Origin of the sequence: Anaerosolibacter carboniphilus (assembly GCF_014205875.1) — a bacterium.
GTDB classification, from domain to species: Bacteria; Bacillota; Clostridia; order Peptostreptococcales; family Thermotaleaceae; genus Anaerosolibacter; species Anaerosolibacter carboniphilus.
In genome coordinates, this window is record NZ_JACHEN010000016.1 from 57672 (window position 1) to 115284 (window position 57613).

62 protein-coding genes (1 of these 62 running past the window's edge) are annotated in these 57613 nt (G+C 35.4%); 56 read left to right on the forward strand and 6 right to left on the reverse strand.

Annotated features, from left to right (window positions below; genetic code table 11):
• Together spoIVB and spo0A are read left to right on the forward strand one after the other, a co-directional pair.
• Window positions 1-780, forward strand: the 3' portion of a protein-coding gene (gene spoIVB, locus HNQ80_RS13375) for a SpoIVB peptidase (protein WP_184311159.1). 534 nt of this gene lie to the left of the window's left edge; the window shows 780 of its 1314 coding nt (coding positions 535-1314); its start codon lies beyond the left edge, outside the window; the stop codon is at window positions 778-780.
• A 163-nt stretch (window positions 781-943) separates the two neighbouring features.
• Complete coding sequence (gene spo0A, locus HNQ80_RS13380) at window positions 944-1756, forward strand: sporulation transcription factor Spo0A (RefSeq protein ID WP_184311160.1); 813 nt, start codon at window positions 944-946, stop codon at window positions 1754-1756.
• A gap of 213 nt (window positions 1757-1969) precedes the next feature.
• Here spo0A and HNQ80_RS13385 read toward each other — a convergent pair whose 3' ends face one another.
• Window positions 1970-2140, reverse strand: a complete 171-nt coding sequence (locus HNQ80_RS13385; RefSeq protein WP_184311161.1) for a hypothetical protein — start codon at window positions 2138-2140, stop codon at window positions 1970-1972.
• A 530-nt stretch (window positions 2141-2670) separates the two neighbouring features.
• Between HNQ80_RS13385 and HNQ80_RS13390 the strand changes: the two genes are divergently transcribed.
• The 16 genes from HNQ80_RS13390 to scpB all read left to right on the forward strand — a co-directional run bounded on the left by HNQ80_RS13390 (window position 2671) and on the right by scpB (window position 17990).
• A complete protein-coding gene (locus HNQ80_RS13390; protein WP_184311162.1) occupies window positions 2671-3216 on the forward strand; it encodes a site-specific integrase in 546 nt (181 codons plus the stop codon).
• A 399-nt stretch (window positions 3217-3615) separates the two neighbouring features.
• The gene (gene steA / locus HNQ80_RS13395) at window positions 3616-4737 is read left to right on the forward strand and encodes a putative cytokinetic ring protein SteA (protein WP_184311163.1); all 1122 of its coding nucleotides are present in this window, start codon (window positions 3616-3618) and stop codon (window positions 4735-4737) included.
• Between the two features lie 15 nt (window positions 4738-4752).
• On the forward strand, window positions 4753-5640 hold the full coding sequence (locus HNQ80_RS13400; RefSeq protein ID WP_184311164.1) for a copper transporter: 888 nt from the start codon (window positions 4753-4755) through the stop codon (window positions 5638-5640).
• Between the two features lie 11 nt (window positions 5641-5651).
• The gene (locus tag HNQ80_RS13405; RefSeq protein WP_184311165.1) at window positions 5652-6332 is read left to right on the forward strand and encodes a glycosyltransferase family 2 protein; all 681 of its coding nucleotides are present in this window, start codon (window positions 5652-5654) and stop codon (window positions 6330-6332) included.
• Between the two features lie 4 nt (window positions 6333-6336).
• Complete coding sequence (locus HNQ80_RS13410; protein ID WP_184311166.1) at window positions 6337-7149, forward strand: MraY family glycosyltransferase; 813 nt, start codon at window positions 6337-6339, stop codon at window positions 7147-7149.
• Window positions 7150-7209: 60 nt separating this feature from the next.
• Window positions 7210-8307, forward strand: a complete 1098-nt coding sequence (locus HNQ80_RS13415; RefSeq protein ID WP_184311167.1) for a DUF3866 family protein — start codon at window positions 7210-7212, stop codon at window positions 8305-8307.
• A gap of 173 nt (window positions 8308-8480) precedes the next feature.
• Entirely contained in the window at window positions 8481-9029 is a 549-nt protein-coding gene (locus HNQ80_RS13420; protein ID WP_184311168.1) for an NUDIX domain-containing protein, read from the forward strand.
• 91 nt (window positions 9030-9120) lie between these two features.
• On the forward strand, window positions 9121-9756 hold the full coding sequence (gene spoIIM / locus HNQ80_RS13425; RefSeq protein ID WP_184311169.1) for a stage II sporulation protein M: 636 nt from the start codon (window positions 9121-9123) through the stop codon (window positions 9754-9756).
• A gap of 334 nt (window positions 9757-10090) precedes the next feature.
• The gene (xerD, locus tag HNQ80_RS13430) at window positions 10091-10978 is read left to right on the forward strand and encodes a site-specific tyrosine recombinase XerD (RefSeq protein ID WP_184311170.1); all 888 of its coding nucleotides are present in this window, start codon (window positions 10091-10093) and stop codon (window positions 10976-10978) included.
• Window positions 10979-11067: 89 nt separating this feature from the next.
• Complete coding sequence (locus HNQ80_RS13435) at window positions 11068-12237, forward strand: phosphopentomutase (protein WP_184311171.1); 1170 nt, start codon at window positions 11068-11070, stop codon at window positions 12235-12237.
• A gap of 13 nt (window positions 12238-12250) precedes the next feature.
• Window positions 12251-13084 (forward strand): purine-nucleoside phosphorylase, encoded by an 834-nt coding sequence (locus HNQ80_RS13440; RefSeq protein WP_184311172.1) that lies wholly within the window; start codon window positions 12251-12253, stop codon window positions 13082-13084.
• Window positions 13085-13903 carry a purine-nucleoside phosphorylase gene (locus HNQ80_RS13445; protein ID WP_184311173.1) on the forward strand — a complete coding sequence of 273 codons (819 nt, stop codon included), beginning with the start codon at window positions 13085-13087 and terminating at the stop codon, window positions 13901-13903. It begins immediately after the preceding gene.
• Window positions 13903-15228 (forward strand): pyrimidine-nucleoside phosphorylase, encoded by a 1326-nt coding sequence (locus tag HNQ80_RS13450; RefSeq protein WP_184311174.1) that lies wholly within the window; start codon window positions 13903-13905, stop codon window positions 15226-15228. Before HNQ80_RS13445 ends, HNQ80_RS13450 begins: the two co-directional genes overlap by 1 nt.
• Window positions 15229-15322: 94 nt before the next feature.
• Window positions 15323-16498, forward strand: a complete 1176-nt coding sequence (locus HNQ80_RS13455; protein ID WP_184311175.1) for a D-alanyl-D-alanine carboxypeptidase family protein — start codon at window positions 15323-15325, stop codon at window positions 16496-16498.
• Between the two features lie 177 nt (window positions 16499-16675).
• The gene (locus HNQ80_RS13460) at window positions 16676-17428 is read left to right on the forward strand and encodes a segregation and condensation protein A (protein ID WP_184311176.1); all 753 of its coding nucleotides are present in this window, start codon (window positions 16676-16678) and stop codon (window positions 17426-17428) included.
• 4 nt (window positions 17429-17432) lie between these two features.
• Window positions 17433-17990, forward strand: a complete 558-nt coding sequence (scpB, locus tag HNQ80_RS13465) for an SMC-Scp complex subunit ScpB (RefSeq protein WP_184311177.1) — start codon at window positions 17433-17435, stop codon at window positions 17988-17990.
• Between the two features lie 21 nt (window positions 17991-18011).
• On the opposite strand, the gene speB is transcribed toward scpB, so the two are convergent.
• Both speB and speE read right to left on the reverse strand, forming a co-directional pair.
• Window positions 18012-18863, reverse strand: coding sequence for an agmatinase (speB, locus tag HNQ80_RS13470; protein ID WP_184311178.1), 852 nt, complete (start codon window positions 18861-18863; stop codon window positions 18012-18014).
• A complete protein-coding gene (gene speE / locus HNQ80_RS13475; RefSeq protein WP_184311179.1) occupies window positions 18850-19704 on the reverse strand; it encodes a polyamine aminopropyltransferase in 855 nt (284 codons plus the stop codon). The genes speB and speE overlap by 14 nt, the downstream gene beginning before the upstream one ends.
• 430 nt (window positions 19705-20134) lie before the next feature.
• On the opposite strand from speE, the gene HNQ80_RS13480 reads away from it, so the two are divergent.
• From HNQ80_RS13480 to HNQ80_RS13520, 9 genes are all read left to right on the forward strand, one after another.
• A complete protein-coding gene (locus tag HNQ80_RS13480; RefSeq protein WP_207727014.1) occupies window positions 20135-20725 on the forward strand; it encodes a DUF2953 domain-containing protein in 591 nt (196 codons plus the stop codon).
• A complete protein-coding gene (ytfJ, locus tag HNQ80_RS13485) occupies window positions 20706-21155 on the forward strand; it encodes a GerW family sporulation protein (protein WP_184311181.1) in 450 nt (149 codons plus the stop codon). Before HNQ80_RS13480 ends, ytfJ begins: the two co-directional genes overlap by 20 nt.
• Window positions 21156-21297: 142 nt before the next feature.
• On the forward strand, window positions 21298-21696 hold the full coding sequence (locus HNQ80_RS13490) for a MazG nucleotide pyrophosphohydrolase domain-containing protein (protein ID WP_184311182.1): 399 nt from the start codon (window positions 21298-21300) through the stop codon (window positions 21694-21696).
• Between the two features lie 94 nt (window positions 21697-21790).
• Window positions 21791-22900, forward strand: coding sequence for a D-alanyl-D-alanine carboxypeptidase family protein (locus tag HNQ80_RS13495; protein WP_184311183.1), 1110 nt, complete (start codon window positions 21791-21793; stop codon window positions 22898-22900).
• 146 nt (window positions 22901-23046) lie between these two features.
• Window positions 23047-24021 carry a sulfide/dihydroorotate dehydrogenase-like FAD/NAD-binding protein gene (locus tag HNQ80_RS13500; RefSeq protein ID WP_207727015.1) on the forward strand — a complete coding sequence of 325 codons (975 nt, stop codon included), beginning with the start codon at window positions 23047-23049 and terminating at the stop codon, window positions 24019-24021.
• A complete protein-coding gene (locus HNQ80_RS13505) occupies window positions 24014-25294 on the forward strand; it encodes an FAD-dependent oxidoreductase (RefSeq protein ID WP_184311185.1) in 1281 nt (426 codons plus the stop codon). The genes HNQ80_RS13500 and HNQ80_RS13505 overlap by 8 nt, the downstream gene beginning before the upstream one ends.
• A gap of 42 nt (window positions 25295-25336) precedes the next feature.
• On the forward strand, window positions 25337-26044 hold the full coding sequence (locus HNQ80_RS13510; RefSeq protein ID WP_207727019.1) for a pseudouridine synthase: 708 nt from the start codon (window positions 25337-25339) through the stop codon (window positions 26042-26044).
• Between the two features lie 161 nt (window positions 26045-26205).
• Entirely contained in the window at window positions 26206-26676 is a 471-nt protein-coding gene (locus HNQ80_RS13515) for a GNAT family N-acetyltransferase (protein ID WP_184311187.1), read from the forward strand.
• A gap of 12 nt (window positions 26677-26688) precedes the next feature.
• Complete coding sequence (locus HNQ80_RS13520) at window positions 26689-27258, forward strand: class I SAM-dependent methyltransferase (RefSeq protein ID WP_184311188.1); 570 nt, start codon at window positions 26689-26691, stop codon at window positions 27256-27258.
• Window positions 27259-27293: 35 nt separating this feature from the next.
• Here HNQ80_RS13520 and HNQ80_RS13525 read toward each other — a convergent pair whose 3' ends face one another.
• The gene (locus tag HNQ80_RS13525; RefSeq protein WP_408626318.1) at window positions 27294-27935 is read right to left on the reverse strand and encodes a hypothetical protein; all 642 of its coding nucleotides are present in this window, start codon (window positions 27933-27935) and stop codon (window positions 27294-27296) included.
• 107 nt (window positions 27936-28042) lie between these two features.
• On the opposite strand from HNQ80_RS13525, the gene surE reads away from it, so the two are divergent.
• The 16 genes from surE to HNQ80_RS13605 all read left to right on the forward strand — a co-directional run bounded on the left by surE (window position 28043) and on the right by HNQ80_RS13605 (window position 41512).
• A complete protein-coding gene (surE, locus tag HNQ80_RS13530; protein WP_184311190.1) occupies window positions 28043-28807 on the forward strand; it encodes a 5'/3'-nucleotidase SurE in 765 nt (254 codons plus the stop codon).
• A gap of 232 nt (window positions 28808-29039) precedes the next feature.
• Complete coding sequence (locus HNQ80_RS13535; protein WP_184311191.1) at window positions 29040-29258, forward strand: 4Fe-4S binding protein; 219 nt, start codon at window positions 29040-29042, stop codon at window positions 29256-29258.
• Window positions 29245-30384 carry a 2-oxoacid:acceptor oxidoreductase subunit alpha gene (locus tag HNQ80_RS13540; RefSeq protein WP_184311192.1) on the forward strand — a complete coding sequence of 380 codons (1140 nt, stop codon included), beginning with the start codon at window positions 29245-29247 and terminating at the stop codon, window positions 30382-30384. The genes HNQ80_RS13535 and HNQ80_RS13540 overlap by 14 nt, the downstream gene beginning before the upstream one ends.
• Before the next feature lies 1 nt (window position 30385).
• Window positions 30386-31207, forward strand: coding sequence for a 2-oxoacid:ferredoxin oxidoreductase subunit beta (locus HNQ80_RS13545; RefSeq protein WP_184311193.1), 822 nt, complete (start codon window positions 30386-30388; stop codon window positions 31205-31207).
• A gap of 1 nt (window position 31208) precedes the next feature.
• On the forward strand, window positions 31209-31748 hold the full coding sequence (locus HNQ80_RS13550) for a 2-oxoacid:acceptor oxidoreductase family protein (RefSeq protein WP_184311194.1): 540 nt from the start codon (window positions 31209-31211) through the stop codon (window positions 31746-31748).
• Between the two features lie 23 nt (window positions 31749-31771).
• The gene (locus HNQ80_RS13555) at window positions 31772-32644 is read left to right on the forward strand and encodes a MurR/RpiR family transcriptional regulator (RefSeq protein ID WP_184311195.1); all 873 of its coding nucleotides are present in this window, start codon (window positions 31772-31774) and stop codon (window positions 32642-32644) included.
• Between the two features lie 222 nt (window positions 32645-32866).
• Window positions 32867-33484, forward strand: a complete 618-nt coding sequence (locus HNQ80_RS13560) for a histidine phosphatase family protein (protein ID WP_184311196.1) — start codon at window positions 32867-32869, stop codon at window positions 33482-33484.
• An 11-nt stretch (window positions 33485-33495) separates the two neighbouring features.
• Window positions 33496-34722, forward strand: coding sequence for a BaiN/RdsA family NAD(P)/FAD-dependent oxidoreductase (locus tag HNQ80_RS13565; RefSeq protein ID WP_184311197.1), 1227 nt, complete (start codon window positions 33496-33498; stop codon window positions 34720-34722).
• Window positions 34723-34734: 12 nt separating this feature from the next.
• Window positions 34735-35208 (forward strand): hypothetical protein, encoded by a 474-nt coding sequence (locus HNQ80_RS25625; protein WP_207727016.1) that lies wholly within the window; start codon window positions 34735-34737, stop codon window positions 35206-35208.
• Window positions 35209-35241: 33 nt separating this feature from the next.
• Complete coding sequence (gene cmk / locus HNQ80_RS13575) at window positions 35242-35895, forward strand: (d)CMP kinase (RefSeq protein WP_184311199.1); 654 nt, start codon at window positions 35242-35244, stop codon at window positions 35893-35895.
• A 17-nt stretch (window positions 35896-35912) separates the two neighbouring features.
• The gene (locus HNQ80_RS13580) at window positions 35913-36512 is read left to right on the forward strand and encodes a lysophospholipid acyltransferase family protein (protein ID WP_184311200.1); all 600 of its coding nucleotides are present in this window, start codon (window positions 35913-35915) and stop codon (window positions 36510-36512) included.
• A 75-nt stretch (window positions 36513-36587) separates the two neighbouring features.
• Window positions 36588-38579, forward strand: a complete 1992-nt coding sequence (locus HNQ80_RS13585; protein WP_184311201.1) for a bifunctional 4-hydroxy-3-methylbut-2-enyl diphosphate reductase/30S ribosomal protein S1 — start codon at window positions 36588-36590, stop codon at window positions 38577-38579.
• A 213-nt stretch (window positions 38580-38792) separates the two neighbouring features.
• A complete protein-coding gene (locus HNQ80_RS13590) occupies window positions 38793-39569 on the forward strand; it encodes a CheR family methyltransferase (protein ID WP_184311202.1) in 777 nt (258 codons plus the stop codon).
• A 194-nt stretch (window positions 39570-39763) separates the two neighbouring features.
• Window positions 39764-40393 carry a MerR family transcriptional regulator gene (locus tag HNQ80_RS13595; RefSeq protein ID WP_184311203.1) on the forward strand — a complete coding sequence of 210 codons (630 nt, stop codon included), beginning with the start codon at window positions 39764-39766 and terminating at the stop codon, window positions 40391-40393.
• 129 nt (window positions 40394-40522) lie between these two features.
• The gene (locus HNQ80_RS13600; RefSeq protein ID WP_184311204.1) at window positions 40523-41281 is read left to right on the forward strand and encodes a hypothetical protein; all 759 of its coding nucleotides are present in this window, start codon (window positions 40523-40525) and stop codon (window positions 41279-41281) included.
• 87 nt (window positions 41282-41368) lie between these two features.
• Window positions 41369-41512, forward strand: a complete 144-nt coding sequence (locus tag HNQ80_RS13605; protein ID WP_184311205.1) for a hypothetical protein — start codon at window positions 41369-41371, stop codon at window positions 41510-41512.
• Window positions 41513-41575: 63 nt separating this feature from the next.
• On the opposite strand, the gene HNQ80_RS13610 is transcribed toward HNQ80_RS13605, so the two are convergent.
• Entirely contained in the window at window positions 41576-42769 is a 1194-nt protein-coding gene (locus HNQ80_RS13610; protein WP_184311206.1) for a pyridoxal phosphate-dependent aminotransferase, read from the reverse strand.
• A gap of 206 nt (window positions 42770-42975) precedes the next feature.
• On the opposite strand from HNQ80_RS13610, the gene HNQ80_RS13615 reads away from it, so the two are divergent.
• The 13 genes from HNQ80_RS13615 (at window position 42976) to HNQ80_RS13675 (ending at window position 56645) form a co-directional block, all read left to right on the forward strand.
• Entirely contained in the window at window positions 42976-43152 is a 177-nt protein-coding gene (locus HNQ80_RS13615; RefSeq protein ID WP_184311207.1) for a hypothetical protein, read from the forward strand.
• Window positions 43153-43246: 94 nt separating this feature from the next.
• Complete coding sequence (locus HNQ80_RS13620; protein WP_184311208.1) at window positions 43247-44353, forward strand: HD-GYP domain-containing protein; 1107 nt, start codon at window positions 43247-43249, stop codon at window positions 44351-44353.
• A gap of 145 nt (window positions 44354-44498) precedes the next feature.
• Window positions 44499-44678, forward strand: coding sequence for an alpha/beta-type small acid-soluble spore protein (locus HNQ80_RS13625; RefSeq protein ID WP_330602872.1), 180 nt, complete (start codon window positions 44499-44501; stop codon window positions 44676-44678).
• Between the two features lie 384 nt (window positions 44679-45062).
• A complete protein-coding gene (locus tag HNQ80_RS26495; RefSeq protein WP_184311210.1) occupies window positions 45063-45251 on the forward strand; it encodes a hypothetical protein in 189 nt (62 codons plus the stop codon).
• 350 nt (window positions 45252-45601) lie between these two features.
• Window positions 45602-46045, forward strand: a complete 444-nt coding sequence (locus tag HNQ80_RS13635) for a GNAT family N-acetyltransferase (RefSeq protein ID WP_184311211.1) — start codon at window positions 45602-45604, stop codon at window positions 46043-46045.
• 282 nt (window positions 46046-46327) lie between these two features.
• Window positions 46328-47764, forward strand: a complete 1437-nt coding sequence (miaB, locus tag HNQ80_RS13640) for a tRNA (N6-isopentenyl adenosine(37)-C2)-methylthiotransferase MiaB (RefSeq protein ID WP_184311212.1) — start codon at window positions 46328-46330, stop codon at window positions 47762-47764.
• Between the two features lie 84 nt (window positions 47765-47848).
• The gene (gene mutS, locus HNQ80_RS13645) at window positions 47849-50476 is read left to right on the forward strand and encodes a DNA mismatch repair protein MutS (RefSeq protein WP_184311213.1); all 2628 of its coding nucleotides are present in this window, start codon (window positions 47849-47851) and stop codon (window positions 50474-50476) included.
• Between the two features lie 10 nt (window positions 50477-50486).
• Window positions 50487-52349 (forward strand): DNA mismatch repair endonuclease MutL, encoded by a 1863-nt coding sequence (gene mutL / locus HNQ80_RS13650; protein WP_184311214.1) that lies wholly within the window; start codon window positions 50487-50489, stop codon window positions 52347-52349.
• 12 nt (window positions 52350-52361) lie between these two features.
• On the forward strand, window positions 52362-53303 hold the full coding sequence (gene miaA / locus HNQ80_RS13655; RefSeq protein ID WP_184311215.1) for a tRNA (adenosine(37)-N6)-dimethylallyltransferase MiaA: 942 nt from the start codon (window positions 52362-52364) through the stop codon (window positions 53301-53303).
• A gap of 44 nt (window positions 53304-53347) precedes the next feature.
• A complete protein-coding gene (hfq, locus tag HNQ80_RS13660; RefSeq protein ID WP_184311216.1) occupies window positions 53348-53593 on the forward strand; it encodes an RNA chaperone Hfq in 246 nt (81 codons plus the stop codon).
• 97 nt (window positions 53594-53690) lie between these two features.
• Window positions 53691-54641: an AAA family ATPase gene (locus HNQ80_RS13665; protein WP_184311217.1), complete on the forward strand. Its 951-nt coding sequence runs from the start codon at window positions 53691-53693 to the stop codon at window positions 54639-54641.
• Entirely contained in the window at window positions 54641-55264 is a 624-nt protein-coding gene (locus HNQ80_RS13670) for a GTPase (protein WP_184311218.1), read from the forward strand. The genes HNQ80_RS13665 and HNQ80_RS13670 overlap by 1 nt, the downstream gene beginning before the upstream one ends.
• A gap of 82 nt (window positions 55265-55346) precedes the next feature.
• Window positions 55347-56645, forward strand: a complete 1299-nt coding sequence (locus HNQ80_RS13675; protein WP_184311219.1) for a methionine gamma-lyase family protein — start codon at window positions 55347-55349, stop codon at window positions 56643-56645.
• A gap of 170 nt (window positions 56646-56815) precedes the next feature.
• Here the strand turns inward: HNQ80_RS13675 and lexA are convergent, their stop codons facing one another.
• On the reverse strand, window positions 56816-57433 hold the full coding sequence (lexA, locus tag HNQ80_RS13680; protein WP_184311220.1) for a transcriptional repressor LexA: 618 nt from the start codon (window positions 57431-57433) through the stop codon (window positions 56816-56818).
• Window positions 57434-57613: the final 180 nt, after the last annotated feature.

Consider the following 57613-nt stretch of genomic DNA (forward strand, 5'->3'; position numbering starts at 1 on the left):
AATGGCAATGGAAATAAAATGCTTCAGCTGCGAGTAAAAAGAGGAGAAAAACTGTTGGATATTAATATTCACCCCGTTAAATCTGCCGATGATGGAGAATATCGATTGGGTCTATGGGTAAGAGATAAGACTGCTGGTGTAGGAACTCTGACTTTTTATCATCCTGATTCCATGAAGTTTGGTGCATTAGGTCATGCTATCACTGATATCGACACAGGACTGTTACTTGCTGTAAATAGTGGAGAAGTCGTTAAATCGAAGGTAGCTTCTGTACAGCAAGGTAAGAAGGGGAAACCTGGAGAAATAAAAGGCATCTTCTATGAGACAACAAAACCCATTGGAAATCTTGAAAAAAATACCCATTATGGTATTTATGGTAAGGCTTATGAAGACATCAAAAACCCGTTATATAGTCAACCAATAGAGATTGGGTTTCAGAATCAGGTAAAGGAAGGCAAAGCGACTATCCTTACCACCATTGATAGTAATGAGGTACAAGCCTATGAAATATCTATTGAAAAGATAAATCATCAAAAAAATCCAAATGTTAAAAGCATGATCATTCGAGTAACAGATAAAAGATTACTTGAAAAGAGTGGGGGAATTGTTCAAGGGATGAGCGGTAGTCCAATCATTCAAGATGGAAAGCTCATCGGTGCAGTAACCCATGTATTCGTCCATGACCCTACAAAAGGATATGGACTTTTTATCGAATGGATGTTAAACGAATGTGGTGTTGATCTAAATAGCTACCGACAACTTGCAAATAGTGATGAATAGGAGGAGTGCCCTCGTGGCACTCTTTATTGTTAATACTTTTAAAGAATTTACATTAAAATCTATGTTATTCTTTTCCAATACAGAAGGAAATCTTATATCTTTGTCGAATAATTTATTTAAAAGAAATTATAATATATAGAAAGATTTTCAGGGGGGTAATTTAGTGAAAAACATTAATGTATTAATCGCAGATGACAACAAGGATTTCTGTGACATTTTAAGTGAGTATCTTGGAAAACAAGAAGATCTGGAGATTGTGGGAGTAGCAAAAGATGGTTTAGAAGCTATTGATTTGGTAACAAAAAAATCACCAGATGTTTTGGTTTTAGATATTATTATGCCTCATTTAGATGGGCTAGGTGTTCTTGAAAAATTGAATTTAATGAACTTAGAAAAATTTCCGAAAGTAATTGTACTTTCTGCTGTAGGTCAGGATAAAATCACACAAAGAGCAATTAGCCTTGGTGCGGATTATTATGTAGTGAAGCCATTTGATTTTGAAATTTTTATCACTCGAATTAGACAACTAATGGGGAATAACGCTTCTGCTTCTGTATCTGAAAGAAAGAAAAATTATAGTGATTTATTAGTAAATACTTCTATGCCTGGTTCTCATAAAAACAGAAGTCTTGAAGCAGAGATTACAAATATTATTCATGAGATTGGTGTGCCAGCCCATATCAAAGGTTATTTATATTTAAGAGAAGCCATTACCATGGTTGTTGAAAACATTGAAATGTTAAGTGCTGTAACAAAAGAATTGTATCCTTCTATTGCAAAAAAATTCAATACCACTCCTAGTAGAGTGGAAAGGGCCATTCGTCATGCCATTGAAGTAGCCTGGAGCAGAGGAAAAGTTGATACGATCAATAATCTATTTGGCTATACGGTACATAATGATAAAGGTAAGCCAACTAACAGTGAATTTATTGCCATGGTTGCAGACAAGCTAAGAATAGAGCAAAAAGCCGTTTAATCGTTAGGTATATTTAAAATTCTAAATCAGCTGAAGCGTATTACAAATCCAGTAAACGTCCTGGAGATGTTCGTTTGAAAACGAATATCTCCAGGACGTTTTTATATTTTGTTGTCTTTTATAAATATTTTTGAGGTGATAGTAAGAATTTGAGACAAAGTTTGTTTATGATTACACTTTTGAAAATCTTTCTATAAATTTGGCAGTTGATTATTAATAGATCACCAACTCATGAGTCATGCTGTCGGTAAGGGTCAGTTTCAAGTCTATAGCATAGTGCTTAATCATTGCTTTTTGAATAGGTATAGGAACATCTTCTTTCTTTAGCCTTTTAGAAAAATCTTTCAATAGTTCAAACTTTATACGAAACATAATAATACTCATACATAACCTCCTAGTTTATTCTAATAAAGAAATTCGTCATAGACTGCACTTTTAGGACATCTTAATAATTCCAATTTATGTATTATTATCCATATTATAGTATTAATCATAAATCTCTTTCCCTCTAGGATTGGCTGTGCTTGATCTTTTATTGCAATTTGATGGTCTGGCAATACTATGCAATATTTGAAAGATTTAAGACGAATATGAGGCGATATTCAATAGAGAAAATACAATGTAACATAATAGTTATTGTGTTACATTCTTGCAAACAAAGAACCTGTTGAATTTTCAACGTTATTTGCTATGTCCTATTTACTTAAGTAACATAATGTATTTGACATTAACATTCAATGTAATATATTATTGAATAGAGATCTAGGTAGTCCCATAAATGTTTATATAGCAGTATTGCTTCCAAATTGGGTAAAAGGAGTCGTCCCACTTTCTCTAGCAATTGAACGCAGTATGATAAGAACGAGGTAATCTATTTAATAATCAGCACTACATTTTAAAAAAGGGGACAATAAATGAAAACAGTACAGCCTATAAGAGACAAAGATAAAATTGAGACAATGAAAAATGAATTACTAAAGTTAGGATATAAGAATTATTTGCTATTTGTAGTAGGAATTAATACTGGTTTAAGAATCAGCGACATACTAAATTTGAGGGTGTATCACGTAAGAAATAGAACGCATATAACAATCAAAGAAAAAAAGACAGGAAAAGAGAAAAGATTTTTAATAAACCACCAGTTGAGAAAGGATTTTGAGAAATACATATTTAATATGCAAGATATAGAGTATATCTTTCAAAGTAGAAAAGGTCAAAATAGGCCTATATCGAGGGTGCAAGCGTATAGGATTCTCAATAAGGCATCAGATATCGTTGGACTTGATGAAGTAGGAACCCATACGCTTAGAAAAACTTTTGGATATTGGCACTATCAAATATATAAGGATGTTGCTATTCTTCAGGAGATTTTTAATCACTCCTCGCCAAGTGTTACCCTAAGATACATAGGTATTAACCAAGATATTAAAGACAAAACGATCGAAGATTTTTATTTATAGTAGTTCATAATTTTTTTATGTAAACTTTTTTATCTTTTGGTCTCCACTTGTTTTATCGATGATATTACAGAATTATGAATAAACCAAAAACACCTCTAAGAATATTGATTTTCACACTTGATATTCCTAGAGGTGTTTTTATAAAAGTCTTCATTGATGATTCCAAAAGAGAACCTTTATAAGCACATGACGGAAATTATGATTTTATCCATACCTTTCGAAATTTATAATTTTTTATGTGTTATAAAAAAGTCTAAAAATTGTTTATAATAGTTCATAATACTTATCTATTTGTCAAGGCGGTTGTAATATGCTGTATAATAGTGTAAAATGTTATAGGTTTATATGGTTTTTTATTTCTATTGAACAAGTATGAATGCCGAAACCCTGGAGGTTATTATGATTATAAAATCTATCGCAAAAAAGGATAGGAAAACAAAAGAGCTGGTCAATCGATTACATGTGGGGGAAATAGCTGTCATCAACCACAGGGACATTGACGAAGTGGCAGCCAATTGCTTGGTTGATTGTAAGCCTAAGCTCATTATTAATGCAGACCAATCGATTAGTGGTCGTTATCCCAATCTTGGTCCAAACGTATTGCAAAACGCTGGAATTCCAATATTAGATCATGTAGGTTTAGAAGCCTTTGATATGATCCAAGAAGATGATATTTTAGAAATTATAGATGAAGAAATCTATCGCAATGGGGAATTTATTGGAAAAGGTCAACTCTTGACAGAAGAACTTATTCAGATGAAATTGGCAGAGACAGAAAAGAACTTTGAATATGAGCTTGATAAATTTATTGAAAACACCTTAGATTATGCCAAGAAAGAAAAAGAGTTCATCTTGGGCAGCTTAAAACTGCCTGAAATCAAAACAGTCTTTCAAAATAGACATGTTTTGGTAGTTGTTAGAGGGCAAAACTATAAGGAAGATTTACATGCTATAAAATCCTATATTGACGAGTTTAACCCTATATTGATTGGTGTTGATGGGGGTGGTGATGCCCTGTTGGAATTTGGGTATACTCCTGATATGATCGTTGGTGATATGGACAGCGTCTCTGACAAATGTCTTCTTATATGTAAGGAGATTGTTGTTCATGCTTATCCAGATGGACGAGCTCCCGGATTAACGCGGGTAGAATCGCTAAACAAAAAGGCCGTTATTTTCCCTGCTCCTGGTACCAGTGAAGATATTGCAATGCTCCTTGCCTTTGATAAAGGCGCTGATTTAATTGTTGCCGTAGGAACCCATTCCAATATGGTAGACTTTTTAGAAAAAGGTCGAAAAGGGATGGCTAGTACTTTTCTCGTGCGTTTGAAGGTTGGCTCGAAACTAATTGATGCAAAAGGAGTAAACAAGCTTTATAAAGAAAGTGTCAAAATAAAGCATCTAGTTGGACTTCTTATGGGTGCAATGATTCCAATTTTCATTGTAGGTATTATGTCTCCGCCAGTTCAACAGCTACTAAAGCTTCTTCAAATCAAGCTGAAATTTATTTTCGGAATGTAGATTAGGGGGTACAAAATGATTATTAATTTAAAATATTACGTCATCACAATTGTGGCTATTTTCCTAGCCATTGGCATAGGTATATTTATAGGCATCATGCTAGATGGCCAAGAGCTTATCGTTGAGCAGCAGCAACAGCTTGTCAGTCAATTAGAAAGTAAGTTTGGAGATTTTAAAGCGAAACAGGATGAACAGCAACAGCGCATTGACTTTTTGAATGCTGAGAGAGAAAAAAATTTAAGGTTTATGGATATCGCTTATCCTGAGATGATTAAAAATAAGTTAAAAGATTTGGATGTAGTAATCGTTGAAACCAGTGAGGACTATTCTTATTCTGGTATAGCAGAACCTTTTGGGGCAGCTGGTGTCCGTAGTGTGACCAATATTTTGATAAAGGATTCCTTTCTGTTTACAGATGATGCTACAGCTCAGGAGGTCGCAAAGGATTTAGCATTAAAGGGAACTTCAAAGGATGAAATCCAAAAGCAGCTGCTTAGAAGCTTTACCGATGCCTTGATAAGCGGCAACAATTTACAGCTTCTTCAATATCTGAAAGAACGAAAAATGATTGATTATTCGGGAGGGCTTACCTTCCCTATAGACCGTATTGTGGTCGCTGGAGGAAGCTTTACTGAAGCAAAAGAGATCTTAAATAAAATAGAAGTACCTATGATTAATATAATCAAAAACAGCAATATTCCTATCATGGCAGTAGAAAAGATTAATGTTGCCCATTCTAATATACCAGATTATAAAAAGTTAAGAATCTCCACGGTAGATAATGTAGATACCATTATTGGTAAAGCTTCTATGCTGATGGTAGTTAGTGGTCAAGAAGGTCATTTCGGAGAAAAAGAAACAGCAGAACAACTAATGCCAGAAGAATTTATTACCGTTGAATAGGAGATGAGTTTGTGTCAAAGAATATTACTGTTATTTTACCTGCGAAGGATGAAGCTGATAGAATAAGTTCGACCATTGAAGCCATAAGATTATCTAAATATGTAAATAGAATCATCGTCATTGACGATGGTTCTACAGATCAAACTTCTCAAATTGCAGAGGCACTGGGCGTTGAAACCTACCGTTTGCCAAAAAACTTCGGAAAAGGCTATGCTGTAAATTATGGTGTGAGTAAATCTATACAAAGTAGTGATATTATTGTACTCCTAGACTCTGATTTAGGGTCTTCTGCCAGTGAGGTTGATAAGCTCATTTTCCCTGTGCTTCAAAATGAAGCTGATGTGACCATTGCTAAATTTCCTCAGGCCCAGCGTAAAGGTGGTTTTGGACTAGTAAAAAATTTGGCTAGATATGGTGTTCATTTTTACACTGGTCAAATGATTTATACATCCCTTTCTGGTCAACGGGCTTTTAAAGCCGATGTCTTGCAGAATTTAGGCAGTTTTCCTTTGGATTATGGTATTGAAATAAGCATGACCATAGATATCCTAAGAAAAGGTTATACGATTAAGGAAATAGAAGTGAATATGACTCATCGAGAAACTGGCAGAGATATGGCAGGATTTCTCCACCGTGGAAGACAGTTTTATCAAATTTTCAAGGTTTTATTAAAGAAAGCACGAAAGGAATAAAATCATGGTTAGAGTACTTCTTTTTTTGATTGGATCATATGTCTTTACAAGGACGATTATACCATTCTTTTTAAGCCTCCTTATAGATGCTCAGTGCTTAAGAAAGAATTACAAAGGGGAACTTATTCCTGTATGCATGGGGTTAGTTTTTGTACCTGCTATTACCTTCAATATCTTTATGTATGTTGTTTTCATTGGCACAGGAAATATCAGCGAACTGCTTATTTTATTAGTAGGTGCTTTAGCCATGGGTTTAGCGGGATTGCTTGATGACTTGCTCGGCAATCGATCTGTTACAGGGTTGAAGGGTCATTTAAAAGCTATGCTCCAAGGAAGACTAACCACAGGAGGTTTTAAGGCTGCTTTTGGAGGCGTTATAGCTTTATTTATTAGCGTTCTTCAAGGTTATAATCCCTTAAATATTTTCATAAACACCCTGTTGGTTGCATTGTTTACGAATTTTATCAACCTTTTAGATTTAAGACCAGGAAGAGCAGCTAAAGGTTTTTCTCTAGGCGCACTGTTCATATTATTCTTCACCTTTTCACCTGTTCATCATTTGTTTTTAATTGGACTATTGGGGGCAGTTCTAGCATATTTCCCCTATGATTTGAAAGCAACAGCAATGATGGGGGATGCTGGCTCTAATATTTTAGGTATTTCTTTGGGTATTGCCAGCATTTACTCAGGTTTTACCATAAGAGTTGTTTTCTTATGTTTTCTAATTGGAATTCATTTATATGCTGAAAAATATTCTTTGACGGCAACAATAGAAAAAAATAGACTACTTCGTTATATAGACGCCTTAGGAAGATGATAAGAATATATATACCGAAAAGAAGACGTCATCATTTGAATAAAAGGAAGAGGTTCTAGTATGATGAATATAAAGTACGGAAAAGTAACAGAAGTGATTATAGAAAAGAAAAAGGTCACAGAGGTTTATGTTGATGTTGAGGGTAAAAAACAAAAAGCTATTAATTATAATCATTTGACAGGTGATATCAAGATTGATGATTCGGTACTTCTGAATACCACTGCTATTGATCTAGGACTTGGAACTGGTGGATATCATTTTGTAATTTGTAACCTTGATCGACCAGAACGATCTATTTCCAGTAAGGGACATATCATGAAACTACGGTATACGCCGTATCAGTTGAAGGTTTTTGCTGCTGAAGAACAAGAGAGTGAATATCATCACGTCTTTCATGATTTTCAATCTTTATTAGGTATGCCTGTCATCGTTGGAACCTTACATAGCATGCTGCCAGCCATCATTGAAACACTGATATCTCTTGATCCAAACATACGTATCGCTTATATTATGACTGACGGCGCAGCATTGCCCCTAGATTTGAGTAACCTGGTTTTTGATTTAAAAGAAAATAAGAAACTATGTGGAACTGTAACCATTGGTCATGCCTTTGGTGGAGATCTTGAATGTGTCAATATTTATAATGGTTTGATTGCAACAAAAGAGATTCTGAAGGCTGACATTACTGTGATTACAATGGGTCCTGGAATCGTTGGAACTGGTACAAAATATGGTTTCACAGGGATTGAACAAGGTAATATCGTCGATGCAGTGACCGATTTGGGAGGTACTCCCATTGCAATCCCTCGGATTAGTTTTACAGATCAACGGCCTCGGCATCAAGGAATCAGCCATCATTCCATTACTGTTCTTGATACGATATGTAAAACCTCTGCCATTGTTGGCATTCCGATCTTTGAAGGTATGAAGCATCGATTCATTGAAGATCAATTGATGCAGACCACGATCGCTCAAAAACATCAAATCACATTTAGGGAATGTGAAGATATACATGGTTTTCTTCTCAACTCATCTATAAAAATGAAAACCATGGGGAGGAATCTGCATCAGGAAATTGAATTTTTTACAACTGCTGGTCTTGCAGGCAAGCTCGCTATTGAACTTCTAACTGGGCGTTTATGTAAGCTTGTACGGTAGGATATGTGTTTGCTAAGTTTTCTAAAACTTCCAGCAAATCTGATATTCTACCAATGAAATATACCTGCTTTTTTGATATAATTGTATACATCTATTCACAACACCTTTCATAGATTATTTTATAATATTCTATGACTTGTCCTAACAAAATATGATTATTTGGAGGCGAAATGATGACTCTTCGAGAAAATACAATTAATTCCAAGAGAATTTACGAAGGTAGGATCATCTCTTTACGGGTAGACACAGTAGAACTCCCTGACAAAAAATATTCAACTAGGGAGATTATTGAACACCCAGGAGCAGCTGTCGTTGTGCCAATCACCGATGAAGGTAAAATCATCATGGTAAAACAATTTCGAAAGCCAGTAGAGGATTTTCTGATCGAAGTTCCAGCAGGAAAATTGGATAAGGGAGAAGAGCCCCTTCTGTGTGCCCATCGAGAATTAAAGGAAGAGACCGGTTACTCTAGTGGCAATATGCAGCATTTATTTACCTTCTTTTCTTCTCCCGGATTTGCAAATGAGACAATGCATCTTTTTATAGCCAGAGATTTGACTGTAGGAGAAGCAATCCCCGATGAGGATGAATATATCGAAATAGAGTCTTATGAGCTAAACCAACTCATCCATATGATTTTCAACGGTCAGATTAAGGATGCTAAAAGTATTATTGCAATCTTCGCTGTAAAACAGTTTTTGCAATCAACATCGGATCGTTAGGTTTGGTGGACAAAATCTTGCACAGAGTCATAATATCCCCTCGTCCAGCATAATATTTTATAAGAAGTGGACAGGAAAAGGGGGTATTTTTTTGTTTAGAAAAATTCGTGAGATTGCAAGCAGGCATATTCAAGGCAATCTTGTTATATATTTTATTGTTATCATGTTTTTACTCATCGGAATTTCAGCTGGTGCTTTTACTGTCAAGGCTTTGTCAGATGCACAAAGACAGGAACTAATAGGATATCTTAGAAGCTTCTTTCAGTTCATAAGTGAGAATACCTATGACACGTTTTCTATTTTGAAGCAGTCCTTATTAAACAATATTCAGACTGGTGTATTAATTTGGCTCCTTGGTATTACTATTGTAGGGATTCCTTTTATACTACTGCTGATCGCTTTAAGGGGTTTTATCATTGGTTTCACTGTTGGTTTCCTTGTGGAACAGATGGGTATTCGGGGATTGTTCTTTGCATTATGCGCTATTCTCCCACAAAATCTACTTATCATCCCATGCCTTGTTTCCATAGCAGTGATAGGTATAAGTTTCTCTCTAATGATAATAAAAAACAAACTTATGAAGAGTTATAAATCCGATATAATGCGGCAATTTGTCATTTATAGTACAATCGTTGCCACCTTATTCAGCATTATCCTCTTGGGTGCACTGGTTGAAGCCTATATCACACCTATTTTTATGAAGTTCGTATCTAGCTATATGCAATGATGGAGGTAATAATATTCATGGGATCCCCATACAAATCAAAAAATTTATTTCAGCTATTCATTGTGTTCTTAATGATTGTAGCCGTATTATTCATTTTCATGCCTTCCTTTATAGATCCTTTTCTTAAACTCATACTTCATAGGAATCTTCAGGAGGCTCCGAAAGAAAATAGTGTTTTAGTAATTCAACAATATCCTTCAAAACAGGAGGTATTTAAAAATAATTTGCTTATAATCATAAAATCAGCTTTGAAATGATAGAATTTAGAAGGAATTTTAATAAAGATGTTGAATAGTAGTTACATATGGATATAGAAACGAAGGGGACAAGTTATATGAATATCTTGCTTGATGCTTTTATTGATTATTTAGCAAATGTAAAAGAGTTGTCACAAAATACTCTTGATTCATATAAAAGAGATATCACACAATATATTTCTTTTTTGGATGAAAGAAAGATTGAGGACATACAATATACCAATAAGACAACAATCATTACTTATCTACTTTATTTACAGAAGAATGGTAAGGCAACTTCTACAATTTCAAGAAATCTTGCTTCTATAAGGTCTTTTTATCAATTTCTCCTTAATGAAAAATATATTGATAGAGATCCTACAATTAATTTAGAATCACCGAAATCTGAGAAGAAGCTGCCAAGCGTATTAAGTTTGAAGGAAGTAGAAGTACTCTTAACTCAACCTGATGAGGGGAATGAGAAGGGAATTAGAGATAAAGCAATGCTTGAGCTCCTTTATGCCACTGGAATTCGTGTATCTGAGTTAGTATCTCTAAACTATAGCGATCTCAACTTAGATATGGGTTACATAAAATGCAAAACAAGTAATACGAAGGAACGGATTATTCCTATAGGTAGTATGGCAAAAAAAGCCATTGAAAGATTTATAAAAGAATGTAGATTCAGCCTTGTGCGCGATGAGTCTGAGCAAGCTTTGTTCGTAAATTATCACGGTACCAGGCTAACTAGACAGGGTTTTTGGAAAATAATTAAAATGTATACACAAAAAGCAAAGATCGGCAAAAAAATCACCCCCCATACCTTGAGACATTCTTTTGCGACCCATTTGCTACAAAATGGTGCTGATCTGAGATCCGTTCAGGAGATGCTGGGACATTCAGATATCTCAACAACTCAGATTTATACTCAAATTACCAAAAATAAGATCAAAGAAGTATACAACAAAACCCACCCAAGAGCCTAAGCGGCTCTTTATATTTTTCTTTTAGAATGCCAAAACAATTCTTATAAAAGATTAAAAGGCACATCATTTCAATATACAGGAGGATCCACATGATTAATAGAGTCACTATTGTAGTACTTGATAGTCTGGGAATCGGAGCATTACCGGATTCATCGGAGTACGGAGATCACAACGTAGATACTTTAGGTAATATTTCAAAAGTATGTCAAGGGATTCATCTACCAAATTTAGTACGCCTTGGTCTAGGTAACATTGAAGGTATCAAAGGTATTGAAGGTATCCATGAACCCTTAGGCTGCTTTGGTAAAGCGAAGGAAATCTCTAAAGGTAAGGATACCATTACAGGTCATTGGGAAATGACAGGCCTCTATATTACAGAACCCTTTCAGACCTACCCAGATGGTTTTCCGCCAGAAATTATCCATGTTTTTGAAGAAAAGATTGGAAGAAAAATCTTAGGTAATAAGGCTGCATCAGGTACTGAAATTATCGAAGAACTAGGAAAAGAGCATCTTGAAACAGGGTGTCCCATTGTCTATACATCTGCAGACAGTGTTTTTCAAATTGCAGCCCATGAGGAGCTTATTCCACTGAATGAATTGTATAAGATGTGCGAGATCGCTCGCAGTATTTTGGTTGGAAAACACCAGGTTGCCAGAGTAATCGCAAGACCATTTATTGGTACTCCTGGCAGCTTTGAAAGAACACCCAATCGTAGAGATTATTCCATTTCACCAAAGGGTACAACAATCCTCGACCTTTTAACCAAGCACCATATGCATGTTCTTGCCATTGGCAAAATTGAAGATATTTTCAATGGCCAAGGTATTACTGAGGCCATTCATACAAAGGATAATATGGATGGAGTCAATGAAACCATTAATGCGCTTAAGGAGAGAAGAAAAGGGATAATTTTTACAAATCTTGTAGATTTCGATGCAAAATTCGGTCATAGGAGGAATCCTGAGGGATATAAAACTGCCCTTGAGGATTTTGATAAAAGAGTGCCTGAGCTACTAGCGACGCTGCATGATGATGATATCATCATTTTCACCGCTGACCATGGGAACGATCCAACCTATATAGGTACGGATCATACACGGGAGTATATTCCAATCCTCATATATGGTCATCAAATTAAAAAATCTATTAACATCGGCATTAGAGATTCCTTTGCAGATATCGCTGCGACCATTGCTGATATATTTCAGTTGGAAGGATTACAATATGGTGTTAGCTTCAAAAAATTAATATTATAGGAGAGGATAGATCATGAAAAATTTGCTTACAAAAATTGAGGAAGCCACTAATTATATTCAGCAGCAAACAGATATATCTCCCAAAATTGGCTTAATATTAGGCTCAGGTTTAGGAATGTTGGCCGATGAGATTCAAGATCCAATACATATTCACTATAAGGATATCCCTAACTTTCCAGTTTCGACGGTTAAGGGGCATGCTGGTAAGCTTGTACTCGGTAAACTTGAGGATCATAATGTAATTGCTATGCAAGGACGATTCCATTATTATGAAGGGTATTCCATGGAAGAAGTTACCTTCCCAGTCCGTGTAATGAAAGCCCTGGGGGTGGAAATCCTTATTGTTACCAATGCTGCCGGTGGAGTGAATACATCATTTCATCCTGGTGATCTAATGGTAATCAGCGATCATATAAACTGGGGATTTGATAATCCCCTTATTGGTAAAAATTTTGATGCGCTTGGGGTACGTTTTCCTGATATTTCTCAAGTTTATGATAAAGAATTGATTCGTCTTGTTCAGCAAGCAGGAGTTGAAACGGATTTGGTGTTGAAGGAAGGTGTATATGCCATGTTTACAGGTCCTACCTATGAGACACCAGCAGAGGTGAAAATGGCTAGATTTCTAGGTGCAGATGCTGTAGGTATGTCCACAGTTCCTGAGGTTATTGTAGCAGCCCATAGTAAAATGAAGGTTTTAGGAATTTCCTGTATTACAAATATGGCTGCTGGTATTTTAGATCAACCATTAGATCATCATGAGGTTATAGAAACCGCTGATAAGGTGAGAAATGCCTTTATCCTATTGCTTAAGAATACTTTAACAAAGATTGGGAGGAATAGTTAAATGAAACAAAAAATATTTGATGCAAGCAACTTTATAAAGAATAAGATCAGTACTGCCCCTGAAATCGGACTTATTTTAGGTTCTGGACTTGGAAGCCTGGCAAATGAAATAGAAAATCCGACGGTTATTCCTTACGATCAAATTCCTAATTTCCCTATTTCGACCGTTGAAGGTCATGAGGGACAGTTGGTCCTTGGTACACTAGAAGGGAAAAATGTAATTGCTATGCAAGGACGATTTCATTTCTACGAGGGATATTCATTACAAGATGTTACTTTTCCTGTACGGGTTATGAAAGAGCTAGGTGTAAAAATACTGGTTGTGACAAATGCTTGCGGAGGAATGAACCCTGAACTATATCCTGGTGCTCTTATGCTTATTGAGGATCATATCAACTTTACAGGCAGTAATCCACTTATAGGTCCAAATGATGAAGAACTCGGGCCAAGATTCCCTGATATGTCAACAGCTTATGATAAAGCATTGATTCATCTAGGAGAGCAGGTGGGTAAGCGACTAGATATCGAAACAAAGAAAGGTGTTTATGTTGCCATCAGTGGTCCAAATTATATGTCTGCTGCGGAATTAAAAATGTTAAGAAAGTTTGGAGCAGATACCCTAGGTATGTCTACAGTCCCTGAAGTCATTGTGGCACGTCATACAGGATTGCGTGTATTAGGAATTTCTTGTGTAACGGATATGGCAATTGCTGATACTTTAGAGCCTCTTGAACATGAACGTGTCGTTGAGATCGCGAATCAGACACGACCTAAATTTATTCGTCTTGTAAAAGGAATTCTTCGAGAGGTGAGCATGTAATGAGAATCTACGATATCATCTTAAAGAAAAGAAATGGGTTTGCCCTTACAAAAGATGAAATCAATTACTTTGTCCATGAATATACAAAAGGGAACATTCCCGATTATCAGGCTGCTTCTTTGTTAATGGCAATCTATTTTCAAACAATGAACAAGGAAGAAACAGCAAATTTAACGGAAGCCATGATGAACTCTGGAGATGTTTTGGACTTATCTAGGATTCATGGCATAAAAGTTGACAAACATAGTACTGGGGGTGTTGGAGATACGACAACACTGATCGTTGCACCTTTGGTTGCATCATGTAATGTCCCAGTGGCAAAGATGTCTGGAAGAGGGCTAGGGCATACAGGAGGAACCATCGATAAATTAGAATCTATAAAAGGATTCCATGTAGAATTAACAAATGAACAATTTATCGAAAATGTGAACCAGCATAAAATCGCAGTTATTGGTCAGTCTGCAAACCTGGCACCAGCTGATAAAAAACTATATGCATTAAGGGATGTTACTGCCACAGTAGATAATCTTTCTCTTATCGCGAGTAGCATCATGAGTAAAAAGCTCGCTGCTGGATCAAACGCAATTATTTTAGATGTAAAGGTTGGCAGTGGGGCCTTCATGAAAGATTTAGATAGTGGTATCGCATTAGCTCAGGAAATGGTGGATATTGGTCATCATATGGGCAGAGAAACCGTAGCTATTCTAACAAGTATGGAACAGCCTTTGGGTTATGCTATAGGAAACAGTCTTGAAATTGAAGAAGCCATTCAGACACTACATGGAAATGGACCTGAGGACCTTACAGAGTTAAGTACCACTATAGCAAGTTATATGGTATTATTGGCAAAGGAAGCTGTTGATATTGATGCTGCCCGTGAACGGGTTATGAAGCAACTACAATCAGGAGAAGCTCTCAATAAGTTTAGAGAGTTTATTGAAGCCCAAGGTGGAGATCCTAGCGTTACGATAGATGCTAGTCTTCTGCCTAAGGCTGCTTACACCATGGAGGTGTTGGCACCAGAGGATGGCTTTATTCAATCTATAAAAACGGATGATATTGGTGTTGCAGCCCTTGTATTGGGAGCTGGCCGTGAAAATAAAGATTCTCAGATCGACTTAGCTGCTGGAATTATTATGAAAAGAAAAGTTGGAGATCATATCTTAAAAGGCGAGCCCTATGCCACATTATATACAAATAAAAAAGATATGATGAAAAAAGCGCAAGATATTATTTTAAATGCTATCAGTTTGACAAATGTGCCTGTTGAAAAACCAAAACTAATCAAAGCAATCGTTATGAAAGATCATGTAACAATTATGTAAATTTTTACAGCACTTTATGAATGTTTCTCCTGTGCATAAGGAAAGTAATTGCTGGAAAAGCTAAAATTAACTTACAATGCAAGGAGGGCATGAGATGAAAGGAATATTCAACAAATTTATCGTATCCATCATCTGTTTTACCTTGATTTTCAGTTCATTTTATATAATAGCAAGTGCCGAGGAATTCAATATTGATGCTAGGGCAGCAATTTTAATGGATGCTTCCACAGGCACGATATTATATGAGAAGAACATCCATGATAAGCTCCCACCAGCCAGTGTTACAAAGGTTATGACAATGCTTTTGGCAATGGAGGCTTTAGATCAAAAGCAAATCTCTTTAGAAGATAAAGTTTTGATTAGTGAAAGGGCCTCGAAAATGGGTGGAAGCCAGCTTTACTTAGAGCCAGGTGAGGAAAAGACCGTTGAAGAGTTATTAAAAGGCATTTCAGTGGCATCAGCCAATGATGCATGTGTTGCGCTGGCAGAGCATCTGAGTGGAACAGAAGAAATGTTTATTAAGCGGATGAATGAACGGGCGAAAGAACTAGGTATGAACGATACCCAATTTATGAATACCAATGGGTTACCTCAAGAGGGTCATTATACTAGCGCCTATGACATTGCAGTAATGTCCAAGGAACTTCTTAAATATCCAAAAATCCATGAATGGCTTACTATCTGGATGTCTACCATGAAAGTAGGTCTTCCAAATAAAAAAATAACCACCTTAGAACTGACCAATACGAATAAACTAATCAGAAGCTATCCTGGCGCCACTGGCATTAAAACAGGATTTACTTCAGATGCCAAGTATTGTTTGTCTGCTTCTGCTAGTCGCAATGGTTTAAATCTGATTGCTATAATACTAGGTAGTCCTACTTCTCAAGTTCGATTTGAAGAAGCCAAAAAATTATTGAATTTTGGTTTTGCCACCTATAGTTCCGTGCCCATCGTGAAAAAGAACCAAGTGGTTCAAGAAGTAGTTGTTGAAAAGGGTAGGGAAGAGAAAGTAAATATTGTTGCAAAGGATCAATTGAGTGCCCTTGTTAAAAAAGGTGATGAGAACAAAGTTGAGAAAGAAATCATCTTACCTAAGAATATTAAGGCCCCATTGACGGCTGGTCAAAAACTTGGTGAAATTGTGTTAATGATGGAAGGAAAGGAAATCAATCGGATTGATCTCGTTTCAGAGAAAACGATTGAATCGGCTTCAGCCATAGATATATTTGGCAAGATGATCCGTAAGACATTAAAATCAAAACAATAAACATTAAATCTTAGGAGGTATTTGTAGACAAATGCCTCCTTTTATATTGTAAAGAGTCTATATACAATAATCTAGCCACACGACGATATGAATTATGTTATAATAGAATGTAATGTCAAGCATTCATAGATTCTTTTGATTTTTCTCACTAGAGATATTGTTAGGAGTAGATTTTTCATGACATACAATGTTAAGCTTGAGACCTTTGAAGGTCCTTTTGATTTATTGTTTCACCTCATTGAAAAGGCAGAAGTAGATATCTATAACATACCCATTGCTCAAATCACTGATCAATACATCCAGTACATTGAAGACATGCAAAAATTTGATTTAGAGGTTACCAGCGAATTTCTTGTTATGGCTGCTACCCTTATAGAGATTAAATCAAAAATGTTGCTGCCGAATAAGCATGAGGAACAGTTGGCCATTGCCATTGATGAAATTGACCCACGCCAAGATTTGATCGCCCGGCTCATTGAATATAAAAAGTATAAGACCGCAGCAGAGGAGTTTAAGAAGCGTGAGGATGTATTTAAAAAGATTTTCTATAAATCTCAGGAGCAATTGGATCAATATATCAAAAATGACGATATTGAGCTCGTTGAAATGGATTTAAGCACTTTAATAAGTGCATTTAATAATCTGCTCTCAAAAAGAAAGAACCATTCTAAGCTTAAAGCATACGTTGACGAAATTCAAAGAGATGAAGTTACTATTGAAGATAAAATTGCACAGATTCAACAGCATCTTGAAATTCATCACTCTGTAGATTTTCATCATTTATTCTCGGATTCTTGTACAAAAAGTGAGATCGTTGTAACTTTCTTAGCGCTATTAGAGTTGATCAAACTAAACTATTTGATGGTGCAGCAGAGTAGAATTTTCGATCAAATTATTATAAAGAAAATTGATTCATTAAATGAGGTGTAATCTGATGGAAGAAAAAGAGATTCAATCGATTATAGAATCCTTACTGTTTATTTGGGGGGACCCCTTAAACGTAAAAAATATTGCTGAAGTTCTGGAATATCCTCCTGAATTTATTCGCAAAACGATTTTGGATCTAAAGAAACAATACGAGGAGCAAAATAGGGGCTTACAAATTATTGAGGTGAATAATAGCTTTCAACTATGTACCAATACAAATCACTATGATTATATACAGAAGCTATGTACACCAGTGCAAAATAAAGGACTTACTCAAGCAGCCCTTGAAGTACTAGCCATTGTTGCGTACAAACAACCAATTACAAGGCATGAAGTGGAAGGGATCCGAGGCGTGAAGAGCGATAAGGCTATTAGCACACTACTAGAAAAAGAACTTATTCTTGAGAAGGGGAGACTGGAGAAAACAGGACGACCTATTTTATATGGTACTACAGAGACCTTTTTAAAGGCCTTCGGCCTTAGTTCTTTAGAAGACTTGCCTGCCATTGAAGATTTTGAAAAGCTAGATTTTGATGAGGATGAGATAAATAAAACCGATGAATAGCTTATTCATCGGTTTTATTTATTATAATACTAACATTAATTCTCTCATAATTTTTGAAGCCACCGCTGTAGAAACCCCTGTAGGATCATAATCTGGTGCAAGTTCAACCACATCAGCACCTACAATATTCAGTCCATCTAACATCTTTATAATATTCAACATATCCTGAAATGAAATACCACCTGGTTCAGGGGTCCCCGTTCCAGGAAATATAGAAGGATCTAGTATATCTAAATCAATAGTGACATAAACAGGTTTGTCTTTTATTTTTTGTACAACTTCGCCGAGCTTATCATATCCAAACTTATTGATAAAGGTATGTCCCTCTTTTTCAGCCCAATAAAACTCGTCCTTTAGACCAGAGCGAATCCCAAACTGAAAGATTCTGTTATCTCCAAGGAAATTCCATATCTGCTTGATTACAGTAGCGTGAGATAATTCCTCGCCCATGTAATCTCCACGGAGATCTGTATGAGCATCAAAATGAAGTATCACTAAATCCTTATGTTTTTCTACCATGGCTTCAACGACAGGCAGCGTTACAAGATGCTCACCACCGATCATTAGTGGCTTTTTATTATTGCTTACCAGATGACTAGCATATTCTTTAATCGAATCTAATACTGCATATTTATTTCCGAAAATGAGATCAATATCACCTGCATCATGGATCTTATGGTCTTCAAGATCTCGATCTAAATAAGGACTGTAGGTTTCTAATCCATAAGAGTCAATTCGAATTTTATTCGGTGCAAATCTCGAACCTGGTCTATAGGAGCATGTACCGTCGAAAGGTGCACCGAAGATGACTACGTTACTTTCTTGGAAGGTTTTATCACACCCTATAAAGCAATATTTATTAAAGAGCTCCATTCTCAATCTTCTCCTTTACATAGTTCGGTAAAGCAAAGCAACCTTTATGAAGTTCTGTATTATAATACTTTGTTTTAATTCCTAATTGGTTCCATTCTGCTTCTTTCATATCCTGAATTGGATGGAATTTCTTTGATGCAAAATTGAATAGCCAGTATCCACCTGGATAGGTTGGGATGTTGGCTTGATATACATGAACAATAGGGAACATCTTCTTAAGTTTTTTATTAGAGCTGATGCCCACTTCGAAAAACTTTTCATATACTGGGGTTTCATTTTGATTAATTAGAATACCATCTTCAGTGAGCGCTTTATAGCAATTGTTGTAAAAGTCAGTAGTGAATAAACCTTCACCAGGTCCTATAGGATCTGTTGAATCAATAAGTATTAGATCATAAACCTTTTCTTTCCCTTGAATGAATTTAATACCATCCTCATAAAGAACCGTAACCTTTGGATTATCCACCTCACAAGAAACCGCAGGGAAGTATTTTCTAGATGCATCTACAACCAATTTGTCAATTTCAACCATATCTACATGATTAATATTTGGGTATTTCATTAACTCGCGAACTGTACCTCCATCGCCGCCACCAATCACTAAAACATTCTTTATATTAGGATTTACAGCCATGGAAATATGTACAATCATATCATGGTAAACAAATTCATCTTTTTCTGTAACCATTACAAGTCCATCCAATGTCATTAGCTTTCCATATTCATAAGTATCAAGAATATCAAGCTTTTGAAACTCACTTTCACCAGAAAACAAATGCTCCTTTACACGCAAAGAAAATCTAACATCATCTGTATGTTCTTCAGTATACCAAAACTCCATATTATATTCCTCCTTAGAAATTTATTTATTTTACATAAATAAAGATGGGAATCATTCTCCCACCTTTATATTTAGTTGTTAGTCATGTAAAATCAAAGAAATCATACCCCTATTCTTATTATATAGGTGTATAAGTTTGATCATTTATCTCTTTTGTATTAAATATAACCACTTTTTGATCTTTTAATCTTTCACATTACACATATTAAATATAAACTAAATAATCAAAATGTCAATGATTTTTTAAAACTTTAAAGAGATTTCAATAGAAATCTATATTATATAGATACTACAAGGTTTATTTTCTATAATTATTGGAAAAAATATACTCTGTTAGCGAATGAGTGAGGTGAACTTTTTGTATATCTTTTTATGGATATCCGCAATTCTCGTTGCTTCTTTTATCATTATTATGTTTACATCTATCATTATGGAAGTTCAGATTCTAAAAAATAAAACGAATGATGAAATTATCCTTCACATAAAGGCGCTCTTTGGGCTTGTACAGTATAAGTTCGAAATTCCATTATTAGATTTAATTCAAAAACAGGATGGTAAGCTCTCTTTAGAAGTTGATGAAGAGATAGAGTCAGAAAAATCTCAAGATTTAATACAAGAAAAAAAACAATTGTTTAGCTTATCACAAATCCAAGAAATACAAGATAGGGCATCACAGCTATTTAATCAATACTTTAATGTAGTCAACTATATTCGAAAAAAATTACTCCTTAGTAAATTAGAATGGGAAACAGAATTTGGAACTGGAGATGCAGCAGTTACAGGCATGCTTTGCGGCGTTCTATGGGGAATTAAAGGAAATCTTTTTGCAATTTTAAAGAGACATGTACATTCCAATAATATTTCTTTTAATATTATTCCTTACTTTGACAAGGAGCTTTTTAAGACCTACGTGCATTGTATAATTCGGCTAAAAATAGGCCATGCTATAATTGCATCAATAAAAACTGCATACTTATATCTTAAACGAGGTGATAAACAAAATGTCAAATCATCCAATTGAAGCCTTAATGCGAACTACTATGGAAAGTTTAAAAGATATGGTGGATGTTAATACGATTGTGGGAGATCCAGTTGAAACACCTGACGGCACAGTGATTATTCCTATATCCCGTGTTTCTTTTGGATTTGCCTCTGGTGGTGGAGAGTATACTGCGATGAGAGATGGGAAAACAGATGAGTCTGGTGATAAATTTGATCAACTTCCCTTCGCTGGAGGTACAGGTGCTGGTGTATCCGTTCAACCAGTGGCGTTTATGGTGGTAGGAAATGGACACATGAAGCTTTTGCCAGTTGATCAAAATGCAACAATGGTAGATAGTATTATCAATTTTACGCCAAAGCTATTGGATAAGCTACAAGCTATGAGTGAAAAAAGAAATGAGAACAAATCAAAAAAAACAGATAATGAAAAAGAAATTATTATTGAATAAAGGGCGATTCTCATCGCTCTTTATTTTATATATCCCAATTTAATTCTTTGGTTGGTAGATTGAAAGAATGAAAGAGGAAGTATACAATATAGATATAAGTAATATTATTCTTATAAGAAACATCCTAAAGGGGGTACACAACTTGGATATCAAAGAAGCTGTAGAGCTTATTTGGAATAATAGAAAATATATTACCGATGATCCTAAAAAAACCATAAGTCATTTAAATGAAGAAGTAGCTGAATCTATGAAAGCATTAATGAAAGGTGATACTGACAAAGCTCGACGAGAACTTGAAGATGCCCTCTCATGTCTTTTTATTGCACTAAAGGTAATGAATGTGGATATCGAAAAAGCTGTACAAAATCAAATACAGCAAATGAAGAAGAGAAATGAAAAATATATGATCATAAAGAAGGACAAGGTAGAAATTTTTGTAAACGATGTTCTTAAGGGCGGTTGGTCCATATGGAGTGAAGAGGATCTGAAAGAAGCAGAAAAGTTAGCCAAAGAGTTTGGTTGTGAGATTATTACTGAATAAATAGTGCACTTCGTTATTAAATCATTCTTCTGTATGATTTTCTTTTATTAAGAAAATACTAATTAAGAATGATCTTAATAAATGGAGTGATAAAATGAAGAAATCTTTTCTATCGGTTTTTTTAACTTCAATAATGCTATTTCAAGCGTCTATTTTTATCGTTCATGGAGAAGGACCAAATATTTCGGCATCAAGTGCCATTGTAATGGATGTTCAGACAGGTAGAATTTTATATTCAAAAGACATCCATGCTAAAAAGCCCATGGCTAGCACAACTAAGATTATGACTGCTTTATTAGCCCTTGAAAATTCTTCACCAGACGCAATTGTAAAAATCCCAAGACAGGCAGTTGGTGTAGAAGGTTCATCTATATATCTTCAAAATGATGAAAAGGTAAAAATGGAGGATTTGGTATATGGTCTCATGCTTCGTTCAGGCAACGATTCAGCAGTAGCAATCGCTAGCCATATTTCTGGATCTGTGGAAGAATTTTGTGCATTAATGAATCGTCGTTCGAAGGAATTGGGGGCCAATAATACTAATTTTATGAATCCCCATGGGCTGCATGATGATCAGCATTATACAACCGCCTATGACCTAGCATTAATCAGTAGACAAGCGCTGCTTAATAAAGAGTTTAAAAAGATCGTTTCCACCAAATTGTGGACAGCAGATCGAGAAGGTTTTAAATACTTCTACAATAAGAATAAAACCCTAACACAATATGAAGGTGGCGATGGTGTCAAAACAGGCTTTACCAAAAAATCTGGACGATGCTTGGTGACCTCAGCTACAAGAAACGGCATGCAGCTTGTCACAGTAGTACTCAATGCACCAGACTGGTTTCAAGATAGCTATAATCTGTTAGATTATGCATTTGATCGATATAAACCCTATAGTATTGCCCAACAAGATTCTTACTTGAAATCCATTTCCGTCAAAAATGGAAAGAAGCCACAAACGGCCATTGTTTCAAGGGAAAATGTGATTATTCCTGTAACTGAAGAAGAAAAGAACAAGGTAATGTCTATCATTGAGGTTGATGAGATCATGAATGCACCAGTTTCTAGAAATACGAAGATTGGAAAATTGAAGGTCTATCTAGATAGTAAATTAATATATACTACGGATTTATTTACAAGGGAAGACATCGCCAAAAAGGACTTTAAAGATAAATTCGTTGATTTTATTCAGCGAAAATAATATTTCAAAGAATAACTATATCCAAATATAGTTATTCTTTTTTTCTTTCATGTATTTATGATTCCCTGCTAGATATGTAACACTTTTTCCCGTTAAAAAATACCTTATTATTATAGGGTTTTATGCTTAATAAGGAGGGGTGCAGTTTGTCAACAAATAAAATCGTAACTTGTATAGATGCTGGCAGCGAATACTGCCCATGTTATTTGGCAGAAAGTGATGAATGTATTACCTGCTCTCAATTGCAAGGCAATAGTTTTTGTGACTGCAATTGGTCAGGTGTATGCATCTATCAAGAATACGCTTGGTGCGGAATGAAAAAAAAGACGCCCCGGGAAGCTGTTGAATCAGAAATTATTGAAAAAACACAGTTTGGCGAACAAGTGCTAATATTGAAGATTAGAGTATTGAAAACCTTGGCAAGACAATTAAAGCAGCCAGGTTCCTATGTTTTTATAAGGAATCCTGAGAAAACAAGTATTTTCGACGTCCCCATGTCGATTATGTCTGCCGACGAGGAAAAAGGTGAAATCATCGTAGCCATTCATGTTTTAGGTGTGAAAACAAAATCACTTTTGTCATGTACGAATAAAATTCTAGTAAAAGGTCCCTATTGGAATGGGCTTATAGGATTTAAAGAGCTAAAGAACTTGGTAGATCAAGATGTTTTAGTTGTCGGCAGGGGGATAGCCTTGGCACCGGCAGTGCTTACAATCAAATATTTGTTGCATCACAAAAATAGGGTTACTTTCATTATTGATCAAGGAAGAACAGGAGCTGCGTTTATAGATGATCATATCTCAGGGCTAGACATCAAGCAACATTATTTAAACCTTCGCTCAATAGAGGGCTTGGAAAAAATGAATCAAATCGTATCAAAAGGAAAGTATAGTCTCGTTTATAGTGGTGGTTCTGATTTACTGCATCAAGTTATCAAAGATCAATTAAGCCATATGGATCGCCCCATTCGGCTGGTTGCAATTAATAACCATGAATTATGCTGTGGTGAAGGCGTATGCGGTTCTTGTGCGGTCCGCACCCTAACTGGGAAAAAAGTGAAAATGTGTAAATCGCAAATAGATATTGAAGAAATAATCGAAGGGGGAAATCGCAATGGCTAAAGTTGTAGTAATAGGTGGCGGATGGGCAGGGGTTGCAGCTGCTATTACTGCCAAAAAAGCTGGAGCACACGTCACTATTGTGGAAAGAATGGATATTTTGCTCGGTCTCGGTAATGTGGGTGGGATCATGCGTAATAATGGACGTTATACCGCAGCAGAGGAATGCTCTCTATTAGGTGCTGGAGAATTATTTAAAGTTACCGATAGCGTGTCCAGGCATATTGGGATTGATTTCCCAGGTCATACCCATGCTAGTTTATATGATGTGTGTAAAGTGGAGCCAATGGTTCGAAATTTATTAGAAAACATGGGAATTGAAATCCGATTCAGATCAAGAGCCATAGATGTGAAAAAAAATAACCAAAAGATAGAAGCAATTACATTATATAATGGTGAAGTGATCGAAGGAGATGTGTTTATTGAAACTACTGGTTCCACAGGTCCTATGGGGAACTGTTTGAAATATGGTAATGGTTGCGCCATGTGTATATTGAGATGTCCTTCTTTTGGTCCGAGAGTAAGTCTATGTCAGAAAGCTGGCGTTGAGGACATCCTGGGAAAAAGGAACGATGGATCCTATGGAGCCTTTAGCGGTTCATGCAAGCTAAACAAAGATTCACTAAGTAAAGACCTCGTAGATGAACTCAACGAAAAAGGTGTTGTTGTATTGCCCGTCCCAAAGGAAGATGTAAATATGAAAAAGTTGGAGATGAAGGTATGTCAGCAATATGCCTTGAAGGAATATGCTGAGAACATTATACTTCTTGATACAGGTCATGCAAAGCTTATGGCACCATTCTATCCATTAGATAAACTTCGACGTATTCCAGGATTGGAAAATGCAAGATACGAAGATCCTTATGCAGGGGGTGTAGGCAATTCTGTAAGGTATCTTTCCATTGCTCCTCGGAACAATGGTATGAAGGTTCTCGGTATCGATAATATGCTATGTGCAGGTGAAAAATCAGGGCTTTTTGTAGGCCATACAGAAGCAATTGTCACTGGCAGCCTTGCCGGGCATAATAGTGTTCGATTAGTGAAAGGCATGGAGCTTTTAGAACTCCCTGTTAATTTAGCTTGCGGAGATCTTATATCCTTCGCAAATGAAAGAATTCAGACAGAGGAAGGATTAAAAACTCGATACACCTTTGCAGGTGCCGATTATTTTCAACGGATGAAAGACCTGAATTTGTATACCACGGATCAAACATTGTTGAAATCAAAAATAGGAAGAATGAATTTACTGAATATATTTGATGAAAAGTTAGTGTAGAATATATAATATAGCTAGCAAATGAAAAAGGAGTTGTTTTTGTTGAGACTGCAAAAGTATATTGCACTGTCTGGAGTTGCGTCAAGACGGAGTGCAGAAGATCTTATTCGAGCTGGTCGTGTAAAAGTTAATGGTGTTATTGTCTCAGAAATGGGTTTCATCGTAAGCCCTGATACAGATACTATAGCTGTCGATAATAAACTTATTCAAGTTGAAAATAAAAAAGTCTACATTATGCTGCACAAACCAGAAGGATACGTAACAACAGTATCCGATGAGTTTAACCGTCCAACCGTTATCGATCTGGTTCAAGATATCCAAGAAAGGATTTACCCAGTTGGTCGTTTGGACTATGATACTTCTGGATTGTTACTCATGACCAATGATGGAGATTTAACATATCAACTGACCCATCCCAAGCATGAAATTCCGAAGACATATATTGCAACGGTAAAAGGTCATCTAAATGAACAAGAACGAGCTCGCTTCAAATCTGGAATCGACATTGGAGGCTATATTACAGCACCAGCAGATCTTGAAGTATTAAAAGAAGACCGTACTTCTTCGACTGCGAGAGTAATTATACACGAAGGAAAGAATAGACAAATCCGAAAAATGTTCGATGCTTTAAATCATCCAGTATTGACCCTTAAAAGAATATCCATTGGCAGTTTAGATATAGAACATCTTCCTAAAGGAAAATGGAGGTCTCTGTCTTCTGATGAAATTTCTTATTTAAAATCCCTGTAATTTATTTGAAAAAGTCTATCAAATTTGATAGACTTTTTCATGTCATGAAAAACTTCTTGCTAAGAAGATACCCTGATCGTTTTACTTTGATCAATAAACAATTGCTTTCTCTGTGGAAAAAATGGGTATACTAATTATAAAATGTAGAGGAGAGAAAATACTTGTTAACGATAAAAAACGCAGATAAACAAGATATATTTCATATTCAAAGCCTAAGCAATAGTTCTTTTTTTGAAAATATTGATATACAAAATATGATTGAGAATTCCATGGTTGCCTATGAAGGTAGCAGTCCGCTGGCAGCTGCAGGCTATGAAGCATTTGGTTCCGTTGCAATTCTACGTTTCCTCATTGTACACAGAGATCATCAAAGAGAGTATCTTGGGGATGGAATTGTAAAGGCCTTATTAAATTTAGCTGATAGAAGAGGCATTCAACTAATGCTGACTGATGCCCTTGACTGTGCAGGTTTTTTAAAAAAAGTAGGCTTTGAAGAGTTGAGTGAAGATCAGAAAGGTGATATAGGTGTGCAACAAGTTATTAAAAACAATCTGAATCCTCAACATACCCTTTTGGCTGCTAAACTACCCGATTTCTTTTTAAAAGCTTGTAGATTTAATAAACAACTTTAGTGAGGTATCCTAATGGGATCAAAATTTTTAACCAATGCTACAAATTTATCAAAGCATATTATTTCTCAAGTTGTAAGAGTTGGTAATAGTGTCGTTGACGCCACCATGGGAAACGGATATGATACATTATTTCTAAGACAATTGGTTGGCTCAAATGGAAAAGTATTTGCCTTTGATGTCCAATCATCTGCTATCGAAAATACAAAAGAACTACTTGATACCCATGGACTGCTCGATTCCGTTCACCTTATTCATGCAGGTCATGAATTCATAGATCTTTATATTCATGAGCATATCACTGCTGTCATGTTTAATTTGGGCTTTTTACCCAAAGGGGATCATCGTATTGTTACAAAACCTCATACAACCATTCAAGCAATTGAAAAATCATTACAGCTTCTCGTGCCAAATGGTATTATTACGATTGCTGTATATTATGGTCATGAAGGGGGACAAGCTGAAAGAGACGCAATTTTTCGTTTTGTTGAAAATCTTGATCAGCATAAATTCAGCGTCCTAAAGCTTGATTTTATGAACCAAAAAAATTGTCCTCCAGTTTTGATAGCCATAGAAAAGAGATAAAAATCTATCTCTTCTATCTCTTATATATTTATATCCTAACATTGATCATGAAGATATATGATATTAGGTCTATTACTAATGTATTTTAGAACCTTTACTGTACTTTTGTCTTCGATAGGTAATCCACACTTTAGACATCTATATCTAGATTTAGGAATCTGCTTATAGCTAGTAGATATGGATAGACATCCATATTTTTTCCAGCTCTTCCATCCTGTTTTACATAGTGAAAATCTGTTTTCATAATCTGCATAAACCCATCTTAGCAATCTGTGAAAATGAAAGGGGTATTTCGTATAGTTTAGGAATTGTCTTGGAAGTCCAAGCTCGATGGTGTAGGATTCAAAGGTTGCTTCTACAACGGTCTGTAATGGATCCTCAATGGAAGTACTCACATGATTATAGCCATGATCTTTTAGCCATATTCTTGCACGATCAAACATATAGCCCCTACAGACTTCAATCTTTTCCTCTTTTGATACGGATAATTTATCTAATAGACTTTTTGTGATCTCAATCGCATAATCGAGATATACTTTATTATCAAAAATATCTGGTCTATATAACTCGATAGGAATGATTTCATAATAATATTCTTTTGTCTCTTTTCTCATCGCTCCTATACAAGTTCCTCCGATTAAACTGCCGCTTCCTGAGTCGTCAATTTGTATCAACATTATCACTCCTAAGGTCATTCTAAAAATAAGTAATAATAGTATTTGTTTTATGATACATTACTATTAGTGAAATATTTATTGCTTTTATTTTAAAGGAGGTAAATCTATTGAGAATTTTAGTCACAAACGATGATGGTATTTATGCTGAGGGAATTTACAAATTGGCATCCGCTCTAGAAAAATTAGGAGAGATATGGGTAGTAGCACCAGATCGTCAGCGGAGCGCCACAGGGCACGCAATCACAATGCATGACCCTTTACGAGCAGAGAAAGTTAATTTTTTTGACAAGTCGTTTTCCGCATGGTCTATCAATGGCACGCCCACCGATTGTGTCAAACTTGCGATAGAAGCTCTGATGGATAAAAAACCCGATATCGTATTCTCTGGAATTAATAAAGGGCCTAATCTTGGTACTGATGTTTTATATTCAGGTACTGTATCTGCAGCCATTGAAGCTGCTATTCTAGGCGTTCCTGCCGTTGCTGTTTCTTTGGCAGATCATGAAAATGTGAGCTATGATTATGCTGCTGATTTTTGCGCATCTATTGTGGATAAAGTCCTAAACAATTGGCTTCCACCAGATACACTACTAAACATAAACATTCCAAATTGCCCAAGGGAAAAGTTAAATGGAGTTAAGGCTACAACCTTGGGCGTTCGTAAGTATAAAAACGCATTTGTTGAGCGAATTGATCCAAGGGGGCAAGTGTATTATTGGTTAGGAGGAGAGATTATCGATCATAACAATGAAGAGGGTACGGACATCCATAGTGTGCAAAATAACTATATTTCTATTACGCCCATCCATTTTGATCTGACAAAATTCGATTTAATTGAAAAGCTTAATGATTGGAACATAGAATTGGCATGATACTCATATGCCAATTTTTTATTGATTAGTAATCATAGGATTTTCTCTCGTTTGTATATGTGTATACCGTTATAATCTTGGACACGAATGCTATCCTTCAAGTATGGAATTTGAAAGAATAATTGCATCATTTTTTGTTTTTATAAAAATATGAAATTTTAATTGCATATTTTGCACATCTCTGATAAGATGAGATTGAAAAGAAGATCTATGGTGAAGGGAGCTAACAAGTATGGGAAACCAGAAAGAAAATCTTACTCTAAAAATAAAAAAGGATTGGTGTAAGGGCTGTGGCATCTGTGTCGCATTCTGCCCTAAGCAAGTTCTTGATCTAAAAGACGATAAAATAGAGATTGTAGATATGGAAAAATGTATAAAATGTGGTTTATGTGAATTACGTTGTCCTGACTTTGCAATCTTTTTAGGAGGTAACGAGGATGAAGAAAAATAACATTAAATTAATGCAAGGTAATGAAGCATGTGTTGAGGGTGCACTCGCTGCAGGTATGAAATTCTATGCTGGCTATCCTATCACGCCTTCTACTGAAATTGCAGAAGTTTCTGCTCAGAAGTTACCAAGAGTAGGCGGGAAGTTTATTCAAATGGAAGATGAAATTGCAGGTATGGCTGCTGCGATCGGTGGTTCCTTAGCTGGCTTAAAATCGATGACAGCCACAAGTGGCCCTGGCTTTTCCTTAAAGCAAGAGAATATTGGCTATGCTGCATTGGCTGAAATTCCTGTGGTGATTGTAAATGTACAAAGAAGCGGTCCTAGTACTGGATTGCCTACAGCACCTTCCCAAGGTGACATTATGCAAGCTAAATGGGGTACCCATGGTGACCATCCAGTAATCGCATTATGCCCATCCTCTGTTAAGGAAACTTTTGATTTGACTGTCCGTTCCTTTAATTTAGCAGAAAAGTATAGAATGCCTGTTTTCCTAATGCTTGATGAAGTCGTTGGCCATATGAGAGAGAAAATTGAAATTCCTGATGCTAGTGAAATAGAAATTTATGATAGATTAAAGCCTACTCCTGGCGATGAAAATTATGCACCATATAGGGTAGAAGAAGGACAAATTGTTCCTGCTATGGCTGCCTATGGTGATGGCTATAGATTCCACGTAACTGGACTGATTCACGACGAGAGCGGTTTCCCAAGCAATAGTACAGAAGTTGCTCAAACACTTATGACGAGAATCATGAAAAAGATTGAAGACAATGTGGATGATATTATTACTTACGAAGAAAATAATGTTGATGATGCAGAAATCATTGTGCTATCTTATGGTGGAACTGCTCGTTCAGCAAAAAGTGCAATGAAGAAAGCAAGAGAAATGGGATTAAAGGTGGGCTTATTCAGACCAATAACAATTTGGCCATTCCCTGAAGATAGAGTAAAAGAACTAGCTAAAAATGCAAAGGCTATCATTGTAGCAGAAATGAACTATGGTCAACTTGTGTTAGAAGTTGAAAGAGTTGTAAAAGGTGCAGCTGATATTTACCATGTTGGTAAAATTAATGGTGAAGTTATTTCTCCTGATGAAATATTGTCTAAAATTAAGGAGGTAATCTAAAATGTCGAGCCAATTAGTTCAACAATATTATAGAGCAGATAAACTACCTCATATTTGGTGTCCTGGATGCGGTCATGGAATATTAATGCGATCAGTATCCCAAGCCATTCATAATTTAGGTTTAGATAAAGATAAAGTTTGTATTGTTTCAGGTATCGGATGTTCTTCTAGAGCACCTGGATATATGGATTTTAATACCCTTCACACTACCCATGGTAGAGCATTAGCTTTTGCTACTGGGGTAAAGATGGCAAGACCAGAGCTTGAAGTTATCGTTGTAACTGGGGACGGTGATGCTTCTGCAATCGGTGGTAACCATTTAATCCATGCAGCCAGAAGAAATATTAATATTACAACCATCGTATTTAACAATAACGTATACGGTATGACCGGAGGCCAATACTCTCCAACAACACCTAATGGAGATTTGGGAACGACCGCTCCTTACGGTAACATTGATAAAAGCTTTGACATTGCAGCATTGGCAGGAGCAGCAGGAGCTACTTATACGGCAAGAGGTACAGCATACCATGCACAGCAGTTGATCAAGCTTGTTGAAAATGCCATTCAAAACAAAGGATTTTCATTAATTGATACAATTAGTATTTGTCCTACCTATTACGGAAGAAAAAACAAAAAGGGTAGTGCTGTAGACATGATGAATTGGTTAAAAGATCATGCCATTGATGTAAAAGCAGCGCAAAAACTTCCTCCTGAAAAACTAGAAGGTAAATTCTTAATCGGTGAATTTAAAAATGTAGCCGAGCCTGAGTACACAGAAGAGTATCAGAAAATCATTGAAAGATTTCAAAAGGAGAGATAGTATGTCAAATCAAATTGAAATAAGATTAACTGGTTCAGGTGGACAGGGACTCATTCTTGGTGGTATAATACTAGCAGAGGCTGCACTTTTAGATGGAAAAACAGCAATTCAGTCCCAATCTTATGGTCCTGAAGCACGTGGTGGTGCTAGTAAGGCTGAAGTCATTATTAGCCATGAAGAAATTGATTATCCAAAGGTAGGTAGTGCAGATCTACTTTTAGCTTTAACACAAATTGCATGTGATAAGTACGCAGACTCTGTAAAAGAGGATGGTATTTTATTAGTCGATAGCACAGTTACGCTACCAGCAGATATTAAAGCCGGTAAAATTGTTCAAGTACCTATACTACAAACTGCTTCCGATGTGGTCGGAAAATCTATGGTGGCAAACATTGTAGCTATTGGTGCAATTCAGCAGCTGCTTCAAAGCGTTACAAAAGAATCTCTTGAGGCTGCAGTATTAAATAGAGTGCCTAAAGGGACAGAAGATCTAAATCGTAAGGCATTAGCTGAAGGCTACAAGATGGTTGAAAAATTTTAACTGAAGATTAAGGGGCAATGGGTATGAGCGATGATGTTAAGGATCTTATTAAAACGATACAAAAAAGCTATCCTAGACTAAGCAAAGGACAAAAGCTGATCGCTGAATTTATTACTAAAAATTATGATAAAGCTGCTTTTATGACAGCAAGTAAATTAGGTAATAAGGTAGGTGTCAGTGAATCGACCGTTGTTCGATTTGCTAATGCTCTTGGATATGATGGATACCCGAAACTACAGAAAGAATTACAAGAATTAATCAAAACAAAGCTTACCACAGTGCAACGGCTAGAAATGTCTAGGGACTATACCAACGAAGGAGCTGCACTCAAAAAAGTACTTAAAGCTGATATGGATAACATTCGCGCTACTATTGAGGAAATGGATTACGAAGTTTTTCAAAAAGTCATTAACTGCATTTTTAATGCGAAGCGGATTTATATCATTGGATTGAGAAGTTCTACGGCTTTGGCTGAGTATTTGGGCTTTTATTTAAATCTTATTCTTGACAATGTAAGAATAGTAACATCAGGTGTAAGTGATGTGTTTGAACAAATGTTAAGAGTAGGAAAAGAAGATCTTGTAATTGGTATTGGTTTTCCCAGGTATTCCTCAACAACTCTCGACGCATTGCTGTATACAAAGGAGCAGGGAGCCCTTGTTGTTGGCATTACGGATAGTCAAGTATCGCCCATTGCATCCATCGCCGATTACACATTAACTGCAAGAAGCAATATGGCTTCCTTCGTGGATTCATTGGTTGCACCCTTAAGTCTTATCAATGCACTGGTTGTTGCTGTAGGGATGCGAGAAAAAGAAGAAATCAGTAGTACCTTTGATAAGCTTGAACGCATATGGGAAAAACATAATGTATATAATAACAAAAATAAAATTTAGCACAATAAGCTACGGATTAATCCGTAGCTTATTTTATGCGAAAAATAATAACAAAGACAGACTGACTTACTTGTTTCATTAAAATCAAAGATTAATATTCTTATGAATTTCATATTCCCAAGGTTTTATATAGAAAGAATATGGGAAAAATGTATATAAAGATTCGTATTCAATGGATTTAGTGGTATAATAGACATGTTATGCAAGGGGGGGAATGTATTCATGACAAAGATCTATTTGGTGCGACATGGGGAGACAACTTGGAATGCCGACGCACGGGCACAAGGGTCTAAGGATGTAGCATTGAGTGAAAGAGGTAGATTACAAGCACAATTACTTGCGAAACGTATGAAGAATTATCATATAGATCATATTTTCAGTAGTGATTTAATACGGGCTTATGAAACAGCGTCGATCATCGCAGGAGGCTTTCAATCTGAAGTAAATCAAATTCATGGTTTTAGAGAAATGTCTTTCGGTGAATGGGAAGGTTTAACAAACGATGAGATTAAGCAAAACTATGATACACACTTTAAAATCTGGCGAAGTCAACCACATAAAGCTCAAATTCCAGGGGGAGAAATGCTATTAGACGTTCAAAAAAGGGGATTACAAGCACTTCATCAGTTGGTAAATCAATATGAAGGTCAAAGCATACTTATTGTATCCCATGGTACGGCTTTGAAAGCAATTCTGCTAGGGTTGCTGGATATTGATTTATCCTACTTTTATAAAATTCGACAGGATAACACATGCATCAATCTTGTAGAGTTTAGAGATTATGGTCCAGTTGTTGTTACTTTAAATGATACTGCCCATACTGAAAATATACTATATTGAAGGTGATATTCATGGAAAAGGTTGTTGTAATCGGCGGTGGTGCTGCGGGAATGATTGCTGCTGGAACTGCTGCTTCAAGGGGCAAAGAGGTCATCCTCTTAGAAAAGAATGAGAAATTAGGCAAGAAAATATATATCACTGGAAAAGGTCGCTGTAATATAACGAATACTGGTGATATCGAAGAACTGTTAACTAATGTCACGGATAATAAGAACTTTTTATATAGTGCTTTTTACAGTTTTTCAAATGAAGATATCATCCAATTATTACATAAATACGGTACACCTACCAAGGTAGAACGAGGAAATAGGGTTTTTCCTGTCTCTGACAAGTCTAGTGATGTCATTAAAGCATTAACAAGATTTATGGAATCTTATCATGTAGACATTAGACTAAACTGCGAAGTAATTGATATCTTAATCGATCAAGAATCCGTTATAGGCGTAAAGCTAAAGGATCAATCCATTATTCATTGCAGCAGCGTTATCATTGCGACAGGTGGGCTTTCTTATCCTACCACAGGCTCTACAGGTGATGGTTACCGATTTGCTAAAGCTGTTGGTCATCAGATAATACCTCTAAAACCTGCCTTGGTACCGTTAGAAACAGAAGAAGCATGGACCCATGAATTACAGGGATTATCCCTCAAAAATGTTCGCTTGACAGCTTACTATACTAATAAAGAAGTTTATTCTGACTTAGGAGAAATGCTTTTTACTCATTTTGGGATTTCAGGTCCTATTGTCTTATCCATGAGTAACTATATCAATAAATATCTTGATAATGGCAAAATTTTGGTAACGCTGGACCTAAAACCTGGGTTGGACGATGAAAAGTTAGATAGAAGGATTCAAAAGGACTTCGAGAAATATTCTAGAAAACAGTTTAAGAATGCATTAGATGATTTACTCCCTAGTAAAATCATTCCACAAATTATCGGTCTTTCTGGCATATCGCCAGAAAAAAATGTACATCAGATTACCAAGGATGAAAGAAAAAAATTAATATCTTTACTAAAACATTTAGAAATCCATATCCTACGAACACGTCCAATTAAAGAAGCAGTTGTGACCTCAGGAGGTATTCAGATAAAAGAAATCAGCCCCTCTTCTATGGAATCAAAGCTAGTGAAGGGATTATTTTTTGCGGGAGAAGTCATTGATGTTTCTGCGCTTACTGGAGGATATAATCTACAGATTGCGTTTTCCACTGGATATTTAGCCGGTATGAATGCATAGTATATTTGGGAGGTGATTTATACGTTAACGAAGATACATAATAAGGCATACACCATTGAAAAAGTTTTTCTTATATTGGCAGTGCTAAGCCTCAGCTTATTATTATTCTTTCAAATTCTACATATCTGGGATGGCAGCAATATTTCGTCTTATATTTATAAATCACTCCTACATCGTGAAGAGTATGCAATGAAACCAATTTTTTCAGCAGGAAAAATTACACTTTCCGTGATAGGAGAGGAAAATAAGAATTCTTCATTATCTGTTCTTATCAATGGAGAAGTGCATGGTAAGTTTGTACATAAACAAATGGAATTAATTGTAAGAGATCATGATATTATTTCAATAGAAGGCGCTACAGCTAACCATGATGGATTACAATTTAAAGTTGTAAGTACAACAAATAATGTTTTATTTCCACAGGTCAATAACATATTCAAGCTAGATCATATTGAAAATCAATTATTTACGGTGGAGTTCCATTAAAATTCTATAAGTATTGGAGTGAAATGCTATATCATGAGTTTAAATAAAATAAGTATTGCCATAGACGGTCCTGCTGGTGCTGGCAAGAGTACTATTGCCAAGTTAATTGCAAGAACAATGAATTTAACTTATATTGACACTGGCGCCATGTATCGCGCAATAACATTTAAGATTTTGAGAGACAGAATTGATTTATCTAATGAGATCAAACTACTAGATTTCTTAAATCAGACGAAAATAGATATTGTCAACGGTGAAATTCTACTTGACGATTTATTGATAACAGAAAAACTACGTACTCCTGAAATAAATCACTATGTTTCCAACATTGCACAAATTCCTATCGTTCGAAAAAAAATGGTAGAGCTTCAGAGACGAATCGCTGCGAATCATAATGTAATTATGGATGGTCGAGATATCGGAACGACAGTTTTACCCAATGCAACTCATAAATTTTTCATTACAGCTTCTATTGAAGAAAGAGCTCAGAGAAGATATAATGAGCTATGTATAAAGGGCTTTCATCAAGATCTTCAAGAGGTACAAGCTGAAATTGAACAACGGGATAAAATAGATACTGAACGAACGATATCTCCATTAAAGAAACATGAGAATGCCATTTTGATAGATACTACCGGTATGACCATTGAAGAAGTAACCGACAAAATATTGTCTTATATCAAATAATATGGGGGCAGATCTTTATGAGTTTTTATTGGTTTGCAAGAAACCTAATGAGGTTATTTATACATTTTTTTTATAGGGTGAGGGTAGAAGGATTAGAACATTTACCCAAAGATGGTGGGTATATTATTTGCTCTAATCATATCAATTATCTTGACCCCCTTGTGATAGGCACCTCTATCCCTAGAAAGATGGGTTATATGGCCAAGGAAGAGCTCTTTAGAAACAAGCTTTTAGGTTTCATTTTGATCAAACTAGGTATGTTTCCAGTAAACCGGAATGGTGCTGATATTTCTGCCATAAAAAGTTCTCTCCGAATATTAAATAAAGGAGATGTTTTAGGTATTTTCCCAGAAGGAACTCGAAACATTCAAAGAAATGAAATGAAATCCAAACCAGGCCTTGCGATGATTGCCATCAAAGCTAAAGTTCCAATTGTACCAGTCGCAATTATTTCCGACTATAAACTATTTGGTAAGATTAAAATTAAAATTAATGAACCTATCACTTATGATGAATATTACAATCTTAAGATAGATGTAGATACCTATCAGCTTCTAAGTCAGAAAGTAATGGACTCTATAGAAAATCAAACAAAACTATCTGCGCCAATAAATTAAATCAACAACTACAGCAGGAATTTCTTAACTAAATGTAGAAGTTAAATAAAACCTTGGATAGGAGGTATACTAATATTGGAAATCATTGTAGCAGATCATTCAGGTTTTTGTTTTGGCGTAAAAGAAGCGATTAATAAAACTTTCCATGCTGCCAGTGAAATAAAGGATAAAAAGATTTATACTTTTGGACCCTTAATTCATAATTCACAGGTGATTGAACAATTAAAAACACTTGGCATAGAGTCTATCGATTCTGTAGAACAAAAACCGCATAGTACAATTATTGTTCGCTCTCATGGTGTCCCTTTTTCTTTTTACGAAACTGCAGAAAATCATCATATTCAATTAATTGATGCTACCTGTCCCTTTGTTAGGAAGGTTCAGAATATCGCTAGAGAGTATTATTTAAAAGGGTATTCTGTTGTGATCGTTGGTGATCCTAAACATCCTGAGGTCATAGGGATCAACGGTTGGTGTGACAATCGTGCATATATCGTTCAGAATGAGCAAGCTTTAGATACTGTTCCCGATTGTGAGAAAATCTGCGTAGTGGCGCAAACCACAATTACTGAAGAATTATGGGATTATATAACCAAAGAGCTAGAGCATAAGGCGCAAATTTTGGAAAAGTTTAATACAATTTGCATTGCTACAAAAGATAGGCAAACGTCTTGTGCTAAAGTAGCGAGTCAAGTTGATGCTATGATCGTTATTGGTGGTCGTCACAGTTCTAATACGCAAAAACTAGTTCAAATAAGTAAAAAGTATTGTGAAAATACTTATCACATAGAAACTGTTGAAGAATTGCCAATTAATCAATTAATAAATATGAAAAAAATTGGAATAACAGCCGGAGCTTCGACCCCGGACTGGATCATTAAGGAGGTTATTAATAAAATGAGCAATGCTGATCAACACAACAATGAAATGATGAATATGATGGAGGAAATTGAGAATTCTCTAAGAGTGCCTCGACGCGGTCAAACCGTAAAAGGTAAGGTGATCCATGTAACTGATAATGAAATCATCGTAAATATAGGATATAAATCTGATGGTATTATTCCTAAGGGTGAAATCTCAAATGATCCTACTGTTAATCCTAGAGATATTGTCCAAGAAGGCGATGATATTGAAGTTTATGTAATCAAAACAGATGATGGTGAAGGAAATCTTCTTCTTTCTAAGAAAAGAATTGATTCTGAGAAGGGTTGGGACATCCTTGAGGAGACCAACAACGAAGGTAAAATCATATCTGTAAAGGTAGTTGAGGTTGTAAAAGGTGGCGTGATTGCAGTGTTTACTGAAATTAGAGGTTTTATTCCTGCATCTCAGTTATCTGATAGCTATGTGGATGATATGCAAGTTTTTGTAGGTAAATCTTTAGATGTAAAAATTATCGATTTAAACAAGGCTAAAAAGAAGGTTGTTTTCTCTCGCAAAGCCGTCATCCAACAGGAAAACGAGAAAAAGAGAAAGCTTTTATGGCAGAATATTGATAAAGGAAATATCATTGAAGGAGAAGTAAAGCGAATTACAAACTTTGGCGCTTTCATAGATATTGGTGGTATTGATGGACTTGTTCATATTTCTGATTTAACATGGGGAAGGGTAGGTCATCCTTCTGAGGTTGTTCAGATTGGAGATAAGATAAAAGTCAAAGTGGTTGATTTTGATCAAGACAAGAACAAGGTTTCTTTAAGCTTGAAATTGACAACGCCAGAACCTTGGGCCGCAGTGGATCAAAAGTATCATGTAGGTGATATTGTACAAGGAAAAATTGTTCGAATTGCGGATTTTGGAGCATTTGTTGAGCTGGAACCTGGTTTAGACGGCTTGGTTCATATATCTCAGATTTCTGATAAGCATATCTCTAAACCATCTCAAGAAGTTCATGTTGGTCAAACCGTAAATGTAAAACTACTTGAAATCAATAAAGAAGCAAAGAGAATTAGCCTAAGTATTAAAGAAGCTGCTGCAGATCAATTAAATGCTGAAGTAGTATTGCCTCAAAATGACGAGGTAACAACAATCGGTGATATTATCGAATCTCAAGAGAAAGAAAGCTAAGCTTTCTTTCTCTTTTTGTATAATTATTGATTTTTTACAGAAAATAATAGTAACCTCACAAAATACATTGAGACCCCCTTTACATTTTAGACTGTGTAATTCCACAGTCTTTTTTTTATCTTCTATTTATGTTAAAATAAGAATTATTATCGATTTTTTATCTCTGACTCGTTATTGTAATAAATGGAATATTTTTAACAAAGGGGATTACATATGCAAAACTATGAAAAGTTTAAGGAACAGATTTTTAAAAAAACAGGGATTAATCTTTCTTGTTATAAGGAACGACAAATGAAAAGAAGAATAGATTCTCTTATTAAAAGAAATAATTTTGATACCTATGATGATTATTTTCTTGCAATCAGTAAGGATAAAGTGTTATTTGATGAATTTATTAACTATCTCACGATCAATGTATCAGAATTTTACCGAAATGCAAATCAGTGGGAAATAATTAAAAATGATATTCTTCCAGAGCTTCTAAAACATTCAAAAACATTAAAGATCTGGAGTGCCGCCTGTTCCACTGGGGAAGAGCCCTATTCCCTGGTTCTTGTTCTAAGTCAGCTGCTTCCATTAAATCAGATAAAAATTCTTGCTACTGATATTGATCGGGAAGCCATCAACAAAGCTCAAATCGGTATTTATTCTGCAAAAAGTATTGAAAATATACCAAAGGACTTAATTAACAAGTACTTCACAAAGATTGGAGACTCCTTTAGAATATCTGATGAAATTAAAAAATGTGTTGAATTCAAACAGCATAATCTACTTAATGATAAGTATCCAGAAAAGTGTGATCTAATTGTCTGTAGAAATGTTATGATTTACTTTACCGAAGAATCAAAAGAAGAAATGTACCGTAAATTTCATGATTCATTAAATGATCATGGTATTCTGTTTGTCGGTAGTACAGAACAAATTATTTTACCTAATCGCTATAACTTATCAGCTCTAAAAACCTTCTTTTATAAAAAAAATATAAAGTGATCACATTAAATAAAACAATTATCGTTCTTCGACATAATAGCGATAATTGTTTTATTGTGTTTTATTATGATATATTTTCAAAATATTAATGATATTTCGTAGAATAATGACCAAATTTGCTATGGAAAGTTCATTTATAAGAGAGGATTTCTTAAAGTAAATACAGAATTAATAATGAGCGAGGAGGGGTGTAAGTGGTTGATATTGATAGAAGTAAGCGTTACTCAATTGCTGATGTAAGCAAAATTACTGGCTATGATAAACATGTACTTAGGTTTTATGAAACTGAATTTGGCTTTGAGATACCGCGAACAGATTCAAATCGTAGGTATTATACCTACAAGGAAATTGAAAGATTTTTTTATCTAAAAGATTTACAGAGCAAAGGATTGACAAATAAGCAAATTAAGTTGGTGTTCAATTCACCTGAAATACTAATCTCTGCAAATAAAGAAGTTGCTCTAACAACCGCTGAAACAGCTGTTTCTTCCTTGGAGGCTAGTATGTATCAACCAAATGTAGTAGATGAACTCTGTCAAAAAATTAATGAATCCATTCAATATAATCTGCACACACAACTTGCTAACGTGAAATCAGAGATCATCAATCGTTTCGATGAAATGCTGAATACCGATGGTGAAGAGACGAATCAAATCTACAGAAAAGAAAAAGACATTTTAATCTGTGAAAATGCAAGACTAAGAATGAAGCTAAAAGAAAAATCCTATGAAGTTGCCGAATTAAAGGAGAAGATCAAACGTCAGCATCATCATACCTCATTTTGGAAAAAAATATTTAATTTGAAAAAAGATATGGTTTTATAAAAGCCATATCTTTTTCTATTCATTTGAGTCTATTCATGTAGCTTTTACAAGTACAGTCAAATATATTGCACTATATTTAGCAAGTTAAAACAAATAATAAAACTATAAACCATAAAAGGAGAATCTGCGATGAAGGTAAATCATATTTCCTATACAAATATTGACGAAATAGATTATTATTCAACAATTCTTAAAAATACAGACGATCCTATTAAGAAAAAAGTTTTTAACTTTCATCAGTTATCTCAGCTCTTTTCAAAGATAAGTAGTTTTCCTGTTTCTAAAACAACTTATTTTAGCCTAAAGGACGATTTTCCATTAGAAAATATACTGATAAAATACCTTGCACTAAGTTATTCTATTTACCGTCAGATATCAAAAAAGGAGCATACCTATATTAAGTTAAATGCTCAGGTCTTATCCCTTACTGAAGATTTTATTTATCAGTTTTATGCATTTGATTTACCGATTAAGGATCATAACCATCAAGAGTTGTTATGGATTTATCCCAAATTGCAGTATAAGCACTTTTTAGCAGATTGTATACTACTGGGAAACTATAATGACTATTGTATCGATATCTCTACCATTGAAGAAATCGTACAAATTATGGCAGGCTTTACTAGATATGAACTAGATCAAACATTGGCAGAAACCAATTCTCGTGTTAATTTTCCATCCTTAATCTATGCCAATATCAAACTATATGAAAAGGGATATTTAGAGGTCACAGAAGGAAGTACTGGAATAGAAATTCGACTGAATCTCAAACCTGAGTCTTCAGCTTCACCGATATTTTCTAGATATAGCTATCCACTGAAAAAAACAATTATTGACATCTGTAAAAAAAGCTACAATGAGCATTACTCCTATAAGGATTTTCAATAATATTATTTTTGTATACAATTGACAACATTGCATGCAAGTATTATAATATAAATATATACTAACTCGAAAACAATAGGGGGTTTTATAATGAAAACTCAAAATTACAATGTAGAAGTAATGGATCATATGAAAGAGTGCGGTTTTGTCAGCTGTATCCACTGCGCCAGCGGATATTGCACCAATGGAAATAGTTGTGATTTATATGAACGCCATCTTAAGCAAGAAGACTAAAAACTTAAATTCCCTACGATTGTTATAAAAAAATGAAAGCTTCCAATGGAAGCTTTCATTTTTTTATTTCTTGTTTGGATATTTTTCTAAAGCAACTTTTAAAATCTCCATAGATTTTCTTAAATCATCTTCATTGAGAATGTATGCAATTCTAGCCTCATCTTTACCTAAGCCTGGAGTTCCATAGAAGCCTTCAGCTGGAGCTAACATCACAGTCTCACCATTTAAATCGAAGTCCTTTAGTAGCCAAATAACGAACTCCTCTGCGTCTACAACAGGAAGCTTGGCAATAACATAAAAAGCACCAGTTGGTTTTTCGCAGATAACACCAGGAATAGCTGTTAATCCTGCGTGAACAATATTTCTTCTTTTCTCATATTCTTCAAGTACTGCATTAAAATAGTCTTCAGTCACATTGTATAATTCTACTGCACCCACTTGGTCCAGTGTTGGACAACATAATCTTCCTTGACAAAGCTTTAATATCTGCTTCATAAGCTCTTTATTCTTGCTAATGACAGCACCTATTCTTGCACCACAAGCACTAAATCGCTTAGAAACGCTATCTACGATAACAACACGATCTTCAACACCAGGAATGTTACCAAAGCTCGTATACTCTAGGCCATCATAAACAAACTCTCTATATACTTCATCGGAAATAATAAACAAGTTATTTGCCTTCGAAATTTCCGCAATAAGATTGACTTCTTCCTTTGTGTATACAACGCCTGTTGGGTTGCCAGGATTGGAAAGAAGAATCGCTCTTGTTCTTGGTGTAATTGCCTTTTCGATAACATCTCTAGAAGGCAAATGGAAACCTTCAGAAGCATTGGTGGTAATAGGTATTACATTAACCCCTACAGCTGCTGAAAAGCCATTATAGTTTGTGTAGAATGGTTCTGGGACAACGATTTCATCTCCATCATCACAAAGAGCGATCAAAACAAACAATAACGCTTCACTACCGCCATTTGTGATTAATATTTCATCTTTGTCAAAGTCCATATCGTATTTTTTATAATATGTAGAAATCGCATCAATTAGTTCGGGAATTCCTTGCGATAATGAGTATTTTAAAACTTTCTCATCAAACTTTCTTACAGCATCCATAAAGTTTTCTGGTGTTTCGATGTCAGGTTGTCCGATATTTAGGTGATATACTTTTTTACCTTGTCTTTTTGCATTTTCTGCAAAAGGCACTAACTTACGAATCGGAGATTCCTGCATAGCTATAATTCTTTTAGAGAAATTCATGAAATTGCCCCCTATATTCAATGTTATTAAAATCACATTTTTATAATCCCTCAAAACATTGAATTTATGTAGCGAATTTGTATTCTTCGTTAAATTTTCTATTAATTACTTAACATGTATTAATTCATTAAAACAAATGCTAGTAATGTAGGACAAAAAGTAGAATGTTTTATTTCTCATAAATCTAAAGTAAATGAGTGATGTGAATGAACTACTATTTTTTGTTTCACTATAACAATAATACACGGACCATGTATTTGGTAGAAGCTATTAATAAAGATAATTTGATTTATCAATTCATGCAGTATGTAAGAGAAAGCAATCCAGAAAACATTCATATTACAGACATATCAATTCTTCATGAGTTTAGGGAAAATCACTGATTTTCCCTTCTTCATATCTAAAATTTGTAAGAACAAGCCGACATTTTATGATATAATAAAAAATAATTTTACATAAAAAATATGAGGTGTGTCTATGAGACTTATACCAATTGATGCTGTAAAAGATGGTGCTTTTTTGGCACAACCTTTGTACAACGATAAAGGACAGATCCTTCTTGCAAAGGGTACTAAGATAAGCAATAAGTTTCGTGATAAAATCAAAGAGGCTGGCTTCTATACTGTCTATATCTTGGATGAATATAGCACTGAAGAAATTGAGGATATCATCAAGCCTGAAATTCGTCGTAAAACGATTCATTCTGTCACTACAGTGTTAAACAACATTTCAGATTTCAACAATAACGAAAAAAGTTCTCCTTCCAAAAAAAAACTAGAGACCAATATTAATAGTGGTTTAGATCAAATAGAAGAATTGGTAAAAAGCATCGTGGATGATGTGTTTACTCAGAAAAATGTAATGATTAATCTTGTAGATATTAAAAATAATGATAGCTATACATATTACCATAGTGTGAATGTGGGCATCTTAGCATTGGTCCTTGGTATTGGTATGAATATGAATAAGATGGATCTTTATGATTTGGTCATGGGTTCCCTCCTACACGATGTGGGCAAAATGTTTATACCAAAAGAAATTCTTAATAAGAAAGGTAAGCTTAGTCCAGAAGAATTCAATATTATGAAAGAACACACAGTTCGAGGGTTTAATTATTTGAAGGATCATACGGATTTAAATGGCAAGGTGAGACTCATTGCCCTTCAGCATCAAGAAAAGGTTGATGGTACAGGATATCCTTACAACTTAAAGGGCGAACAGATTTTTCCTCTTTCTAGAATAGCATCTATCGCAGATGTCTATGATGCATTAACCTCAGATCGACCCTATCGAAATGGTTTGCATCCAAATGAAGCCGTTGAGTATATCATGGGTTCCGGTGGAAGATATTTTGATATAGAGATGGTGAAAACTTTTGTAAGAAAAGTTGTTCCTTATCCAATAGGCACCATTGTTAAATTGAGTAATCATTCTGTTGGTATCGTAGAAGATATAAACCAAGAATATATTCTTAGACCCGTTATTAAAATAATGAAACAAAATGATATGATGGTTTCACCATTTTTATGCGATTTGAAAAGGGAGCATAATATCGTCATTGAGGGTGTCGTTTATAATCTTTAATCTATTGTAATGATCTATAGCGAAAAACTTCTTTGAAGATTTAACGGAAATTATGAACTTATCTACTTATTTTAGAGGTTCATAATTTTCTTTTTGTTTTAAAAAAATCACAATCTTGGAATACTATTGCTAAGAGGTGATGAAAATGTCAAAAAATAGAGGAATTGTTCCTGAAGCTAGGATTGCGTTGAATTCATTCAAAGAAGAGATTGCTAAAGATCTAGGCTTGGAGAATTTTACCTATGCGGGCTATGTGGGTGGAAATATGGTACGGCGTATGGTAGAAGCTGCTGAGAAGGAGCTAGTTGAAAAATATAAGTCCTAGAAAAAATATAATCCTGAAGAATCAGGATTATATTTTTTATTATTATATGTAGTACTGATGTTGGAAAAAGGTTAATCCGTTAAGATTAAGTAAACATACTATGAAACGTATTCCCAGTGTTTTTAAAGAGTTATATATACAAAGACTTTAAACAATATTAATGAACTAAATATTATCTAAAGCCTTTTGCATATAGAATTATGGAAAAGCAATCAAAAACATTCGAAATCAACTATATTTCTTAAATCTGTTCCAAAATATACCCAGTTAAATCCAGTCCATCTGAAGCCAGCCACAGACCTTGGTCCTACAAATACAAGAAATGCCCAAAATTCCCTACCACCTCTTAGCCATATATATACAAATCTAAATTGACATGGTCTTATGGCGCCTGGGTCTACAGCAAAGATTGATGGTTGTCCCTGTGGTATAAAACTAGGTGGACGCCCTATAGGCGGACGTTGCTGTCCTGGTGGAAAACCAAAAGGCGGTTCCAAAGGAGGGCCAAATGGTGGTCGGATAGGTGCACCGAAAGGAGGGCTAAAAGGTGGTAATGGCTGCTGTCTCATGTAATATGAATCGTAATTAAAATTGTTTTCATCAGGGTGCTCATTAGTATTTATTTTATCATTATTCAATATGATCACTCCTTAATCTATAACCTAATGATAATATATTTAACGCATTAGCAATTTGTTACATAATAAATTAATTTAAATCATGGTATACCGTAGCATTATTATCTTTCGATGTAAAAATTCTTTTAAAACTGTATAATCCTGTATTTTGTTAATGGAGATATTTTTCTGTGAGTATAAATATTGGTATGGTATTAAAAAAGTATGATATAATTTCCTTGTTAGTTTGAACTATATCTTGTCGGATTAGATACAGCAAGATGTAATATAAAGAGGTGGATAATCATGTGTGAAATCTTTGATATTTTTTATGATGACATTCGGGTTATCAAAGAGCTTTGGGAAAAGAACAGACAGTACCATGAGAATACTTCAGAATACTTTAAGGAATTATATCGTTCTATTCGTTTTGATCAAAGAATTAAAGCTTTTGGTGTGTTTAATAGGACTACAATGAAAATAACTGTTGCTAAAAGCAATGATGAATTCATCGGATATTGTATATCAACAATAACCGATGGAAAGGGAGAACTGGAATCATTACATGTTGATGAGACCCATAGAGGAAAAGGAATTGGAAAAAGACTTGTAGATAAACATTTAGAATGGATGAAAGAAAAGAACTGCAAAGTAATTGGCGTAACAGTATCCCAAGAGAATAAATCTACCATAGAATTTTATAAAGAACTTGGATTCTATCCAAATACCTTATATATGCAGCAGAGATAGCAATGCAAAATAAAGCAAAAAATTATAGTATTCAGATCAAAATATACAGGAGTATAGATTATGAATACTTTTCTGTAATTGATAAACCTTTGATAAAAGAGCAGGAAAAACCTGCTCTTTTTCATAACTTTCTTACATAGGAAAAAAGATATACTAGATCCATTACTAATCTAATGCAGCTGATATAATTTATTATATACACCAATATAAAAATATTTGATATAATAGGGCTTGTATCATGAAACACTAAGAGTAGGAAATTAATTCGAGGAGGAATTTGCTTTGAGCAAGAGAGAAGAAGTCAAGGTATCTGCAGAGGAACTATTAAAACAACAAATTTATATAAATCAAGTCAGACAAGAAAATGATGAATATCTTACGGAAAAGGGTAAGAAAAAACTTGCGTGCATAATCACATACGGATGTCAGATGAATGAACACGACTCTGAGAAATTAGCTGGTATGCTGGATAAGATGGGCTATGCAGAAACCAATTCCATCGATGATGCTAGTTTGGTAATCTACAATACATGCTGCGTCCGTGAAAATGCTGAATTAAAAGTCTATGGAAACTTAGGTCATCTAAAAGGGCTAAAAAAAGAACGACCTGACATGATTATTGCTGTATGTGGCTGTATGATGCAGCAAGCTCATGTAGTAGATGAAATTAAAAGAAAATATACTCATGTAGATCTGGTATTTGGTACCCATAATCTTCATAATTTTCCTCAGCTCCTTGCTAACTGCAAGCAAGCAGATAGTATGCTCGTAGAAGTGTGGGATGAAGAAGGAGAAGTCATAGAAGGTGTCCCTGTAATACGGAAATACGAATTAAAAACCTATGTAAATATTATGTATGGATGCAATAATTTCTGCACCTATTGTATCGTTCCTTATACAAGAGGACGAGAAAGAAGTAGGAATCCTGAAGATATTATCCGCGAAATTGAAGCGCTGGTCGCTGCAGGGACAAAAGAAGTAACCTTACTAGGGCAGAATGTTAATTCCTATGGAAAAACGTTAGAAACCCCCATGGAGTTTGCTGACCTACTCTTCGAAATTGACAAGATCTCTGGATTAGAAAGGGTACGTTTTATGACGTCTCACCCAAAAGATCTTTCTCCAAGACTTATCGAAGCTTTAAGGGATTGTAGAACCTTATGTGAGCATATTCATCTTCCTGTTCAATCCGGTAGTTCAGCTATTCTAAAGAAGATGAATCGCCACTATACGAAAGAGCAATATTTGGATCTAGTACAACGTTTACGTAAAGCAGTTCCAGACATATCCATTACTACAGACATCATTGTGGGTTTTCCTGGAGAAACAGAAGAAGATTTTTTAGAAACCCTTGATTTAGTTCAGCAAGTGGAGTATGATGCTGCTTTCACATTCTTATATTCAGTACGGGAAGGCACCCCTGCAGCAAAATATGAAGAACAGGTTCCAGATGATATCAAACATCAACGTTTTAACAAACTTTTAGACACTTTAAATGGGATTGTTGGAAGAAAGAATGCCCTTTTAAAGGATCAAACTGTTGAAGTCCTCGTGGAAGGCGAAAGTAAATCTGACAGTAGTAAATTGATGGGTAGATCAAGAACCAATAAGCTGGTAAACTTCTCAGGTTCCAAGGATATAATCGGTAAAATTGTTCATGTGAAAATTACTGATCCTAAAACCTTTAGCTTGAACGGCATCCACATTGAATCACTTTAGCTATAGATAAAACCAAGGATTTCCTTGGTTTTATGAATTTATGATATAATAAATAAAGAACAAGTTGTTATGGGGGGATGGAAAATGGAGAACCTAACTCCAATGATGCGACAATATTTAGAGCTTAAAGAATCATATAAAGATTGTATCTTATTCTTTCGGTTAGGCGATTTTTACGAAATGTTTTTTGAAGATGCTCTTACTGCAGCTAGAGAGCTGGAGATTACATTGACAGGACGTGATTGTGGACTAGCTGAGAGAGCTCCAATGTGTGGAGTTCCATATCATGCTGCTGACAATTACATTTCTAAACTAATCGACAAGGGCTATAAGGTTGCTATTGGTGAACAGGTTGAAGATCCTGCAGTTGCCAAAGGTATTGTAAGGCGAGATGTTGTACGGGTAATCACACCGGGTACATTAATTGATCCTCATTTACTGCCTGAAAAGGAGAATAATTATATCATGTCCATCTTCTTAGGAAAATCTGGTATAGGCATTACCTTTGCAGATATTTCTACAGGCGAACTACGGACTACTGAGTTCTCTGGTTCAAAGGCAAATTCAAGTCTACTGGATGAGGTAGCTAAAATATCACCCAAAGAAATTATTATGAATGATACAGAATATCACGGTACATCTGTAGAAACTACTATCAAAAGCTTTCTATCTATCAACTTATATATATTCGATACTTGGGCTTTCGAAAATAACTTTGCTGAAAAGAAAATTAAAGATCATTATCATATCCTATCTTTAGATGGTCTAGGTTTGGTGGACAAACCTAATAGTGTTGCAGCCACAGGGGCATTGTTGGAATATTTGCAGCAAACTCAAAAAAGTACTTTAAACCACATGAATCATGTGAAATTTTATACGTCAGAGCAATATATGATTTTAGATAAGTTCACCCGAAGAAATCTTGAACTAACTGAAACTATGCGTGATAAGGTAAAAAAAGGATCTTTGCTTTGGGTTTTAGATCGTACATCCACTGCCATGGGTGCCAGAATATTAAGGCGTTGGGTTGAAGAGCCATTACGGGATATACAAGCGATCGTTACCAGATTAGAAGTTGTGGATGAACTAAAAAATAATCTACTTCTGCGGGAAGATTTAAAGGAATTGTTGAATCAAGTTTATGATTTAGAGCGATTGGCTGGGAGAATAGCTTATGGAAATGCAAATGGAAGAGATTTGATTGCATTAAAGCTTTCCCTTGAGGTTTTACCACAAATAAAGAATCTATTGAATAGTATTCACGCTGACGGGTTGAAAGCTATTCTTGCCCAGATTGATACACTTGAAGATATATATCATCTCATTCACAATGCTATTGTTGAAAATCCACCATTAGGCATTAAGGAAGGTGGTCTCATTAAGGATTCCTACGATCCTGAAATCGCCGTTCTACGAGAGGCGATCACAAATGGGAAAACATGGATCACTAACTTAGAACACCAAGAGCGGCAATCTACAGGTATTAAATCTCTAAAAATCAGCTATAATAAAGTTTTTGGCTACTATATTGAGATTACAAAATCAAATATAGGTCTTGCTCCGAAGCACTATGAGCGTAAGCAAACCCTCGCGAATGCAGAGCGCTATATTATCCCTGAGCTTAAGGAGATAGAATCAAAGATTCTAGGCGCTGAGGAAAAGATTGTTGAACTTGAATATCAAGTATTTATTCAGGTGAGAAATGAAATTAGTCAATACACAGAAAGAATTCAAACCACAGCATCCGCTCTAGCTCAGTTGGATGGACTTTTGTCTTTTGCTGAAGTAAGCGATAAATCTGGCTATGTTAAGCCTGAAATATCACAGGATGATCGTTTGGAAATCATCAATGGACGACACCCTGTTGTAGAGCGTTCTATGGCCTTTGGTTCATTTGTAGCAAATGATACGAGTCTTGATACTGGGAAAAATCGTTTTGCAATCATAACAGGTCCCAATATGGCAGGAAAATCTACTTACATGCGTCAGGTAGCGCTGATTGTTTTAATGGCGCAAATTGGTTGTTTTGTTCCAGCAGATCAAGCAACCATCGGAATTGTTGACAGGATATTTACGCGAGTCGGCGCTTCTGACGACCTTTCTCAAGGCCAAAGTACCTTCATGGTAGAAATGAGTGAATTAGCCAATATCTTAAATAATGCCACCACAAAAAGCCTAATTATCTTAGATGAAATCGGTCGAGGAACAAGTACCTATGATGGATTAAGTATTGCATGGGCTGTCGTTGAGTATATAAGTAATCATGAAAATATCGGTGCGCGGACTCTGTTTGCAACCCACTATCATGAATTGACGGAGCTGGAAGGTATCATTGAAGGCGTGAATAATTACTGCATCTCAGTAAAAGAGCATGGGGATGATATTATTTTCCTTCGTAAAATCATTCCAGGGGGCGCAGATCAAAGCTATGGAATCCAAGTAGCAAAGCTGGCAGGAATTACTGATGCTGTAATCACACGGGCTAAACAAATACTTCAAGAGCTTGAAGCCAATGATATTAATCGTTCCAAACTGCCTCAGCGCGTGAATAAACCATCTAAGAAGGGAAGAGAAGAACAATATCAAATAACGATGTTTTCTGATTCTAACGAAGATATTCTAAATGAACTGAAAAGCATAGATATTGTGAATATTACACCTATGGAAGCCATGAATCGATTGTATAAGCTTGTAAATATGACAAAAAAATAAAGGTGATGTTATGAATAATCGTATAATAAAATTAGACCCCCTTACTGCCAACAAAATTGCAGCCGGAGAAGTAGTGGATAGGCCTGCCTCTGTCGTAAAAGAGTTGGTTGAGAATGCCATTGATGCTCAGGCTACATCAATCGTTGTAGAAATACGGGAAGGCGGAAAAACATTTATACGGGTTACTGACAATGGTTCTGGTATAGATGAGACGGATATAGAACTGGCATTTGAGCGGCATGCCACGAGTAAGTTAAGGAATATTGAGGATCTAAACACCATTCTTTCTTTGGGTTTTAGAGGGGAGGCTTTAGCTAGTATCTCTTCCGTATCTCAGATTGAGCTTGTGACAAAGACTGAGACCTCAGACAGCGGTATCGTTCTTGAACTCCATAGTGGTAAAATCATATCCCGTAATAGAATAGGAACAACAAAAGGCACCACTTTTGTCATAAAAAACTTGTTTTATAATACACCTGCCCGTTTAAAGTTTATGAAATCATCTTCTACAGAAGCAGCTTATATAAATGATGTGGTCAGTAGATTAGCGATGGCCCATCCAAATATTGCAGTTCGGTTCATTAATAATGAAAGTATTATTTTTTCAACCTCAGGCTCAGGTAATGTCATCCACAATATCGCCAGCATTTATGGGAAAGAATTAGCGAAAAATATCTATCACTTTAAAAAAGAACATGGGGAAATAAGTCTTGAGGCTTTTGTTGCCAAGCCTTCTTTCCATAGAGGCAATAGGCAGCTCCAATCATTTTTTATTAATGGTCGTTACATAAAGAGTCTATTGCTCCAAAACAGTGTTGAAGAGGCCTACAGGACCCTTCTTCCAATTAATAAATACCCCATTTGTTTTCTTTATCTTACTATGTCTCCAGAACTAATTGATGTAAATATACATCCAACAAAGCTCGAAATCAAATTTAGCAACGATGAAATACTGAAGCCTTTCATTACTAGATGCATCAAAGAAGCCCTATACCGGCAGAACTTAATCCCTGAGGTTTCTTTTGAAACTACAAAAGTAAAGGATAACTCCCTAGATAATGTTATCGACCTCCTGCCATTAAAGGAGACCACTCAGCCATTTATAGAAAAGAGTAATGTTATCATTAAAAAACAAGTAGAGGATAAATTTCCTGTTTTTACAAATAATAAAGTTGAACAAAAAAATGATTTTCCAAAAGTACATGAAGAGCAAATGATATTTGAATCTTCTGTACCTTCTCCTACACCAACAAATCATCAAGGTAATTTTAGTGAAAAGCTGCCAATTGAAAACATCAAGATTAGCGATATAACGATTATTGGTCAGCTGTTTCATACATATCTTGTGGGTGAATACAAGGAAGCTCTATTTTTAATTGATCAACATGCTGCTCATGAGCGAATTATATTTGAATGGATGCTAAACAGATTTAGATCTCGATCGGTTATGGTTCAGCAGCTATTGGTTCCAATTGTTGTAGAATTGACTTTAGGTGAGTGGTCTGCGGTCATGGATAATCATGATTTGCTTTCTCAATTTGGCTTTGAAGTTGAAGATTTTGGGCAGCATACAGTCCTGATTCGTTCAGTACCCATGATCATGGGTGAACCTGAAGCCAAAAGCTTTTTCCACGAAATCGTAGATCACTTTGTCAAGGAGCATTTTCACATTACAGATTATAAGATAGATAAAATTATTGCTATGGCCTGCAAAGAAGCTATAAAGGCCAAGGATAAACTTGATACCATAGAGATGCATGAACTATTAAAACAGCTTGAAGACCTTGAAAATCCATACACATGCCCTCATGGTAGACCAATCATTGTGTCCATATCTAAGTATGAAATTGAGAAAAAATTTAAAAGGGTTTAATGGAGGACAAATATGGGAAAACCGCTTTTGATTATTGTAGGACCTACGGCGGTGGGTAAAACAGAAACATCTATTTCTATTGCAAAAAAACTAAATGGCGAAATCATTTCTGCCGATTCTATACAGGTCTATAAACACTTAGATATTGGTAGCGCAAAGCCTAGCCTTACTGAACAGGAAGGTATTCCCCATTATCTCATGGATGAAATCGACCCCAGGGAAAATTTTTCTGTTTCAGATTTTCAACGTAAAGCAAAAGAATATATTCATCTCATTTATGATAAGCATAAACTTCCGATCATCGTTGGAGGCACAGGTTTATATGTTAACTCCATCATCTATCAGATGGATTTTACCAGCACTGCATCCAATTGGAGCTTAAGAAAACAATTAGAAGAAGAAGCAGAATTATATGGAAATGAATCTTTGCATCATAAACTCAGAGAAGTAGATAAGGATGCTGCTGACAGAATTCATCCTAATAATGTAAAACGTGTCATTCGCGCTCTAGAAGTATATTATGAAAGTGGGGATAAGATCCATGATTTCAAAAATACTTTCGTTGAAAATCCTGAATACGATTATGTTCTCATCGGACTCATACGAAACAGACAACAACTGTATGAACGAATCAACCAAAGAGTAGATTTATTAATTGAAAATGGACTGGTTGATGAAGTAAAGCATCTTATGGCATTAGGACTAGATGAGGATAATATTTCCATGAAAGGACTAGGATATAAAGAGATTGTCGGATATCTTAAAGGTGCTTATGGGTTTGATCAAGCCATAGAAATTCTGAAGAGAGATACTCGTCGCTACGCTAAGCGTCAATTAACGTGGTTTCGACGATATGATAAAATAAATTGGTTCGATATAAACGATTTCGAATCAAAAGATGCTTTGGTTTATAACATTATTCAATATGTGGAAGGAAAATTAAGCTTAATATAGAATAATTTAGTAATCAGAGATTGATTAAATAGGAGGGGTTATAAATGAAAGCTGCAATCAATTTGCAAGATGTTTTTTTGAACCAAGTTAGAAAGGAACATATTCATATTACAATATATTTGGTAAATGGTTTCCAGATCAAGGGAATGGTAAAGGGATTTGATAGTTATACAATTGTATTAGAAAGTGATGGCAAACAACATCTTATCTATAAACATGCAATTTCTACGATTACACCTGTAAAGCCTATCAATTTTGCTGCGGCAAGTAAGAAACAAGACGAAGAATAAAACTATAATAAAAATTGGAAAAAGACGACCTTTCGGTCGTTTTTTTTTCTGTTTTATATGCATATGATGTTATAGCGATCAATTAGAGGTGATGGAAATGAAATTGATGAATCCATACAATGAGTTTAATAGAATACTATCTCGATTCGAGAGTGGTAAAATTAGTACAGAGGATGCCATTCAGAAAATTACCGTTAATAGTAAGGCAAATGCAAATGAGAAGAATAAAGAAGAGAGTCTAGAAGCCTTGATCAAAGAACTAGATCAAATGGTCGGTTTAGAAAAAATTAAAATATTTGTGAAAGAAATATATGCCTACATAGAGATACAAAAAAAGAGAAAAGATGAACAACTGCTGACTGATTCCTTGGTTATGCATATGATCTTTAAGGGTAATCCAGGAACAGGCAAGACAACGGTTGCCCGACTCCTAGGAAAAATATTTCTAGAGATGGGAGTTCTAGAAAAGGGGCATCTTATCGAGGTGGAACGAGCAGATTTAGTAGGTGAGTATATAGGGCATACAGCTGTAAAGGTCAGAGATCATATTCGAAAAGCCATGGGCGGTATCCTTTTTATTGATGAAGCATACTCCTTAGCTCGAGGAGGGGAAAAAGACTTTGGAAAGGAAGCCATCGATGCCCTGGTAAAAGGGATGGAGGATTATAAGGAAAATTTAGTTCTTATCCTCGCTGGTTATCATGATGAAATGGAAATATTTTTGAAGAGCAATCCTGGTCTAAAATCACGCTTTCCGATACATATTGATTTTCCAGATTATGAACTGGATGATTTGCTTCGAATTGGAGATTTGATGGTTGAAAAAAGAGAATATAGATTATCCATGTCTGCAAAAGCAAAGCTTGCCAAAATTGTTACAAAAAAGAGGATGGAGGACCGGGTACTAAGTGGCAACGCGCGATTGGTTCGAAATATCATTGAAAGAGCGATTCGCAAACAAGCCGTAAGATTACAAAAAGTATCAGCACTATCAAAGGATGACTTGATTACAATTCGAAGTGAAGACATCACAGACGAGGACCTTTAATGAAGAAATGTCTTATCATAGGAAAGACCCACGTAGGCAAAACATTATTTTTTATCCATTTTAGCAATTATCTAGGAGTAAAAAGACTGTCTATAAAACGGATCTTTCCTAATGGTGTCATAGAAAGGAAACTCTATACTCTTGAAGATGCGATAGAAGCATTGTGTTCAAATATGCCTTTCAAAACCCAATGTTTGCAATCTATCGAATTGGATCTACCCTTGTTAAAAGGCAATATGAAGCTAGAATTCGTAGATAGCTGTGGATTAACGGATGGAATCCATGGAGATGTAGATGTAAGGCGAGGTATGGTACAAACTTTGTGCATGCTCCGTGAAAGTGATATCATCCTTCATCTTATAGATATAAATAGTTATGGATTGAGATATGTTACTTCAATAAATACCTTTGGAAAAACAGATCTGCAGTTAACACAGCATGGTATTTCCCATCAGGGGTACGCTATTTTAGCCAACAGGATAGATTTACTCGACAATAGATCTAAATTAGCTCAATTGCAACAGGATTATCCTCAACATACGATCATCCCTGTTTCTGCTCTCACAGGCCAGGGCTTTAACGAAGTAAAAGCATACTGTTATTTCAAATCCAGGTATCTCTAGGATATCTTCATTGGCCAAATTGATTATGCCTTTAATATGTGTTAAAATACAAAAGAATGAAAAGAAGAAGGCGAGGATCTTTATGGAAAAAAACACACAAGAGCTACTACGTAATGTTTTTCATATACAGGATGCGATAATTCAAAGAGGAAAGGAAGCAGAAGAAGATATAAAAGATATTTTTAAAAATCTCGAAGATATAAGAGAATATAATCAGTATAAGGTACTTCACGCAATGCAAGAATGCAGAATCAGCGATATGCATTTCAATTGGCATACAGGATATGGCTATAATGATCCTGGCAGAGATGCCATAGAGAAGGTTTATGCAAAGCTTTTTCGTACGGAAGATGCCATTGTTAGACCTACCATTGTTTCAGGTACCCATGCTCTTACTCTTTGTTTAACGGGAATCCTTAGGCCAGGAGATGAATTGATCTCTGCAACAGGAAAGCCCTATGATACCCTGGAAGAAGTGATTGGAATCAGGGGTGAAAAGAATAGTGGCTCTTTACAGGATTTTGGTATTACATATAAGCAGATTAATTTCAGCGCAAATGGCTGTGTCGATTTAGACACTTTGCAAAACAGTATTTCGGAAAATACAAAGATGGTTTTCATTCAACGTTCTACAGGTTATAGCTGGAGAAAGGCTTTAACTGTAGAGAATATTAAAGAAATTGTTGATATTGTAAAAGCGGTCAATCCTTCCACTATATGCATGGTCGATAACTGTTATGGCGAATTTCTAGAGAGAGTTGAGCCCACAGAGGTAGGCGTTGATATCATGGCAGGGTCCTTAATAAAGAATCCCGGTGGCGGACTGGCCTTAACCGGTGGCTATATCGTAGGGAAGGAAGAGCTTATTCGCCTGGCTTCCTATCGCTTGACTTCTCCAGGACTGGGAAAAGAAGTAGGTTTAACATTTGGTATGACCCGTAACATGTTTCATGGATTATTTATTGCGCCCCATGTGGTCTGTGAAGCAGTTAAAGGATCGATCTTTTGTGCTAGACTGTTTGAGCAGCTTGGCTATGAGGTTTCTCCAAAATATAATGCCCAGCGTAGTGATATTATCCAGTCAATCAAGCTAGGCAGTGCTGACGCTGTTATCGCATTTTGTCAAGGAATACAAGGGGCAGCTCCAGTAGATTCCTTCGTCCGACCAGAACCATGGGACATGCCTGGATATGATTCTCCTGTAATCATGGCCGCAGGTGCCTTTGTGCAAGGATCATCTATCGAATTAAGTGCAGATGCACCCATCAAAGAACCTTATATTGTTTATTATCAAGGTGGATTAACCTATGAGCATGCTAAATTCGGATCCTTGAAAGCTCTACAAGCATTGGTTGATAACGGATGCATCGGGAAAATCTAAAAGAGGGCACCGATTAAATTCATATTCTCTCTCATATTACAAATTTAGTTTACATAATCAAATTACGTAAACTTCTTACGAGCTAACAAATGCTTTAACATAGCCTACGAATATAAAAAGTACCTGAAAAATCAGGTACTTTTTATATTCGTAATTATTCATTCCAATCCTTATAGTTTCCGAAATACACCTTTCACTAAACCTAAAATCTTCACATCATGAACGAGAATTGGCTCCATGTATGGATTCTCTGGCTGCAATCGAAAGTGGTCTTTTTCTTTATAGAACCTTTTCACTGTTGCTTCATCTCCAATAAGAGCAACAACGATCTCACCATTTTTAGCAATTTGTTGCTGTTTTACTAAGACGTAGTCTCCATCAAGAATACCAGCTTCAATCATACTTTCACCTTTAATCCGTAGCATAAAATGATTATTATTGTCTACAAAATCCATAGGAACAGGGAACGTATCTTCAATATTTTCTATCGCTAATATAGGTTGACCAGCCGTCACTTTTCCAATAACAGGAATCTCAACAATCTCTTTTTTGCTAATTAAATTGCTCCCATCACTATCCAATAACTCAATAGCCCTTGGTTTCGTGGGATCTCTTCTTATATAGCCATTCTTTTCAAGCTTTGCCAAATGGCCATGAACTGTAGATGTTGATTTCAATCCCACCGCTTCACATATTTCACGAACAGAAGGGGGATATCCCTTTGAGTAAACCTCAGCCTTTATATATTCAAGTATTTTTTGTTGTTGATCTGTTATATCATAAATCATTGATAGCACCTCACAGCCTGTGTTTTTCTTCATTATAGCATAGAGCTTAAAAAATATCAAACATCTGTTCGTGTTTTTTCAAAAAAGTTAAAAGAAAAGTTAAATTCTAGTATAGAGCACATGCCGAGCAAATGCAGAACTAAACTCTATTTTTGAGACTAAACATTACTATTAATTTGC

Excerpts from the sequence above, each read along its gene's own strand:
- HNQ80_RS13450 (WP_184311174.1), top strand. The coding sequence starts at position 13,903 with ATGAGAATCTACGATATCATCTTAAAGAAAAGAAATGGGTTTGCCCTT.
- HNQ80_RS13525 (WP_408626318.1), bottom strand. The coding sequence starts at position 27,935 with ATGTTGATACAAATTGACGACTCAGGAAGCGGCAGTTTAATCGGAGGA.
- ytfJ (WP_184311181.1), top strand. The coding sequence starts at position 20,706 with ATGTCAAATCATCCAATTGAAGCCTTAATGCGAACTACTATGGAAAGT.
- HNQ80_RS13590 (WP_184311202.1), top strand. The coding sequence starts at position 38,793 with ATGCAAAACTATGAAAAGTTTAAGGAACAGATTTTTAAAAAAACAGGG.
- HNQ80_RS13565 (WP_184311197.1), top strand. The coding sequence starts at position 33,496 with ATGGAAAAGGTTGTTGTAATCGGCGGTGGTGCTGCGGGAATGATTGCT.
- speB (WP_184311178.1), bottom strand. The coding sequence starts at position 18,863 with ATGGAGCTCTTTAATAAATATTGCTTTATAGGGTGTGATAAAACCTTC.
- HNQ80_RS26495 (WP_184311210.1), top strand. The coding sequence starts at position 45,063 with ATGGCGCCTGGGTCTACAGCAAAGATTGATGGTTGTCCCTGTGGTATA.
- mutL (WP_184311214.1), top strand. The coding sequence starts at position 50,487 with ATGAATAATCGTATAATAAAATTAGACCCCCTTACTGCCAACAAAATT.
- HNQ80_RS13390 (WP_184311162.1), top strand. The coding sequence starts at position 2,671 with ATGAAAACAGTACAGCCTATAAGAGACAAAGATAAAATTGAGACAATG.
- HNQ80_RS13635 (WP_184311211.1), top strand. The coding sequence starts at position 45,602 with ATGTGTGAAATCTTTGATATTTTTTATGATGACATTCGGGTTATCAAA.
- HNQ80_RS13420 (WP_184311168.1), top strand. The coding sequence starts at position 8,481 with ATGACTCTTCGAGAAAATACAATTAATTCCAAGAGAATTTACGAAGGT.
- HNQ80_RS13460 (WP_184311176.1), top strand. The coding sequence starts at position 16,676 with ATGACATACAATGTTAAGCTTGAGACCTTTGAAGGTCCTTTTGATTTA.
- hfq (WP_184311216.1), top strand. The coding sequence starts at position 53,348 with ATGAAAGCTGCAATCAATTTGCAAGATGTTTTTTTGAACCAAGTTAGA.
- HNQ80_RS13615 (WP_184311207.1), top strand. The coding sequence starts at position 42,976 with ATGAACTACTATTTTTTGTTTCACTATAACAATAATACACGGACCATG.
- HNQ80_RS13505 (WP_184311185.1), top strand. The coding sequence starts at position 24,014 with ATGGCTAAAGTTGTAGTAATAGGTGGCGGATGGGCAGGGGTTGCAGCT.
- HNQ80_RS13605 (WP_184311205.1), top strand. The coding sequence starts at position 41,369 with ATGAAAACTCAAAATTACAATGTAGAAGTAATGGATCATATGAAAGAG.
- HNQ80_RS13535 (WP_184311191.1), top strand. The coding sequence starts at position 29,040 with ATGGGAAACCAGAAAGAAAATCTTACTCTAAAAATAAAAAAGGATTGG.
- HNQ80_RS13625 (WP_330602872.1), top strand. The coding sequence starts at position 44,499 with ATGTCAAAAAATAGAGGAATTGTTCCTGAAGCTAGGATTGCGTTGAAT.
- HNQ80_RS13675 (WP_184311219.1), top strand. The coding sequence starts at position 55,347 with ATGGAAAAAAACACACAAGAGCTACTACGTAATGTTTTTCATATACAG.
- cmk (WP_184311199.1), top strand. The coding sequence starts at position 35,242 with ATGAGTTTAAATAAAATAAGTATTGCCATAGACGGTCCTGCTGGTGCT.
- HNQ80_RS13445 (WP_184311173.1), top strand. The coding sequence starts at position 13,085 with ATGAAACAAAAAATATTTGATGCAAGCAACTTTATAAAGAATAAGATC.
- scpB (WP_184311177.1), top strand. The coding sequence starts at position 17,433 with ATGGAAGAAAAAGAGATTCAATCGATTATAGAATCCTTACTGTTTATT.
- HNQ80_RS13560 (WP_184311196.1), top strand. The coding sequence starts at position 32,867 with ATGACAAAGATCTATTTGGTGCGACATGGGGAGACAACTTGGAATGCC.
- HNQ80_RS13545 (WP_184311193.1), top strand. The coding sequence starts at position 30,386 with ATGTCGAGCCAATTAGTTCAACAATATTATAGAGCAGATAAACTACCT.
- HNQ80_RS13455 (WP_184311175.1), top strand. The coding sequence starts at position 15,323 with ATGAAAGGAATATTCAACAAATTTATCGTATCCATCATCTGTTTTACC.
- HNQ80_RS13580 (WP_184311200.1), top strand. The coding sequence starts at position 35,913 with ATGAGTTTTTATTGGTTTGCAAGAAACCTAATGAGGTTATTTATACAT.
- HNQ80_RS13440 (WP_184311172.1), top strand. The coding sequence starts at position 12,251 with ATGAAAAATTTGCTTACAAAAATTGAGGAAGCCACTAATTATATTCAG.
- HNQ80_RS13520 (WP_184311188.1), top strand. The coding sequence starts at position 26,689 with ATGGGATCAAAATTTTTAACCAATGCTACAAATTTATCAAAGCATATT.
- HNQ80_RS13415 (WP_184311167.1), top strand. The coding sequence starts at position 7,210 with ATGATGAATATAAAGTACGGAAAAGTAACAGAAGTGATTATAGAAAAG.
- HNQ80_RS13555 (WP_184311195.1), top strand. The coding sequence starts at position 31,772 with ATGAGCGATGATGTTAAGGATCTTATTAAAACGATACAAAAAAGCTAT.
- HNQ80_RS13610 (WP_184311206.1), bottom strand. The coding sequence starts at position 42,769 with ATGAATTTCTCTAAAAGAATTATAGCTATGCAGGAATCTCCGATTCGT.
- mutS (WP_184311213.1), top strand. The coding sequence starts at position 47,849 with ATGGAGAACCTAACTCCAATGATGCGACAATATTTAGAGCTTAAAGAA.
- HNQ80_RS13400 (WP_184311164.1), top strand. The coding sequence starts at position 4,753 with ATGATTATTAATTTAAAATATTACGTCATCACAATTGTGGCTATTTTC.
- HNQ80_RS13385 (WP_184311161.1), bottom strand. The coding sequence starts at position 2,140 with ATGAGTATTATTATGTTTCGTATAAAGTTTGAACTATTGAAAGATTTT.
- steA (WP_184311163.1), top strand. The coding sequence starts at position 3,616 with ATGATTATAAAATCTATCGCAAAAAAGGATAGGAAAACAAAAGAGCTG.
- speE (WP_184311179.1), bottom strand. The coding sequence starts at position 19,704 with ATGGAGTTTTGGTATACTGAAGAACATACAGATGATGTTAGATTTTCT.
- lexA (WP_184311220.1), bottom strand. The coding sequence starts at position 57,433 with ATGATTTATGATATAACAGATCAACAACAAAAAATACTTGAATATATA.
- HNQ80_RS13670 (WP_184311218.1), top strand. The coding sequence starts at position 54,641 with ATGAAGAAATGTCTTATCATAGGAAAGACCCACGTAGGCAAAACATTA.
- HNQ80_RS13480 (WP_207727014.1), top strand. The coding sequence starts at position 20,135 with ATGGAAGTTCAGATTCTAAAAAATAAAACGAATGATGAAATTATCCTT.
- HNQ80_RS13620 (WP_184311208.1), top strand. The coding sequence starts at position 43,247 with ATGAGACTTATACCAATTGATGCTGTAAAAGATGGTGCTTTTTTGGCA.
- miaA (WP_184311215.1), top strand. The coding sequence starts at position 52,362 with ATGGGAAAACCGCTTTTGATTATTGTAGGACCTACGGCGGTGGGTAAA.
- HNQ80_RS13495 (WP_184311183.1), top strand. The coding sequence starts at position 21,791 with ATGAAGAAATCTTTTCTATCGGTTTTTTTAACTTCAATAATGCTATTT.
- HNQ80_RS13435 (WP_184311171.1), top strand. The coding sequence starts at position 11,068 with ATGATTAATAGAGTCACTATTGTAGTACTTGATAGTCTGGGAATCGGA.
- HNQ80_RS13665 (WP_184311217.1), top strand. The coding sequence starts at position 53,691 with ATGAAATTGATGAATCCATACAATGAGTTTAATAGAATACTATCTCGA.
- xerD (WP_184311170.1), top strand. The coding sequence starts at position 10,091 with ATGAATATCTTGCTTGATGCTTTTATTGATTATTTAGCAAATGTAAAA.
- HNQ80_RS13550 (WP_184311194.1), top strand. The coding sequence starts at position 31,209 with ATGTCAAATCAAATTGAAATAAGATTAACTGGTTCAGGTGGACAGGGA.
- HNQ80_RS13600 (WP_184311204.1), top strand. The coding sequence starts at position 40,523 with ATGAAGGTAAATCATATTTCCTATACAAATATTGACGAAATAGATTAT.
- HNQ80_RS13410 (WP_184311166.1), top strand. The coding sequence starts at position 6,337 with ATGGTTAGAGTACTTCTTTTTTTGATTGGATCATATGTCTTTACAAGG.
- HNQ80_RS13540 (WP_184311192.1), top strand. The coding sequence starts at position 29,245 with ATGAAGAAAAATAACATTAAATTAATGCAAGGTAATGAAGCATGTGTT.